This window comes from Mesorhizobium sp. B2-1-3 (assembly GCF_006442495.1).
Lineage (GTDB): Bacteria > Pseudomonadota > Alphaproteobacteria > Rhizobiales > Rhizobiaceae > Mesorhizobium.
The window spans coordinates 448296-503905 of sequence record NZ_VFWL01000001.1; the positions used below are offsets into that span (position 1 = coordinate 448296).

Here is a 55610-nt window from a genome sequence, read left to right on the forward strand (position 1 = left end):
CAGAACGTATTAAAACATTTCGTCACACTCATTGTGAAATGACGGCCTGACGTAGAACCGGTCACTCGGCTGCCTCTTCGATCTTCTCCATATCGTCGTCCGAGAGGCCGAAATGGTGGCCGATCTCGTGGATCAGCACATGGGTGACGATGTCGCCCAAAGTCTCCTCGTTCTCGGCCCAGTAGTCGAGGATGGCGCGGCGATAGAGCGTGATGCGGTTCGGGCCTTCGCCGGTCTGCGGGTTCCAGCGCTCGGCGATGCCGCGTCCCTCGAACAGGCCGAGCAGGTCGAAGGGCGTTTCCAGCGACAGGTCGTCCATGATCTCGTCGGTCGGGAATTCGGCGATCTGGATGACGATCTCGCCGGTCAGCTTGCGAAAATCCTCGGGCAGATGGGCGTATGCCTCCAGCGCCAGGAACTCGATCTCGTCCATCGACGGCGAAAGCTGGTCGTGCCAAACGCGGGTCTTGTAGATGCGGGCCATGCTTTGTCCTTTGATCCCGGCATATAGGCTTTTGGGCCACAATCGGCAAATGACGCGGCGGCCAACCCCAGGATTGCTTACGGCACCGGGAGCCGTTTCGCATGGCTTGAGGCGCGGCCGGCTGTCCGACCAATGTTGGCCCTCTTATCGGAGAGGAATAAATTCCCCCATGAGTCTGCTTGACTCTTTGGGTCGCCTCTGGAATCTATTAAGAACATAACAGGAACAATTGTGAGTGGACACTGACCGTCATGGCGATGAGCGCCGTGGCGCGGGAGACTGTTTTTGCCCTGCGCCGCCAGATCGCGAAGATCGAGGGAACGCTGCCCGAGCGCCTGCAGGCGCCGGCCGGCGCGGTTTCCGACGCCGGCATGGCCGCCGCGGACCGCACCGTGGTCCGGCGCGGCATCGCCGTAGCCAGGCCGGATGCTTTCCTGCGCACCGGCATCGGCCGGCTCGATGCCGCCCTCGGTGGCGATTGGGGCGGCGATTTGGGCGGCGGCCTGCCGAAAGCGGCCTTGAGCGAAATCCATGGCATCGAGACCCGCGATGCCGGAGCGGTCGCCGGCTTCGCCCTGTCGCTCGCCAGCCTGATCCTCAAGCCCAGCCTGATTCTCAAGCCCAGCCTGGTTCTCAAGCAAGGGCCGCGATTGCCGGTGCTGTGGATCGGCACCCAGGAGGTTTTTCGCGAAGCGGGTTTTCCCTATGCCCGGGGCCTTCACGCCGCCTTCGGCATCGAGCCGGAGCAATTGCTGTTTTCCGAGGCGCCAAGGCTCGCCGATGCGCTGTGGGTCGCCGAGGAGGCGGCCCGCATGAAGGCGCTCGCCGCCGTCATCCTTGAAGTCCGCGGCAATCCGCAGCGGCTGGACCTGACCGCGACGCGCCGGCTGCACGCCCGCGCGCAGAGCGCCGGCCGGCCGGTCTTCCTGCTGCGGCAGGCGGCCGAACCCGAACCCACGGCGGCGCCCGTCCGCCTCATCGTCTCGCCGGCGCCGGCAGGGCCGCGCGACACGGTCGCCGGGCCGCTTGCCGGCTCGATCGGCCGCCCCGCCTTCACCATCAGCATCGGCAAGAGCCGCACGGCCCTGCCAGGACAATTCATATTGGAGTGGAACCCCGATGAACGCATATTCGATGAAAGACGGATTGGGGAAGAACGAGCAAAGAATCCTGTCCCTGTGGTTTCCCTATCTCGCGGCCGAACGGATCCTGCGGCAGCGCCTGGGGCGGTCCTGGCGTTCCCGGCCATCGGATCACCGGCCGCTGGTGATCAGCCATCGCGACAGCAACGCGCAGCGCATCTTAGCCCTCGACGAGCGGGCTGAGGCGCTGCATCTGAAGCCCGGCATGGGCATCGCCGATGCGCGCGCCATGCATCCGTCGATCGACATAATGGAGGCCGATGCCGAAGCCGACCGGCGCCTGCTCGAAGGCCTTGCGGACTGGTGCGACCGCTATACCCCGCTGGTGGCGCTCGACGGGACCGACGGCCTGTTCCTCGACGTCACCGGCTGCACCCATCTTTTCGGCGGCGAACGCGCCATGCTGGACGAGATCCTGTCGCGCTTCTTCCATCAGGGCTTCGACGTCCGTGCCGGCCTTGCCGCGACACCCGGCGCCGCCTGGGCGGCGGCGCGGTTCTGCGGCGACCGCATCGTTGCCGGCGGCGAGGAGGAAGCGCTCCTGGCGCCCTTGCCGCTGGCGGCGCTACGCATCGCGCCGGAAACCCGCGCCAGCCTGGAAAGTGTTGGCCTGCGCACGGCGGGCGCGGTGATGGCCGCGCCGCGCGCGCCGCTCGCCCGCCGCTTCGGTGCCTCCCTGCTCTTGCGCCTCGACCAGGCGCTCGGCCGTCTCGACGAGGCGGTGTCGCCGCGCCTGCCCGTCGCGCCGCTTTCGGTCGAACGCCATTTGGCCGAGCCCGTCACGCTGACAGAGGACATAGAACGGCTGGTGGGCATGCTGGCGACGACCCTGAAGATCGACCTCGAGCGGCGCGGCGAAGGCGCGAGAAGCCTGGCGCTGCTCTTGTTCCGCGTCGACGGCGCCGTCAGCCGCATCGCGCTCGGCACGTCGCGACCGATGCGCGAACCCCGGCTGATCCAGAAATTGTTCCATGAGCGGCTGGCCGCCCTCGAGCAGCATATCGATGCCGGCTATGGCTTCGACCTGGTGCGGCTTTCGGTGCTGGCGGCGGCGGCCTTCGACATGCCGCAGGCCGACCTGACAGGCGAAACGACCGACGACGGCGCCGATATCGCGCTGTTCGCCGACCGCATCCGCGCCCGGCTCGGCGAGGGCGCGGTTCTCAAGCCGGTCGCCGTGGAAAGCCATCTGCCCGAGCGTGCCGTCGCCACCATCCCCTTCACGGAAACCCCGCGCCGCATCACGCCGCCGAAGAAACCGGACAGGATGCAGGCGCCGATGACCATCTTCCCGCCGGAGCGGCCGATCCGGCTTTTCCGCTCGCCCGAGCCGATTGAGGTGCCGGCCACCGAAATGCCCGAGGGACCGCCGCTGAATTTCCGCTGGCGGCGCGCGCTCTACAGGGTCGCCCGCGCCGAAGGCCCTGAACGCATCGCGCCGGAATGGTGGCGTGAATTTTCGAGCGACGAAGCGGCGTCGACACGCGACTATTTCCGCATCGAGGATGCCGACGGCCGCCGCTACTGGCTCTACCGGCAAGGTCTCTATGGCGGCTCTGAAATCCCGCCGCGCTGGTTCCTGCACGGGGTCTTCGCATGAACGCGCTGACCGCCATTCCCTATGCGGAATTCGGCATCCAGTCGAATTTCTCGTTCCTGCGCGGCGCCTCCAAGCCGGAGGAGCTGGTGGTCGCGGCCAAGCTCATGGGGTTCTCCGCGATCGGGCTCGCCGACCGCAACACGGTGGCGGGCGTGGTGCGCGCCTGGCAGCAGGCCAAGGTCGAGACGCTTGCCTACCACCCCGGCAGCCGGCTGGTTTTTTGCGACGACACGCCTGATATTCTCGCCTATCCGCGGAACCGCAAGGGCTGGGGGCATCTGTGCCGCATGCTCACGCAAGCCAATCTGCGCGAGGAGAACGAAAAGGGCGCGACCCTTCTGCGGCGCGACGACCTTCTCGAATGGGGGGATCTGATGTCGCTGTCGGTCCTGCCCGACCTGGCGGCGGGGGCCGAGGGCACACTAGCCCTGCTTGGCGAGCTCAAGGACCGTTTCGGTAAAAACCTGCGGCTTGGCGTTTCGCCCGATTATGCGGGAAACGACCGCTTCAGGATCGAGCAGGCGGCGGCGATGGCGGAGCTGGCCGGCCTGCCCTTGATGGCGACCAACGACGTCCTCTACCACACGGCCGAGCGGCGCCCGCTGCAGGACGTGCTGACCGCGATTCGCCTCAACATTCCCGTTTCGGAGGTCGGGCTGGAACTCACGGCGAATGCCGAGCGCCATCTGAAGCCGCCGCTGGAGATGGCGCGCCTGTTCCGCAGGCACCCGGAGGCACTGGCCGAAACGCTGCGCTTCGCGCAGGAGCTGACCTTCTCGCTCAGCGACCTTCAGTACAATTACCCCGACGAGCCGACGCAATCAGGGCTCGGCCCGCAGGCGGAGCTGGAAAGGTTGGCGCGGGAGGGGGCGGCCAGGCGCTATCCCTCGGGCGTGCCGCAATCGGTGACGAGGCGCATCGAGGAAGAGCTCGCGCTCATCGAGCGCCTGAACTATGCCCGTTATTTCCTGACCGTCCACGACATCGTCAAATTCGCCCGCAGCCAGGATATTCTCTGCCAGGGGCGCGGTTCGGCCGCCAATTCGGTCGTCTGCTTCTGCCTCGGCATCACCGAGGTCGGGCCGGAGCGGATCGACACGCTGTTCGAACGCTTCATTTCCGAGGAGAGGAACGAACCGCCCGACATCGACGTCGATTTCGAGCATGAGAAGCGCGAGACGGTCATCCAATATATCTACGAGAAATACAGCTCCAAGCGCACCGCGCTGGCCGCCGCCGTCATCAGCTATCGCGGCCGCTCGGCGCTGCGCGAAGTGTCGAAGGCGATGGGCCTGTCCGAGGATGTCAGGGCATCGCTCTCCGGCTCGATCTGGGGCTGGTCGACCTCCGAGCTCGGCGAGAAGGAAGCCCGGGCCGGCGGCCTCGATCGCGCCGACCCCATATCGCGGCACGTGATGGAGCGTGCCAACGAGATCATGGGCTTTCCCCGTCACCTCTCCCAGCATGTCGGCGGCTTCGTCATCACCAGGGACCGGCTCGACGAGATCGTGCCCATCGTCAAGACGGCGATGGAGGAACGCAAGATGGTCGAATGGGACAAGGATGATCTCGACGCGGTCAAGATCCTCAAGGTCGACGTGCTGGCGCTCGGCATGCTGACTTGTCTCAAACGCGCCTTCACTCTGCTGACGGACCATTATCCGCAGGCGCGAGACCCTTACGGGCAGCCCTATGTCCTTGCCACCCTGCCGGAAGAGGCGAAGCCGGTCTATAAGATGATCGGTCGCGCCGACACGATCGGCGTCTTCCAGATCGAATCGCGCGCGCAGATGTCGATGCTGCCGCGTCTCAAGCCAAAAGAATTCTATGACCTTGTCATCGAGGTGGCGATCGTGCGGCCCGGCCCGATCCAGGGCGACATGGTCCACCCCTATCTGCGCCGCCGGCAAGGCAAGGAGCAGCCCGAGTATCAGAAACCGGAGCTGGAGGCGATCCTCCACAAGACGCTGGGCGTTCCTCTGTTCCAGGAACAGGCGATGAACATCGCCATCGTGGCCGGTGGCTTCAAGCCTGGCGAGGCCGACGAGTTGCGCCGCGCCATGGCCACCTTCAAGCGCACCGGCACGATCGGCAATTACCGCCGGCGCATGATCGACGGCATGGTCGGCAAGGGCTACACCCGGGATTTCGCCGAACGCTGTTTCAAGCAGATCGAGGGTTTTGGCGAATACGGCTTTCCCGAAAGCCATGCCGCCTCCTTCGCGCTGCTGGTCTATGCCTCCTGCTGGTTCAAGACCTTCTATCCCGACGTGTTCTGCGCCGCGATCCTGAATTCACAGCCGATGGGATTTTACCAGCCGGCCCAGCTTGTTCGTGATGCGCGCGACCATGGCGTCGACATCCGCGAGGTCGACGTCAATTTCTCGGTCTGGGACTGCACGCTGGAACAGGCGGCTTTCGACCCGGCCCGCATCCTGCCGCGCCATGCCGACATGCGCGGCGTCATCGCGACGCAGCACGCGGTGCGGCTCGGCTTCAGGCAGATCAAGGGATTTTCCAAGGAGCGCATGGACGCCTTCGTCGAGCGACGCGGTTCAGGCTACATATCCGTCCGGGATGTCTGGCTGCGCTCCGGCCTCGATGTCGCCGAGATCGAAAGACTGGCGCAGGCCGATGCCTTCCGCTCGCTCGGCCTCGACCGCCGCGCCGCACTTTGGGCGGTGCGCGCCCTCGACGGCAAGAGTGCCGCCGAAAAGCTGCCGCTTTTCGACCAGCCGGCGCTGCGGCTACGCGAGCTGGAGCCGGAGACGAAGCTGCCGAAAATGCCGCTCGGCGAGCATGTCATCCACGATTACCGCTCGCTCGGCCTGTCCTTGAAGGCGCACCCGGTCGCCTTCCTGCGCGAACGGCTCGACCGGGCCGGCGTGACGCCCAATGCCAGGCTGTGCTCGGTGCGGGACGGACGGCGCGTCTCGGTCGCCGGGCTCGTTCTGGTGCGGCAGCGCCCCGGCAAGGGCAATGCGGTCTTCCTGACGCTGGAGGATGACGAGGCCGTTGCCAACGTCATTTTCTGGCAGCGGACCTTCGACCGCTTCCGTCCCATCGTCATGGGCGCGCGCTTCGTCAAGGTCACCGGCAAATTGCAGTCGGAATCGGATGTCGTCCACATCGTCGCCGAGAAGATCGAGGATTTGACGCCCTGGCTGACGGTGTTGCTGGAGAAGGTCGACCAGGCCAGTTTGCCGGGGGCCGGTTCTCAGGGGCATGCCTCGAGGGAGGATCCGGATCGTCCCGGCCGGCCCGCGATGCGGAACCCACCGGCCGGGCAGGATTTGGCAACACTGTCGGAAGAAGCGGAAAGCGTCATGCCCAGGGGCCGCAATTTTCAGTAGACACATCAATGCCTTCGTCATCCACGGGCGGAGCAAGGAGCGAAGCGACGCAGACCCGAGGATCCATGCCGCGACGTTTCCGCACCGCAGCGGTGCGAACTTGACGCTGGCGGGCGAGCCCCCCTCTGGCCTGCCGGACCCGGCCCTTCGCTGTCGCTTCGGGCGCTCCTCGTTCGCAAAGCCAAGCAATTGGCTTTGCGTCCGCTTCATGGACCACTCCTCGCCCCCACAAGTGGGGAGATTGGCAGTTTCAACGCTCCGCCTGCAACAATGGAGATTGGCGAAGGCGGAGATGACATTCGATCTCCCCCCTTGAGGGGGAGATGCCCGGCAGGGCAGAGGGGGGCGCCGTAGAATGCCGACCTTGATAATTTTCACGTCGAGCCGGCCGGCCCGCCCAGCCGCGGCGGCAGCACGTCTTCCGCCGAGATGCTCCGTGCCTCCGAAGGCAGCATGATCGGGATGCCGTCGCGCACGGGATAGGCGAGCTTGGCGACCCGCGAGATCAGTTCGCCGCGCTCGGGATCCCAGGCCAGCGGCCCCTTGGTCAGCGGGCAAGCCAGCAGCTCCAGCATCCTGGGGTCGACATTCGCTCTCTTTCCGTCACGCCCATCCGCCGCCATCGTGTCCTCTCTCAACATTCTACTGCAGGCTCGAGCCAAAATCCTCGTTCTCGCGCGCCAGCGCCATTTCGGTGATGGCGATCAGCGTTTCGGCGCGGGTCTTGAGATCGGCCGCTTCGAGCAGCGCCTGCTTCTCGGCCGGTCCATAGGGCGCCATCATCGACAGCGCGTTGACCAGCATGGCGTTTTCGGCCCGGCTGACGCTTTCCCAGTCGGCCTCCAGGTCGTTGGCCTGCAGATAGGAGCGGAACGCCCGCAGCAGCGCCGGCCGGTCGACCTCGGCGGCTGCCTGGTCGTCGTCGAGATCGGCGAGAAAGGGGGCGATCTTGCCCTGGCGGAACGGCGTCTTGACCGTCAGTTCATGGGTGACACGGAACCGGCACACGCCCTGCAGCGAAATCAGGTAGCGGCCGTCGCCGGTCTCGGAAAGCGCTATGATGCGGCCGGCGCAGCCGACATTGCAGAGTTCCGGCTCGCCATCGTCGCGCAAGGCGCCGTCGAGGCTGGGCTGGATGACGCCGATCAGCCGGGAGCCGGCGATCGCCTCGTCGACCATCTGCAGGTAGCGCGGCTCGAAGATGTTGAGCGGCATGCGGCCGCCTGGCAGCAGAAGCGCGCCCTCGAGCGGAAAGACCGGGATGGTCGACGGCAGATCCCTGGCGAGCCGGTAGTGAGCGTTTCCCGCTTGCACCTCGTTCCTCCGATCGCTTCGCCTGGGAAGCGCCTCCATGCCGCGATCCGCCTGTCGCTGCCCGGGGTTGTTGGCTTCCCGAGGGAAAGGCGGGCCGGATTCGTCCTATCTGGCGCGGCCGGCGCCGGGTGCAAGCCCCGCGCGACCATTCGGCCGCGCCGGCTCAGGAAAACAGCAGCGACGACAATTTGCGCCGCGCGGCAAGCGTCGCCTCGTCCGTCATGCCCCAGGCCTCGAAGAAGCGCAGCAATTGCGCCTTGGCGCCGTCCTCGTTCCAGCCGCGGTCAGCCTTGATGATGGCCAGGAGATTGTCGGCGGCCGCATCGCGCTCGCCCCTGGCGTTCTGGACCATGGCCAGATCGAAGCGGGCCTGGTGGTCGCCGGGATTCTCAGCCAGCCGGCGCTCGAACTCCGCCGGGTTGCCGAGTTCGGACGCTTGCGCGGCCAAGGTCATCCTGGCGCGCAGCGCGGCCAGCGGCGGCGCATCGGCCTTGGCCTCCGGCGCCCGCGCCAGCATCGCCTCGGCGCCTTCGGTATCACCGGCCTCGAACAGCAATTCGCCCAGCCCCGCTATCGCCTCGATCGTCTCCGGCGCCTGCTCGAGCACGGCGTCATAGATGTCGGCCGCCGTCTGCACGTCGCCGGCAGCGCGCGCCTCGGCCGCCGCCGCCAGCGCCTCGGTTACATCAGCCGCACCATTGCCCTTGCCGCCGACCTTGTCGATGAACTGGGTGATCTGGCTCTCGGGGATGGCGCCCATGAAGCCGTCGACCGGCTGGCCGTCCTTGAAGGCGATGACCGCGGGAATGGACTGGATGCCGAGCTGGCCGGCGATCGAGGGATGGTCGTCGATGTTCATCTTGACCAGCTTGACCTTGCCGCCGGCGGCGCGGACCGCCTTTTCCAGTTGCGGCGTCAGCTGCTTGCACGGCCCGCACCACGGCGCCCAGAAATCCACCAGCACCGGCTGGCGGCGCGATTCCTGGATGACATCGGCGGCAAAGGCCGCGGTGGTCGTATCCTTGATGACGTCGCCGGCGGGCGCGGCGCCGGCCGCAGGTTTCTGCGGTTCCGCGCCGCCGCCATACTGCACCGTCGTGGCATACTGGCCGCCGCTGTTGCCAAAGGAGCCGCCAAACGGATTGTTGTCACTCATGTCGTCGCCCTTTCGGTGGCGCCAGCGGATCGGCGCACTGTCCTTGGTTGGAAACCGGTTTCGCCATCCATGTGGCGATCATGCCGAGACTTTCAAGATAGCAGCATCGTGCCCGGTTGCCTCGACGAATCTGACGAGGTCGCCCGATGCGATCGACGTCGTCGCCTCATTGGTCAGCGGATGCGCGTTGATCACCGCATGCCGCATCAGCGCCTCGTCGAGCACGACCCTGACCCTGTGCTGCGTGTCGTTGATCAGGCCAAACACCGTGACTGCGCCCGGGGCGACGCCCAGAAGCTCCATCAGCATCTCCGGCTTGCCGAAGGAAACGCGGCCGGCGGCGCCGATCACATGATGGATCTGCTTCAGGTCGACGACAGCATCCTCGCCGACCGTGACCAGGAAGAAGGCGTCCTTCTTGTCCTTCAGGAACAGGTTCTTGGTGTGGCCGCCGGCGATTCCGCCGCGCAGCGCCTGCGAATCGGCGACCGTATAGAGCGGCGGATGGCGTTTCGTCGAAACGGCGATGCCGAGTTCGGCAAGAAAGGCAAAGAGCTCGGCTTCGGTCCTGGGCATGGGGTTCTCGTCTTCGGCTGGTTTCCAGCCATGCCGTTTACGGCCAATGACATGGTCGAGACAAGACCGCCGCGCGACGCGGCGCCGAATCCTTCCGCCTCCCGCCGGCGGCCCGCCGGCCTCGTCCGGCGCATTGAAAAAAGCCTGCGATTTCCCTGTTGCAATCGCCGCGCTCTTCAGCCATATAGGCCCGGCTTGCGGCCCAAAGCCGCGCGAGCGGGTGTAGCTCAGGGGTAGAGCACAACCTTGCCAAGGTTGGGGTCGAGCGTTCGAATCGCTTCACCCGCTCCAGTTTCCTCCAGGGAATCAAGCAATTAAAAGAAAAGCGCCGCCTAGTGCGGCGCTTCTTTTTTGCGCGTAGGTCATTGATATCTCCCATGACTTGGCGAGCCAGGGCACGATCTTTGTCGGCTCGCCATAGCTCTGGTCTGTTAGCGAATCGACAAGCTGACAAACGTCAACCGATCCATACCCGTGGTTGCTTTGCTGCGGATCGATGCAATCCGCCTGACTCGGACTGTCGCACCATCTCCGCTACGCACTGCCCAGAGCGATCGCGATACCCTGTCCGACACCGATGCACATCGTGGCCAGGGCCAGTCGTGCTTTTCGGGACCGCAACTCGAGCGCGGCAGTGCCGGTGATGCGAATGCCCGACATCCCAAGCGGGTGCCCGAGCGCGATCGCTCCGCCGTTCGGGTTCACATGCTCCGCGTCCTCGGGGATCCCGAGTTCGCGGAGCACGGCGATGCTTTGGGAGGCAAATGCTTCATTCAGCTCGATGATATCGAAGTCCGAAGGCGCGATGCCGAGCCGCGCGCAAAGCTTGCGTGTCGCCGGAGCCGGACCGATTCCCATGATCCGTGGGGCAACCCCGGCCGTCGCGACGCCCAGAATCCGGGCGATCGGTGTGAGCCCGAATGCCTTGACGGAGGCTTCGGACGCGATGATCAGCGCTGCCGCGCCGTCGTTCACGCCAGAGGCGTTGCCCGCGGTGACGGTGCCGCCTTCCTTTTTGAACGGCGCTGCAAGCTTGGCGAGCGACTCGGTTGTCGTTCCGGCGCGTGGATGTTCGTCGCGATCAACCACGATCGCATCGCCTTTGCGCTGGGGCACAGTCACCGGCGTGATCTCCAGCGCGAGCCGGCCATTTTCCTGAGCGGCGGCGGTCCTGGCCTGGCTGCGTGCGGCGAAGCCATCCTGATCGGCGCGGCTGACCTTGAAGGCTTCCGCAACGTTTTCACCCGTCTCCGGCATCGAATCGACGCCGTACTGCTTCTTCATCAATGGATTGACGAAGCGCCAACCGATCGTGGTGTCGTAAATCTCGGCGTTGCGCGAGAACGCCTCGCCCGCCTTCGGAAGCACGAACGGCGCGCGGCTCATGGATTCGACGCCACCGGCGATGATCAGGTCGGCTTCGCCGGCCTTGATGGCCCGTGCAGCGATGCCCACGGCGTCCATTCCGGAACCGCACAGGCGGTTGACGGTGCTGCCGGGGACTTCGATCGGCAGTCCCGCCAACAGCGATGACATGCGCGCGACATTGCGATTGTCCTCGCCTGCCTGGTTGGCGCAGCCAAAGATGACCTCATCCACCGCGGACCAGTCCAGGCCTGGATTGCGGTGCCGCAGCGCTCTCAGCGGCACCGCGCCGAGATCGTCGGTCCGGACCGAGGACAGCGAACCGCCAAACCTGCCGATCGGGGTGCGGATGTAGTCACAGATGAAGGCCTCGGTCATTCAGAGCTCCGGTGCAGTCAAGGATTTGATTTCGCCATCGACCTTAAGCTCTGCGCCGGTCAGCGCCTTCAATTCATCGAAGCTCATCGCAAGCAGCTTCTCGCGCAGCACGAAACGACAATCGATGATGTCTATGACCGCAAGGCTCGTGTAGACCCTCGTCACGCAATGCACGCCGGTCAGGGGAAGGCTGCAGGCTTTCACCAGTTTCGGACGACCGTCCTTGGTGATGTGATCGGTGATGACGGCCACGCGTTTTGCTCCGTGCACCAGATCCATGGCACCACCGACCGCTGGTATGCCCTTGGGTCCTGTGCTCCAGTTCGCGAGGTCACCGGTCTCGGCCACCTCGTAGGCGCCGAGAATGGCAACGTCGAGGTGTTCGCCGCGCACCATCGCGAAGCTGTCGGCATGGTGGAAGAACGAAGCGCCCGGATTGAGCGTGACCGCCTTCTTCCCCGCATTGATCAGATCCCAGTCCTCGTCGCCTGCCGCCGGGGCTTCGCCAAAATTGAGGATGCCGTTTTCGGTGTGGAAGATCGCCCGACGCCCAGGCGGCTGAAAGCTCGCCACCATCTCGGGAAAGCCTATGCCGAGGTTCACATAAGCGCCGTCCTCAATGTCCTGCGCGGCGCGCCATGCAATCTGCGCGTTGGTCAGCTTGACTGTCATGCGTATGCGACCCCTTGGCGGATAAGCGTCTCTTCCTGCATCGGGTTCGAGACCTCGATCACCTGGTCCACGAAGATCCCGGGCGTCACGACCAGCTCAGGATCAATCGCACCGGGCTGGACGATCCGGCGCGCCTGAACGACGGTCGTGCGTGCGGCCATCGCCATCAGCGGCGAGAAGTTGCGTGCCGCCTTCCTGTAGGTGAGGTTGCCATGAGGGTCGGCAAGTTCCGCCTTGATGAGGGCTACATCCGCCTTCAGCCAACGTTCCTGCACATAGTGGCGCCCCTCGAACTCGGCCACAGGCTTGCCGGCCGCGAGGTCGGTCCCGTAGCTCGTCGGCGTGTAGAAAGCCGGGATGCCCGCGCCACCGGCGCGGATTCGTTCGGCCAGGGTCCCCTGTGGAACCAGTTCGAGCGCGATTTTCCCGGCGAGGTACCGCTCGGTGAATGCCCGCGGATCGGACGAGCGCGGGAACGAGCAGATCATCTTGGCAACCATGCCATTGTCGATCATGGCGGCGATGCCGATGCGACCGTTCCCTGCATTGTTGTTGACGATCGTAAGGTTTTTCGGGGCGCCGGTAGCGCGAAAACGGTCAATCAGTGCGTGGATCAGCTCTATCGGAGCACCTGCGCCGCCGAAGCCGCCGATCATGACGGTCATGCCGTCTTCGACGATTGCCACTGCTTCCGCGAGGCTCGCGATTGTCTTGTCCACGTAACCAGCCTTTCCCGGCACCAAGATCGATTTCGCCGCCACACGTATCGGCAGATGAGATCTTTCGGCAAGCCGGCTTGTGCGATATCATTCGTTTGTTGACATATCGCACAAGGTGAATGGATGCCCATTTCCGAACGGGACACGATGGGTGGCTTGGCCAAGGGGTTGTCCGTCATAGAGACGTTCACGGTGGAACGGCCACGGCAGTCGATCACGGACGTCGCGAATGCGTCTGGTCTCGACAGGGCGACAGCTAGACGCTGTCTCCTTACGCTTTCCCATCTCGGCTACGCCGACTACGACGGAAAGTTCTTCACGCTCACTCCGCGCGTGTTGAGGCTCGGGACAGCCTGTCTGGCAACCATGCCGCTGCCGCATCTGGTGCAGCCTTTGCTGGATGACCTTTCGGAGCGGCTCGGCGAAAGCTCGTCCGTCTCGATTCTGGACGGCACCGACGTCGTTTACGTCGCGCGCGCGGCGCAGCGAAAGGTGATGTCGATCGCGCTGATGCCCGGCTCGCGGCTTCCGGCATACTGCACTTCCATGGGGCGCGTGCTCCTGGCAGCCATGCCTCCGGAACGCGCTGCACATCTTCTATCTTCCCATGCCCTGCCGGCGCGGACTGCTCACACCTTGACCGACCCCGACACCATCCTTGCGGAGTTGGGGCGGGTGCGGACGCAAGGGTTCGCGTTGATCGATCAGGAGGTCGAGCTCGGATTGCGCTCGATCGCCGTGCCGTTGATGACCGTGCGCGGGACGGTGATCGCAGCCGTGAACGTTGGCGTTGCGGCGACACAGGTGGGTGTCGGCAATCTCGTTGCGCTCTACCTGGAGCCGTTGCGTGCACTCCAAGCTGAACTGCGGGCAGTGCTGCGTTAGGGCGCTGCCATGGAGGGAATTAGCGTCCAAGTCGCTCGAAGTAGGAGAGCATGTTCCCACCCATGATCTTGTCGACGGAAGATCAAGGTCGCGGATCGGAGGGGTGGCCGGACATTCGCCGCCGTCGAGACGGAGATCGCGAAACTACATTCTCGGTTCAAAGCGCGACGTTTCTTCGCGCAAGTGACCGGCCGCTCACGCACCGCCCTGTCGCTGATCCGCTGCGGCATTCTTTGCGGCCATAGCCGATCCGTTGTAGGCGTGCATCTGCGCCAGCTTCGCCATGCGCTGGGCGGCCTCCGCGAGCGCCGCGCAATGCTGTTTGAAGTTTTGCTCTATGATCTGACCGTAGGGTCCCGTAAGTCCCACCGCGTATATCACCTCACCGCTCGTCGGCCTTATCGGAAATGCGATCGAGCCAAGGCCCGGAACATGCTCGGCCAGGTCCATGGCGTAACCCTGCTCCCGAACCTCGGCCAATTCCCTGGTCAACTCCGCGATCTTCGTTTTCGTCCGATCGGTATAGCTGCGCAGTTCCGTCGCCAGGATCCTCTTCACGGTCTCCTGCGGATGAAACGCAAGGATCGCCTTGGCCGAAGCGGTCGCATTTACGGGCATGGCCATGCCCGGCATGACATAGGTCCGGACCGGAGTGTCGGGCGCGACGCAGGTGACCGAGCGCACTTCGGTACCGTCGAACTTCGACAGGAACGCCGACTGGCCGGTGCGGTCGGCCAAATCCTGAAGCGGTCGCTGCGCGAGGGTCGTCAGCCAGCCGCTATCCGGAGACATCTGTAGCAGCTGCAGCAGGCGATCGCCGAGACGGTATGTCCGATTGCGAACGCTCTCGGCGGTGATCATCCCGCTTTCGATCAAGGCATGCAGCAGCCTGTTGATCGTGGTTTTGGGCAAGCCAAGCGTCGTTTCGAGTTCGATCGCCGTCAGGCCATGCTCGAACGGCGCGACCGTCTCCATGATCGAGATGTAGCGCTCGAGGGGGCTGTCCTTGGCGCTCGGCTTCTTCGACTTCGTATTCAAGGGCACCTACGCCGATCTGACAATTGCAACTGCAAGAAGGTTATCGTTCAAAACAGACATGAGGGGCAAGGTCGGTCCCTTGTTATTCCGCCGCGCCTTGAGCCCGGAGCTCCGTGGAATAGCCGAACGGCCGCACGCCCCGATCCGTCGGGCTCGGTTAGCAATCCGAACCGGGAAATGTCCTCGCAAATTCCGAAATTCGGTATTATCCCCATTTTATGGTCCCCTCGATTGACTCGCAAGCCAAATCCTGATTATCGGACTAAATACCGATTTTCGGAGGAACTTGAAATGGCTGAACTCCCGCGTGTGACCTACTCGAACATCGGAGTGGATTTTTCCCCAGTTCACGCTCACCTCGACGCAATGATCCCGGATTTCGAGAAGAACACACTGGGTCGCGAGTGGTCGACGCCGTTTGCGACTGGCGCTCGGAAAGAGATCCTGAGCCCTATCGACAAGAAGATCTCTCTCGGCAAGTTCCCGGCTTCAACCCCGTCAGACGTCAAGTCGGCGATCCAGGCTGCCCGAGCCGGCGCGAAGGCCTGGAACCGTTCCACGCTGGACGATCGCCTTGCATTCGGCGCCCGCTGGCGAGAGGCGCTGGCGGAGCGGAAGTATGACCTTGGTTTGGCGGCGCTATACGAGATCGGAAAGTCCCGCCTCGAGGCAGTCGGCGAAGCCGAGGAATGCCTCGACATGGTCGAGTACTACGCATCGGAGATGAAGGCGAACAACGGGTTCGTCCGGCCGATGAACATGTTGGTCGAAAACGAGACCGCTACGAGCGTCATGAAGCCCTATGGCGTCTTCGCGGTCATCGCTCCTTTCAACTTTCCGCTCGCCTTGTCGATCGGCATGGTCTCGGGTGCGCTGTTGACAGGCAATGCGGTGGTCTACAAGCCGTCGCCGGGTTGCGCGCTGACCGGACTGCTGATTGCCGAAACGCTTCGCAAGGCGGGATTGCCCGAAGGTGTTTTCAACATCGTGCTTGGCGATGGAGAGGTGGGGCGCCTTCTTGCCACCGACAACGGCATCGACGGCGTTGCATTCACGGGCTCCCATAAGACCGGCATGAGCATCTTCCGTCACATGGCAACGCTGCCCCACATGAAGCCCGTCATCGCCGAAATGGGTGGCAAGAACCCTGCCTACGTGACCAGCAAGGCCGATCTCGACCGTGCGGCGCAGGGAGTGGCGCGCTCCGCTTTTGGCCTGCAAGGCCAGAAGTGCTCCGCATGCTCGGTCGTGTATGTCGACGAGAAGGTCAAGGCGGAATTCATCGAGAAGCTGGTAGCATTCGCCGCAAAGCTGGTGGTCGGAGATCCTCGCAAGGCCGAGACCTTTATGGGCCCTGTCTATGGCGACGCCACAGTCGCCCTTTTCCAGGCCGCACTGTCGGAAGTCGAGGGCAAAGGCAAGGTGCATTTTGGGGGCGCCGCCCTGGGCCAGGGCTTTGCGGACAACTACGTCCTGCCGACGGTCGTCGAACTTGATGGTCCGGGCCGGCTGACCCGCGACGAACTCTTCATGCCTTTCGTGGTCGTCCGCGGTTTCGATAGTCTCGATGCCGCGATCGAAGAGGGCAACGACATCGCCTACGGACTATCCGCCGGCATCTTTACCAACGACCAGGAAGAGTTGCGTCACTTCCTCGACACCGCCGAAGCAGGGGTTCTCTACGCCAACCGTGCGAGCGGCGCGACGACGGGTGCATGGCCAGGCGCGCAGCCATTCTGCGGCTGGAAGGGCACCGGGGTCAGCGGCAAGGGCGGTCTCGGCGCGTGGTTCCTGCCACAGTACCTGCGCGAGCAGAGCCACACGATCATGACCAGGTGATCGAAAGAGGTCGCGCTCTTCGCCGCGGCCATCCAAGGCTGTCTCCTTCATCGGTTTACAAGATTATGCGCCACTATCCAGATTCAATGTCGAAATCCCGCGAGATGTTCGAACGGGCCCGCAAGGTCATGCCGGGAGGGAACACCCGGACAACGGTCTTCATCGACCCGTTTCCGATCTATGCCCAGCGCGGCGAGGGCTGCCGCGTCTGGGACGTCGATGGAAACGTCTACTACGACTGCATCAACAATTTCACGGCCATGATCCATGGCTACGGCCATCCCGCCGTCACGGCGGCGGTGGTGGACCAGATGCCCCGGGGATCGGCTTTCGGAGCGCCCACCGAGAGCGAACTTGATCTTGCTGAACTGCTGGTGGAGCGCCTCCCGTCGGTCGAGCAGGTTCGCTTCGCCAACTCCGGCACGGAAGGCGTCATGATGGCGATCAAGGCGGCTCGGGCGTTCACCGAGCGGCCGAAGATCGTCAAGATCGAAGGTGCCTACCATGGCTCCTACGACTTCGCGGAAGTCAGCCTGGACAGCTCGCCCGCCAACTGGGGCGACATGCCTGCCTCGACGGCATACGCGAAAGGCACGCCGAAGGGAGTTCTCGACGACGTCATCGCGGTGCCGTTCAACGATACGGAGGCGCTGCGTGCCGTCTTCGACGCGCATGGAGACTCGATAGCGGGTGTTCTGATCGACCCGATGCCGAACCGCGCCGGACTTATTCCCGCGCGGAAGGATTATCTCGACGCGATGGTCGAGATCGCTCATGCCGCCGGCTCGCTGGTGATCTTCGACGAGGTGATCTCGCTCCGCCTTGGCTATTCGGGGGCGCAGGGCCTGTGGAGCATCACGCCCGATCTGACGGCTCTCGGCAAGATCATCGGCGGAGGGTTCCCGGTCGGCGCCGTCGGCGGCCGCGCCGACGTGATGGCGGTGTTCGATCCAACGCGAGGCAAGCCTGCATTGCCGCATGGCGGCACCTTCACCGCGAACCCGGTGACGATGCGAGCCGGTCTGGCGGCGATGCGCGCGTTGACCCCGGCCAGCTTCGCGCATCTGGACGCTATCGGCAGCCTGCTTCGCGACGGCATCACGGCCTCGCTTGCTCGCCACGGCCTCAACGGGCAGTGCGTCGGTCTCGGCTCGCTCTTCAAAGTCCATTTCACGGCGTTGCCGATCACGGACTATCGGTCGGTCTATCCGGGTGCGTCCGAACGCACGAAGCTCGACCTGTTCCACAAGGGTCTGCTCGACCGCGGCGTGCTTTCGGCGAGTTACGGACTCTTCGCGCTTTCCACCTCCATGACCGAGAAAGACGCACGCGAGATCCTTTCCGCAATCGACGGCGCCCTCGCAGCAATCGCAAAGCAATGACGTAGCGCGTCCGGCGCCGGATCCATCCGGCACGGGACGACGCAGCAACAGATGGAAGTCACATGACAGCTTCTCCTCACGTCGTCGTCATCGGTGCGGGCACCCTCGGCATGTGCTCTGCGCACGCGCTCGCGGAACAGGGCGCTCGCGTCACCGTCATCGACGCACAATCCATTGCGTCAGGATCCAGCGGCCGCTCGGTCGGGGTCGTTGGTACACAGCTGACGGATCCGTTCGAGATCCAGCTGCGCATGCAATCCGTGCAGCGCATCCGCCGGTGGCAGGAGCGCCTCGGTCTCGGCTTCAGCCCTATCGGCTATCTGCGTCTGGCGCGCACCTCCGAGCAGATGGAACTGTTCGCCCGCTCGGTGGATATCCAGCTCGATGCCGGCTTCAGATCCAGGGTCTACCAGGCGAACGAGCTCCAGCAGCTCGTGCCGCACTTGAGTTCAGATGGGCTCGAAGGTGGCATCTTCGGGCCGGACGACGGCTTCCTCGATCCCCACGAAATGTGCACGTTGCTGGCGCAAGAGGTGAAGAAGCTCGGCTCCGAGGTTTTCCAGTTCCGCAAGCTGCTTGGTGTCGCGCGGACATCCGGTGGCTATCGGTTGGACACCAGCAAGGGTCCGATCGGCTGCGACTTCGTCGTGAACGCGGCAGGCGCCTGGGCGCCACGCGTTGCCGAGATGCTTGGACAGACGCTTCACATCCACCCCGAGCGCCACGAGGCGCTGACAATCCACCTGGACGCGCCGCTCCCCTACACAATGCCGATGGTCATGGATCTGGTGAACGGGCAGGGCACCGGACTCAACTTTCGGCACGAGAAAGCGAGCGAGCTCATCGCCGAGATACACAAGGTAAGTTCGCCCTCGCCCGAGGATCCGGACAATTACAACGAGCAGTGCGAGGAAGGGTCCAAGGTCATGCTGGCCGAGATGCTGATCGAGCGCGTGCCTGATCTGCCGGGCGCCCGGCTCGGCCGGGGCTGGGCAGGCCTCTACCCTGTCACCGCCGACCACCGTCCCCATGTCGGACCAGTCGATCAGTCCGAGCCCGGTCTGATCACCGCGGCCGGTGCGGGCGGCTACGGGATCCAGCTCGCGCCGGTGATAGGCCTGATCGTCGCGGACTGGGTGCTCAAGGGCTCTCCCGCATCGATCCCAGGCACCGAGAGTCTCGCTCCAACTCCGGAAAGAAACGTCCCCGCCATACATACTGCGGCGGCTTGACCAGTAGGACACCGGCGTTAGCGCAAGGACAAAGAAGCCATGCCCGAGGCAGAAAACATCGTCCGCATCAAGAACATCAACGTGATCTATGGCGGCCATCACGCCGTGAAAAACGTCTCGCTCGACATTACGCGCGGCGAGGTCGTGGCGATCGTCGGACCCAGCGGCGCGGGGAAGAGCACGCTGCTGCGTGCGATCAACATGCTCGAACAGCCGTCATCCGGTACCCTCGAAGTGGGCGCCATCCGGTTTTCGGTCGACCGCAATCTGTCCGCCGGAGAGCTGTTGAGGCTCCGACGTTCCACCGGGATGGTTTTCCAGTCCTTCAACCTGTTTCCGCACATGACCGTGCAGCGCAACATTTCGCTGCCGCAGATGCGGGTTCTGGGGCGCACCAGGGAGCAGGCGGACGCGCGCACCGCCCAATTGCTCGAACGCGTACACCTTACGGACAAGGCGCACTCCTACCCGGCGCGCCTGTCGGGTGGCCAGCAGCAGCGTATCGCGATCGCACGCGCCCTGGCTCTTGACCCCAAGGTGATGCTCTTCGACGAACCCACGAGCGCCCTGGATCCCGAACTCGGGCTTGAGGTGTTGGCCGTGATGCGCGAGCTCGCCCAGGAAGGCATGACAATGATCATCGTCACGCACGAGATCGCCTTTGCCGCAGACGTCGCCGACCGCGTGATCGTCATGGCCAATGGAGAGATCATCGAGCAGGGTCCGCCTGATGCCGTGATCCGCAACCCGTCGTCGCCGCGCACGCGGCAGTTCTTCCGTGCCGTGGTCGATCGCAGATGATCGACCTGCTGGTTTCACTGCTCAGAGGCGTTCCGGCCACGCTGCTGGTGACCTTCGGCGCTTTCGCAGTCGGGGCCATCGCAGCCGTGCCGCTGGTGCTGATGCGACGGTCCCGGTGGCTCCTTCTAAGCGTGCCGGCGCGCATATACATCGACGTTGTCCGGGGAATCCCGCCGATCGTCTGGCTGTTCATTATCTTCTTCGGATTGGGCAGCGGAGTGATCGTTCTCAGTTCCTATCAGGCTGCCATCCTGGGTATGGGGCTGGTATCAACGGCCTATCTCGCTGAAATCTACAGGGGTGGCTTCCTGGCCCTCTCGAAGGGCCAGCGGGAGGCGTCCACGGCGCTCGGTATGACGCGCCTGGATACGCTGCGCTACATCCTGGCGCCGCAGGTCCTGCGCGTCTCGGTTCCGCCCATGGCGACCTTTCTTGTCAGCCTGCTCAAAGACACGACCGTGGCCTCCACGATCGGTGTCCGCGACGTGATGATGTACGCATCGCAGCAGGCCCAAGGCGGAGGCGGCAGCTTCATGCCGTTCATTTTCGCTGCGCTTCTCTACATCGCGCTGTCGATACCCGTTGTCGTGTTGGCACGCGCCATGGACGAGCGGCTGCGCTCAAGAGGGCAAGCGAAATGAGCGAGATGCTGGCCAACTGGCTGGACTGGTCCCCCCAGCTTTTCCAAGGAGTTCTTGTCAGTCTCCAGTTGGCGGGCCTGGCGCTGCTGTTCGGATTGCCTATCGGTCTCGTTCTTGCGCTTGCCTCCTCCTCTGGAAACAGGCTCGTCCGCTATTTCGCGGTGGTACTGGTCGAGATCGGGCGCGGCGCGCCTGCACTCGTCGTCCTGCAGATGGTCTACTATGGATTGCCTGCTTCGGGGATGACCGTAAGTGCCTTCACCTCTGGCGTGATTGCGTTGGCGCTAACGACAGGCGCCTACACCAGCGAGATCCTTCGGGCCGGTCTGAACGCGGTTCCGCATTGTGAGATCGAGGCGGGCCTGGCGCTCGGCATGACCCGCCGGGACATCCTGCGCTTCGTGGTGGTCCCCCAGGGAATCCTGTTCGCAATACCCGCGCTGATGGGCTTTGCCATTCTCATCTTCCAGGCGACGGCCCTTACATACACGATCGCCATCCCCGAACTTCTGGCGCGCGCCTATCGCGTGGGTGCGGCCACCTACCTCTACCTCGATGTCCTGATCCTGGCGGGCCTGTTCTACCTCGCCATCACCGTCCCGTTCGGGTGGCTGGTCTCGTACACCGAACGTAGGCTGGGCAGCCATCTCGGCTGACCTGCAATCAAAAACCATCAATGTCAGAGGAGAGCAAAGTGAAAAATTGGAGTAAGATCATCTCGGCCGCAGCCATTGCCACGGCCATGGGTGCCAGCGTCGCGTCCGCACAGGATTGCAAGCCGGAGCATGCTTTCGAAACCGTGTCGGCGGGCAAACTCACCGTCGCGCTCACCAACACCGCTCCGTATTCGCTCGAAAAAGACGGCGGCATCGCGGGTATCGACGGCGATCTCGTGAAGCGTTTTGCCAAGGAGAATTGCCTCGAGATCACGTATGAGATCTTCACATATCCAGGCGCGGTTTCCGCAGTTCAGTCGCGGCGCGCGGACATTGCGCTTGGCGGCTTCTATCGTACCGCCGCCCGCGCGAAGGTCGTCGCTCTGTCCACGCCGGTCTATCTCGACCAACTGTCCGTCACCTCGACCGACGGCATTGATACCGTCGACGGTCTGCTGGGCAAGAAGGTCGGCACCGTGGAAGGATATCTGTGGGTCCAGGACATGGAGAAGCTCTACGAAGGCTCCAAGACCTATCCATCGTCGCTGAACCTCGCCCAGGATCTTCATGCCGGTCGTATTGAGGCGGCGCTCGACGGCTTCGGCTCCGCTGTCATTCAGAACGAAGGGCAGAACTACGAGGTGCATGTCCTGAAGCCGGATCCGCGCATCGATGCGACCATGAACCCGTCGCAGACCGCCTTCCTGCTGGACAAGAGCAATGAGGGCTTCGTTAAGGCGGTCGACGCTTCGCTCGATGTCTACCGCAAGAACGGCGCTATCGCCGAAGCGCTCAAGGCTTACGGGCTGGATCCGTCAGCCGCAGATGTCGGTGAAGCCCGCGTCATCGAGTAAGCCGCTGGTATGAAGGGCCGCCCTGCCTGCCCCCGCTTCTAGGAAGAAAACCGGATGCGGGGGGCGGCCTGTACGTTTGCTGCGCGGCTGCGATCCGCGAGCAGAATTTCGTAGTGCACCCCGAGTCTGAGACACGAAAAGGGTAACAGTCCTTCACTAAGGAGAGCTGATGAGGAAAGGAGACCCGTGGTGCAGTACAGCGCACCACAGATCCCTCCGGTCACATAAGGTTACAGCGAGGAACGGTACCGGTTCAGGCTCGTTAGCCCTGCATCCAATCCAATCATGGAGAAAAACGATGCAGGATATTTCCGGCAAGCGCGTCGCCATCCTTGCGACGAATGGTTTTGAACAGTCCGAGCTTGAGGTGCCGCTGAACAAGCTGCGCCAGGCCGGCGCCGAGGTCGAAATCGTGTCGCTCGAAAGCGGCAAGATCAAGGGCTGGGACCACAAGGATTGGGGGCGCGAAGTTCCGGTCGACAAGAGCTTGGACGAGGCCCGCGCCGATGCCTACGATGCGATCGTTCTGCCCGGCGGCGTCATCAATCCCGACCTGTTGCGGGTCGAGCGCAAGGCGCTGGATTTCATCAGTTCGTTCTGGACGGCCAACAAGGTCGTCGGCGCGATCTGCCATGCGCCCTGGCTTCTGGTCGAGACCGGGATCATCAAAGCCCGCCGCGTCACATCCTACAAGTCGATCAAGACCGACGTGATCAATGCCGGCGGCCTGTGGCAAGACAGCGAGGTCGTCACCGACCAGGGGCTGGTCACCAGTCGCAATCCCGGCGATCTCGACGCCTTCTGCGACAAGCTCACGGAAGAGATCAGGGAAGGGCGGCACGACAGGCGGGCCGCGGCTTAGCGCCGAACCTTGTTCACCAGCCGCGCCGCGAAGGATCTCGGCATGGGTTGTTCAGGCGCTCTTCGCCCCCTCCGCCTTGCGCAGCGACGCCTGATGCACCAGCGACGTCCAGCTGTTGGTCGAGGCAAGGTGGCAGTAGAGCAGGCTGAGCGCGCCTGACTTTCTCAGGTCGAGGAAGGCCTCGTCGCTCAATCTGTTGAAGGCGGCCTCGTCTATCACCTGGAAATCGGTGAGGTTCAGCACCTCGCCTCCTTCCAGCGTCACCTTGCTCTGGCGCGGCGCGAACAGGGCATGCGCGTCGATCTTGTCGACCATCTCGCGGGTCGCCCTGAAGTCGATCTGGACTGGTTGCAGAAGGCGAGCGCCTGCTTCGTCGCCTCGGTCGCCTCGTTACCGCTGAAGAACGGCAGCACCTTGTCGTCGCGGAACGGCGCCAGCAGCTGGTCGATGACGCGCTCGCTCGCCCGGTCGACGCACAGCGTCAGCCGGCCGGGCTGCTTGGGATCGTCGGCGAGAATGAAGGGATAGCGGCGGACATAGGCGGGGATGTAGTGCGGCCCGGCCCAGTTGCCGTCGGCGTCGACGAACAGGTTCTCGTCCTGGCGCAGGCCGGTGATGATGACGGGCGCCTTGGCGGTGCCGATGAAAACGATCGGGTAGGAGCGCATCGCCGCCGGCATTTCCGAGGCCACCACCGGGATGGCATGCGCCGAGCGGGCGAAGGAGAAATCGCTGCGCGCCGTCAGGCCGAGTGAACCGTGCCGCGCCGGATTGAGCGCCTCGGGCCTGGAATAGAACAGCGGCAAGGCCTCGCCCGCCGTTTCCGTCTTCGCACCGCTGTCAGCCATGTGTCCGTTTTCCTCCTCGCGCCGGCCAACCAGGCCGGCCCGTCCAGCATTGAATTCCCAAAGCGGGGTCTGTTCTTGTCGCGCCGGCCCTTGCTTCGAAGCAATCCTGCGCAGGGACAAAGTACTACAGCGTCGCCGGCGCGCATAAAAGGACACGCGCTGCTGTATTTTGGCGTTTGCGCCCTAATCGCCTTGCGGGACGCCCGCAACCATGCCGGCCTATGGACAGCCTGCCGCGAAGCGGCGACAGTGGCATCACATGGCAAAATTCCGGGAAGCCGTGGGAGTCTTCCGTCCGGGATTGCAAGGATACGAGGAGCCGATGTCGCTTCAGCCATCCGGAGAGAACCATGACCGGCTTTGTCGACCGCCAGCGCGCGATGCAACTGATGCAACGCGCCGGCCTGCAGGCGCTGGTGCTCTCAGCGCCCGAGGCCTTCCACTATGCGACCGGTGTGTCGATCGGACCGGCGGGGCTGTTCCGGCGTGCCGGCGCCGGCTTCGTTGTCATCCCGGCCCGGCAGGACCTGCCGATCGGCGTCGTCGTCGCGGATTTCAGTGCGGGACAGTTGCGGATCGCCGCGCCCGAAGCAGTTGTGCGTTCGCACCCGATCTGGATCGAATTCGCGCCGGTCGAGACGGGAACCCGCGGCCCGTTGGCGGAGCGTATCGAGGCTGGCCTTGTCTCGCTTGGCCGCGCGCCGGATTTCGCGCGCCCCGCCACCTTCGATCTCGCCGGCTCGGTGCGCCAGCTGCAAGCCTTGCTTGCCGAATTCGGACTGGAGCGCGCAACGCTGGGCATCGATCTCGGCTTTGTTCCAGCCGCCGATTTTTCCGCCATGCAGGCGCTGCTGCCGCAGTGCCGGATGATCGACGGCTCGCCGGTGCTGGATCGGCTGCGGGCGATCAAGTCGCAACGCGAGATCGAGCTCCTGCGGCAAGGCATTATCCTGTCTGAAGCAGGGCTGGAGCGGCTGCAGGTCGATGCGATGGCCGGCATGCGCCAGGCCGATCTCGTCGCGCTCTACCGGCAAGGCGTGGCCGCGGCGGCGGCGGGCCTCTCCCATCCGGTCGCGACGGCGGAATATGTGACGCTCGGCGCCCGGGCCAAGGGTGCCGATGCCAAGGCAATGCCCGGCGATCCGCTGAAATGCGACATGGTCTGCACGATCGGCGGGTATGCGTCCGACATGTCGCGCAACTTCACTTTCGGTCCCGCTTCCGCCGACCAGGCCGAATTGCACGCGATCGCCGAGCGCGCTTTCGAGGACGGGTTGGCGGCACTCGTGCCGGGAAATTCGATCGGCCATGTGCACCGCGTCGCCACCGACAGCCTGGCGCGGCAAGGCCTGCGCTCCTACCGCCGGGGGCATTTCGGCCACGGTGTCGGGCAGTCTGTGTTCTCGGAGCAATGGCCGTTCATTGCGGCCGACAGCGATGTCCTGGTCGAAGCCGGCATGGTGCTGGCCTTCGAGATCCCGCTCTACATCGACGGCCTCGCCAGCTTCAACCTGGAGGACCAGTTCCTGATCACGCCGGATGGGCCAGCCGCGATGAACCGGCTGCCAAGGCGATTGGAGAGGATAGGATAGCGAGGGCGGGATCGTGACGGTGTCACTGTCAGCGCCCTACGGCGCCCCCCTCTGCCCTGCCGGGCATCTCCCCCTCAAGGGGGGAGATCGATTATCGCTCCCGCTTTCGCCAATTTTCAACGTTGCAAGAACAAGATGAGCCGGCGCCGAAACTTCCAATCTCCCCCCTTGAGGGGGAGATGTCCGGCAGGACAGAGGGGGGCGCCACAGAACTCGGCGATGGGTGCCCTGTCGCGAGCGATTAACCGCTCACCGGCGGCCGCCTGTCCCTCCACGGCATTTCCCGCTCGAGCTGCGCCGACGCGGCCAGCACCGTCGCCTCGTCGCCGTAGCGGCCGACAAGCTGCACCCCGATCGGTACGCCGTCTTTCGACCAGCCGAGCGGCAGCGAGATGGCCGGCTGGCCTGAGATGTTGAAGGGGAAGGCGAACGCCGCATCCGTCCATTTGGCGTTGTAGCGGTCGATGTCGGTCTCCGACATGTCGTAATAGCCGAACGGGCGTGGCAGCTGCGTCAGCGTCGGGGTGATGAAGAGGTCGTAGGGCGAAAGGTCGCCGACGATGTCGCGGCCGACCTGCCTGAGCTGCTCGACATCGGAAATGTGCCTGGTGCCGCTGGTCGCACGGCCGCGTTCGATGATCGCCCAGGTCACCGGTTCGACATCATCAGGCGTCACCGGCCGGCCGATCACCGTTTCATGATAGTCGAAGGTCGCCGCCGTCTGTACGCAGGTCATGTTGGTGTAGGTGGCCCACATGGCATCGGCATTGAGCGGCATGTCGTGTTCCTCGACGTCATGTCCCAGCCGCTCCAGCGCCGCCACGGTGGCCAGCACGGCCGCCTTCACGTCCGCATCGATGGCCGTGCCGTTGGGCGGGGTGACGGTGAAGCCGATGCGCAGCTTCTTCGGCGCCAGTGACGACAGGCTGAGCCAGGAGGCGTCGGGGACCGGCGGCGTATAGGGGTCGCCCGGCAAGGCGCCGGCCAGCGCGTCGAGATAGGCCGCGGTGTCGCGCACGCTGCGCGAGCAGCACAGGAAGTAGGCGCCGCCATACCAATAGTCGCCGAACGGTGCCAGGCTGACGCGGCCGCGCGACGGCTTCAGCCCGACGATGCCGCAGCAGGAGGCCGGAATGCGGATCGAACCGGCGCCGTCGCTGGCCTCGGCGATCGGCACCATGCGCGAAGCAACGGCCGCCGCCGCGCCGCCGCTCGAGCCACCTGGCGTGATGCCTTCCTTCCACGGGTTCCTGGTCACGCCGTAGAGTTTTGGCTCGGTCGTGATCGACCAGCCATTCTCCGGCGCGTTCGACTTGCCGACCAGCACCAGCCCCGCCGCCTTCATGCGGCGCACGACTTCGGTGTCGAAATCGGCGACGACATCTTTCAGGTAGAGGCAAGAGTTGGTGTTCGGGGCGCCGGTCCAGGACGAGGCCAGTTCCTTGAGCAGGAACGGCACGCCGGCGAAAGGTGCTGATCTGTCGACCGTCTGCGCCTGGGCACGCGCCATGTCGTAGAGGCGATGGATGACCGCGTTCAGCGCCGGGTTGAGCTGCTCGACCAGCGTGATCGCCGCCTCGACCAGTTCCGCAGGTGAAACCTCGCCCCGATGCACCAAGTCGGCAAGGTCCAGCGCATCGGAGTTCGCATAGGTTTTCAGCAGGCTGTCGGTGACCATGTCTCTCCTCCCAATCTTTGCCTCGCGCCGCGCCCGAGCTATCGCTTCGGGCCGACGTTTGCGCCGCCTCTCATCCGCCTGCCGGCACCTTCTCCCCGTGAGTGACGGGAGAATCTTCTCGGGGGCGCTGCGTGAGGGGCGGCGCAGATCTGAAGCTGTTGCCCCCGGCAGCGCGCTCTCACGCCAGCTCGACGGTGCGCCCCAATTCGATGCTCTGTTCGGCGGCGAGCACGATGCGCAGGCTGTTGACGGCGGCGTCCATCTGCTCGGTCAAATCGAGATCCTCGCGGATGGCGCGCAGGAAGAAGGCCTGCTCGCGGTCGCAGAGCTCCTGGTGGCCGGGCTCGTCTTCCATGCTGACGATCTCGTCGGGTTTCGCAAAGTTCTTGTCGGCGTCGACCGCCGCATAATGGATCTTCAGCGCGTCGGTCTTGGTGTGGCGGTCGATGTCGGCCGAGTTCGACACCTCCGCCGCTTCCGCTGCGCTGCTCGTCTGCTGGCCGGCGACGATCGACACCGCGCCCTTCGGCCCCACCACGTCCTTCACGAAATAGGCCGTCTCGCTCATCATCGGGCCCCAGCCTGCCTCGTACCAGCCGACCGAACCGTCATCGAAGGTGACGTGGAGATGGCCGTAATTCTGCTTGTCGGCTTCCGCCCAGAGCTTCGCGCCGATGCCGTGCACGCGCACGGGCCTGGCGCCGGTGAGCTGGCACATGACGTCGACATAGTGCACGCCGCAATCCACGATCGGGATCAGCGAGTCGATCAGGTTCTTGTGCCAGTGCCAGGCGCTGCCGCTGCTCTGCTGGTTGAGGTTGAGGCGCATCACCAGCGGCTTGCCCAGCGTCTTGCCGACCTCGATGAATTTTATCCAGGACGGGTGGACGCGCAGGATATAGCCAAGCACCAGCTTGCGGTTCTTCGCCCGCGCTGCCGCGACGACCTTCTCGGCATCCTCGATGTTGGTGGCGAGCGGCTTTTCCATGAACACGTGGCAGTTGGCCGCTATCGCCTTCAGCGCGTATTCGGCATGGGTGTTGGGCCAGCTGTTGATCGACACGGCGTCCGGCCTGGTCTCCGCAAGCGCCTGATCGAAATCCTCGTAAAGCGGATAGCCGGACAATTCGGCTGGAATCTTCTTGTTGCTCTTGATCGAGCGGCTCATGATGCCGACGATCTCGAAGCCGTCCGAGCGGTGATAGGCGCTGGCATGCGAGGCGCCCATATTGCCGAGACCCACCACCAGCACTTTTATTTTGTCGGCCAATTCAGCCTCCCAATTTTTTGATAGGACCTGGCGAGCTGCTGCCGCGCCTGGGCATCCAGAACAATCACTTCAGGTTGGCGCCGCCCCTCATCCGCCTGCCCTTTCCTCTCCCCTGTCCGGAGGGAGAGGAAAGGAGCCAAGACAGGGCAATGAACGACATGACCTCTTTTGCAGCCCTTACTTCACCGCCGAATCGAACAGATGCGCCTTGATCTTCTCGACATCGAGCGCGGCAAAGCCCTCCGTCAGCTTGACGCCGTCGGCATCGGCCTTGACCTTGGCCTTGTCGAAGTCGTTGGCGGCCGGAATCAGCTCGTTGGTGCAGACATCCTCGGCCTTCACCGGATTGGTGATCTGGCCGATCTTGTGGATCTCGTCGAAGAAGCCTTGCCAGCTCGCCATGTCGTGCGAGCCCCAGCCGCCGCGCTTGTCCATGTCGCCGCGGAAGACGTTGATCTGCTGCAGGATCGAGGTGGTGCCGAGCTCGGGGCCGAGGTTCTTGGCCAATGTCGGGAACTGCTCGAACACCGCTTCGACCGCCGCGCGTGGGTTCTGGTAGCCGAACTCCAGCCCCATCGCCCAGCCGCGCAGATATTTTTCCAGGAACGCCTTCTTGTCGGGATCTTCGAGATCGGCGGCGCGCACGACGAAGGTGTTGGCCGGCAGCTTGGAATTCTTCACGCCGAGCCAGTATTCGAAGTCGAGCCCCTTGGCGATCCATTCGGCGCGCAGCCCCTCCCACGACAAGGCAGCGTCGCCCTGGCCGCCGGCGAGCGCGGTGCCCCACGTCGGCCAGCCGGCCTCGACATACTTGACCTTCTTGATGTCGACGCCTTGCGCGGCGAGCAGCGGATCGGTGATCGACTGCCAGGCGGCGGAGCCGAGCAGGATGGTCTTGCCTTCCAGCTTCTTCAAGTCGTTCGTACCCTCGCCCTTGCGGAAGGCGATGGAGAACGTGTCGCGCGCGCCCATGTGGAACACCGACTTCAGCTTCATGCCGTTCTGGATGGCGAAGGAGAACACGCCGGGCGAGGGAAAGCCCATATCGGCCTGGCCGACATCGACGAACTTCACCGTCGCCGTGCCGTCTGACGGGCCTGGCTGCATGTCGGTACTGAGCCCATCGAAATAGCCTGCCTTCTTGGCTGCCCAATAAGGATAGTCGTCGAGCACTTCGAGCGTGCCGCGCGGCGAGATCCAGGTGAATTTCTCATAGGCCGCCGCCCTGGCCTTCAAGCCCGATGCACCGAGCGCGGTGGCGGTCACGACGCCGGCTGCCGTCACCTGCAGGAAGGTGCGGCGGCTGATGCCCGTTCTTGTCGCCGTCTGGAATGAGTTCTGGTCGGTCATGGCATTCCCCTTTTGTTGATTGACCTTCTTGTTGATCGATGGCCTTTCGCCCGCTCCTCGCCCACTCCGGGGCGTTCATGATCTCGTGCTCAAGCCTCCCAGCTCGCCCATTTCTTGCCGATCAGGAAGAACAGCACGTAGATCAGGATGCCGAGCGTCGACAGGATCAGCACCACGGCGAAGAATTGCGGCATCTGGATCATCGACGAATAGGTGGTGAGCCGGTTGCCGAGGCCGAAGCCGCCGCCGACCATCTCCGCGCCGACTGCGGTCAGCAGGCCGAAGATGGCGCCGATCATCAGCCCGACCAGGATCATAGGCAGCGCCATCGGCGCGCGGATCTTCCAGAATATCTGCAAGGTGCTGGCGCCGTAGGAGCGCGCCAGCGCGATCTTGGCGCTGTCGACGCGGCGAAAGCCGGTGGCTGCGTTTATCATCACCATCGGCCCGGCGGCCAGCGCCACCGCGATGATGCGCGGCGTGTAGCCGAAACCAAAGCGAAGGATCAAAAGCGGCACCAGCGCCAGCATCGGCGTGGTGACGAGAAGCAGGATGTAGGGCGCGACGATCTTTTCGGCGAAGGGAAACTGGGTGATGACGGCGGCCAGCACCAGGCCGACGACGGCTCCGATGGCGAAGCCGGAAACCAGCTCGACCAGCGTATAGCCGAGATGCGGCGCAATAAGCGGGAACTCGTCGAACAGCGCATAGGCGATCGAGCTTGGCGGCGGCATGATATAGAGCGGCACATGGAACAGGCGCAGCGCCAATTCGATGCCGCCGATGATGATCACGGCGACAGCTATGATCGCCGCCACCTCCTTGCCCGACTTGATGCCGGGGCCGCTGGCGAAGGCCGAGAGATTGGTCAGGCTGACGTCCTGCCCATCGCCGGACTTGGCCCCCGATTTCGATTTCGAGAATTCCGGGATGGCGTCGCTCACGGCCTGATCCTCACGATCTCGGCGCCGACGCGTTCCTGCTCCGGTGCCTTGGGCCTGGCGCGCTCGCCGACGATGTCCATCTTGATCCGGTTGGTGAGGTCGAAAACCTCTTTCGTCGCCATGATCTCCAGCGAGCGCGGTCGCGCGAACGGCACGCGATACTCCCTGGCGACGCGGCCGGGCCGCGCGCTCAGCACCACCACGCGGTCGGAGAGAAAGATTGCTTCCTCAATGCTGTGGGTGATGAAGACGATGGTGGTCTTGGTGTCGAGCCAGATCTCCTCGACGAGACGGTTCATCTCCTCGCGGGTAAAACTGTCGAGCGCGCCGAACGGCTCGTCCATCAAAAGCACGGAGGGTTTTGGCGCCAGCGCCCGCACGATCGCGGCGCGCTGCTGCATGCCGCCCGAAAGCTCGCGCGGGAACTTGCCGCCGAAACCGTCGAGCCCGACGCGGTGGAGCAGATGCGCGATCCATGCGCGGTCTGGTTTCTCGCCCTTGATCTCGAAGGGAAAGCGGATGTTGGCATCGAGATTGCGCCAAGGCAGCAGGTTCGCTTCCTGGAACACGATGCCGATGTCGGGATGCGGCCCGGTGATCTTGACGCCGTCGAGCCGGATCTCGCCGCCGGTCAGGCTGTGCAAGCCCGACATCGACCACAAAAGCGTGGTCTTGCCGCAGCCGGACGGGCCGACGATCGAAACGATTTCATTGGCGTGGACGTCGAGGCTGCAGCGGTCCAGCGCCAGGAGGTCGCCGGATGCGGTGTGATAGATCTTGGTCGCTGCCTGCACACCAAGCTTCGGCGCTGTTGTTTCGCCCGCGTTCATCCGCCCCTCGGAGAGTGCGTCCAATCGACTGCCAAAGTCAGTGTGTAACTATCCTACTTTGGTGTCAAGCGAAGAGCGCGATCGTTCCGTCGTTGAGAGCCGCCTATTCCCCTATATGTCTGCTTTCATTGTCTTTTCTTTATCTTGAAATGCGTGTTGCTTTCCTACATACTCGGGAAAAGTGGCACAACAAGGCGGCGTTGCAGATGGGCAAAGCCGGGTGGCATGCCGCAACGGCACGCAGCAGTTGCAGCGGGGCCGTGCACATGGAACGACAGCGTGCAAGCATGGTAAGAGGTCGACAAGGGACCAGGGAAGGCCACTTCATGACCGAAGCTGACAGCCGGGAAAACCTGATGACGGATGGCGAGGCGGACGGGGGTGAGCCTGTGCGGCGCATTCCCGACATCATCTCGCTGGTCAAGGATACCTATGCCGAGCTGCGTCCGGCCGAGCGCCGCGTCGCCGATGTCGTGCTCGACGACGTCAAATACGCGGTCGATGCCTCCAACGCCGCCCTTGCCCAGCGTGCCGGCGTCAGCGAACCGACGGTGACCCGCTTCTGCCGCGCCATCGGCTGCGAGGGCGTGCGTGATTTCAAGCTGAAGCTGGCGCAGAGCCTCGTCGTCGGCGCGCTCTATCTGGACACTTCGCCAGCCAGGGAGAACGACACCGGCATGCCGTTCTGGAACGCGGTGTTCGGCGAAGCGCGGCGGGCGCTGCAGGAGGCCGAGCGGCAGCTCGATCCGGTCCAGCTGCAGAAGGCCGCCGAGCTGATCGCCAAGGCGCGCCAGGTTACGGTGTTCGGACTGGGCGGCAGTTCCTCGGCGCTGGCGCAGGAAACGCAGTACCGGCTGTTTCGCTACGGCATATCGATCAGCGCGCAATGCGACCCTTATCTCATGCGCATGACCGCCTCGACCTTGAAGCCCGGCGACCTGGTGATCGCCATTTCGGCGACGGGGCGCACGCGCGAGGTGATCGAGGCGGTCGAACTCGCCAAGCACTACCGCGCCAATGCCATCTGCGTGACGGCGCCCGACACCGAGCTCGCGCGCGTCGGCGACGTCAGGCTGACCGTAGCGGTGCCGGAATATCCCGATACGCTGAAGCCGACGGCATCGCGCTTCGCCTTTTTGGCCATGATCGACCTCATGGCGGTGGCTGCCGCCTACAAGCTCGACGGCTCGGCCCGCGAGACGGTCCGCCGCATCAAATACAATGCCCAGATCCACCGCACCGGCAAGGAGATGGAGCCGCTCGGGGATTAGGAGGCTTTTCCCTTCTCCCCTTGTGGGAGAAGGTGGATCGGCGCGCAGCGCCGAGACGGTTGAGGGGTGGGTGACGGAGTGCCGGCCGTGCCGAGCTGGAGCACCCCTCATCCGACCTCGCTCCGCGAGGCCACCTTCTCCCACAAGGGGAGAAGGGAACACCGGACAGCGCCAACGCGAAAAAGAGGGAAACAAATGCTCGAAATAGCACCATCGCAACAGGCAGCCGCATGGCTCGGCGCTTTCGACAAGGCGCTCGAAGCCGGTGACATAGCGGCCGCGGCCAACCTGTTCGTCGACGATTGCTACTGGCGTGACCTCCTGACCTTCACCTGGAACGTCACCACGATGGAAGGGCGCGAGGCGATCGCCGACATGCTGAAGGCGACGCTGGCAGCGACGCGGCCGGCAAGATGGCAGCTCACCGGCGAAGCCACCTCGGACGAGGGGATAATCGAGGCCTGGTTCACCTTCGAGACCGCCGTGGCCTCGGGCCAGGGCATCATGCGCCTGCGCGACGGCCGCTGCCGGACATTGTTCACGGCAATGACCGACCTGAAAGGATTCGAGGAGCGCAAGGGCGCGACGCGGCCGCTGGGCGTGCGCCACAAGGCCGACCCGGAGCGCGAGATCTGGTCGGAGGCGCGGGCGCGCGAGACCCGCGAGCTTGGCGCTTCGGAGCAGCCCTATTGCCTGGTCATCGGCGGCGGCCAGGGCGGCATCATGCTGGGCGCGCGGCTCAGGCAGCTCGGCGTGCCCTCGATCGTCATCGAGAAGAATGCCCGGCCGGGCGATTCCTGGCGCAAGCGCTACCGCACCCTCGTGCTGCACGATCCGGTCTGGTACGACCATCTGCCTTACATTCCGTTTCCCGACAATTGGCCGGTCTTCACGCCCAAGGACAAGATGGGCGACTGGCTGGAAATGTACACGCGCGTCATGGAGCTCAACTATTGGGTCGCCACCAGATGCGTCGGCGCCAGCTATGACGAGGCCGAGAAGGTCTGGACCGTGGTCGTGGACCGCGTCGGCCAGCACATCACGCTGAAGCCCAAGCACATCGTCTTCGCCACCGGCGCCTACGGTCCGGCGCGGCCGATCGACCTGCCGGGCGCCGGTGACTTTAAGGGCGAGCTGCTGCATTCCAGCCAGTATTCCAGCGGCGAGAAGTTCCGCGGCAAAAAGACTGCGGTCATCGGCGCGGCGAGCTCCGGGCACGATGTCTGCGTCGATCTCTGGGAAAGCGGCGCCGAGGTCACCATGATCCAGCGTTCGCCGACGACCGTGGTCAAGTCGGACACGCTGATGGAAGTCGGTTTCGAGATCTTTTCGGAGAACGCGCTGGCGCGCGGCATCACCACCGAAAAGGCCGACATGATCGTCGCTTCGACGCCCTTTGCGCTGGTGCCCAAGGGCCAGCGGGCGCTCTATGACGTCATCCGCACGCGCGACGCGGCTTTTTACGAACGCCTCGCCGCCGCCGGCTTCGCCCTCGACTTCGGCGACGACGAGACCGGCCTGCTGATGAAGGCCTACCGCACCGGCTCCGGCTACTACATCGATGTCGGCGCTTCGGACCTGATCATCGACGGCAAGATCGGCATCCGCAGCGGCGTGGCGATCAAGTCGCTGACCGTGAAAGGCATTCTCTTCGAGGACGGCAGCGAGCTTGAAGCCGACGCCATCATCGCCTGCACCGGCTATCAGTCGATGAACGAAACCGTGGCGCAAATCGTCTCGCGCGAGGTCGCCGACAGGGTCGGCCCGTGCTGGGGCCTCGGCTCCGGCGTCAAGGGCGACCCCGGGCCATGGCAGGGCGAACTGCGCAACATGTGGAAACCGACGGCACAGGAAGCGCTGTGGTTCCACGGCGGCAATCTGGCGCTCTCGCGCTTCTATTCGAAATATGTGGCGCTGCAGATCAAGGCGCGGATGGAGGGGATTGATACGCCGGTTTATGGGGCGGTCAGCAACGCGCGACGGTGAAGCGGAAGCGTTGCTTCAAGGGAAGGTCGACCCCCACTCCGTCGAGCTTCGCTCGACACCTCTCCCCCGATCGACGGGGGAGAGGAAGGGCGCGAGCTTATGCCGGGAGGCTCCCTTCCTCTCCCTCCGGAGGGGGGAGAGGTGGCGCTGCGGAGCAGCGACGGAGTGGGGGAAGCCATTCGCCAAACTCGCAGCCGCGGCAAGACAGGCGGCGCAGTGCTACCGAGATCAATCAATCATGCCGGTGCCCAAAATGCCTGGCCGCGACCTCGACATGCGTATGCCCCACATGCGCCTCGAAACGCTCGGTGTCGCCGACATCGTTCATCGTCTCGTTCGGCCACCAGGCGCCGCCGATGGCGATGCCTTCGCAGACCAGCCGCTGGTCGGCGACCAGCGAGGCGCCGACTGCGTCGATGAAGGTGAAGCGGCCGGAATGCTGCCGCAGCAGCGCGACGTCGCCGGCGGTTCCGACCTTGAGCGTGCCCAGATCAGGCCGCGCGATCGCCTGCGCCGCCGCTTGGGTGGCGGCGCGCAACACCTCGACCAGCGGCATGCCGAGCGCCAGCAGCTTCGACATGCACACCAGTATGTCGAAGGCCGGACCGTCGACGCAGTAGAGATGCACGTCGCTCGAGATGACGTCGGGCGCCAGCCCTTCGGCCAGCATGGCGCGAGCGACCTCGAAGTCGAACGAGCCCATGCCGTGGCCGAGATCGAAGATGACGCCGCGCTCGCGCGCCAGCCGCATGTCGGGCCGCACGGCGCCGGAGGCGAAGACCGGCGCGTTGGGAAACGGCCGGAAGCAATGGGTGAGAATATCGCCCCTGCGCAGGCGCGGCAGCACTTCCGAGCGCCCGGGCGGCGGCTCGTCTATGTGCGCCATCAGCGGCAGACCGGATTTGTCGGCCGCCTCCAGCGCCAGATCGACCGGCGCGATGCCGCTGGTGCCGCCGGCATGCTTGCCGGAGCGGACCTTGACGCCGACGACGACGTCCGCGTGCTCGCGCACCGCCGCCACCACTTCGCGCGGTTCGCAGAGCCTGAGATCGCTGCACTCGCCGACCGAGACGGTCTGCGAGAAGCCGAAAATGCCGGCGAAGGAGATGTTGACATAGGCCAGGATGCGCACCTTCGAGCGCTCCATGACATGACGGCGAAAGCCGAGGAAATTGCCGGCGCCGGCACTGCCGGCATCAATGAAGGTGGTGGTGCCGCTCTTGGCCGCCAGCCGGTCGGCATCGACGCCGAGCGAGGTGCCGCCCCAATAGACGTGGCTGTGCAGGTCGACGAGGCCGGGCGCCACGATGCAGCCCTTGGCATCGATGACGCTGGCCGCGCGGTCGGCGGGAATGTCGGCGTCGATGGCGGCGACGCGGCCATTGGCGATGGCAAGATCGCGCGGCGCGTCGAGCCCGGCCGCCGGATCGATCAGCCGCCCGCCCTTGAACAGAAGATCAAATTGCATCGGGCGCGCCTCCGCTTCGTTCCATCCCCGCCGACGGCCGTCAGAGCGGCCGGTAAGCGACGGCTTCCACTTCGACCTTGATGTCGATCATCAGCCGCGATTCGACCGTGGTGCGGGCCGGCGGGTTCTTCGGGAAATGCCTCGCATAGACGGCGTTGAAGGCGCCGAAGTCGCGCGCGTCCTCCAGCCAGACGGTGGTCTTGACCACATCGTCCATGGTGCAGCCGGCCAGCGCCAGCGCCGCCTTGACATTGGAAAGCACCTGCTCCGTCTGTTCCGATATGCCGCCCCTGACCACGATGCCGTCGCCGCCGACCGGCACCTGGCCCGAGATATAGACGAAGTCGCCGGCCCGCACCGCGGGTGACAGCGGGACATGCGACGTTCCAAAACATTGCTTGGGCAAGAGCGGACCTCCTCTGATGCTATGACGGGACACGATGGGAGCGCCCGCTTCGGCCGAGATTTACCCCGATCGAGGCGATCCCGATAGAGGCCTTGTTGGAAGCAACATTCCTGGAAATCCATGTTGCTTTATTACAGAAGCGCTTGCATCGTGCGCGCTCGCCGGCCGGGCTTGAAACGGACGGGCGCATTTCCAGAGCGGAGAACCGAGAATGACCTTCGACAAGAACCCGTTTCCATCAGGTGATGCCGACCGCCACGCCCTCTGGGAGATGCTGGTGCGGCGCGACATCGATGCCTTCATCGGTCAGGACTGGTCCATGGTCGAGGACGATTTCATCGCCGAAAGCTTCTTCGGCATGCACGCGCATTTTCTTGCCAACGCCGACGCTTGGCGGCTGCAGTTCCCGCGGCTGGAGATCTATCGCGACGAGTGGCTGCGCCAGGCCAAGGAAACGGCGGCGACCAAATTCGCCGAGCCGCTGCGCGAGGCGCTGTTCCGCGTCACCAATCTGCGCGACATTGATGTCGACGGCGACCGCGCCGTGCTGCACAAGAAATTCGACGGCACCGTCGCCAAGGCGGATGGCGGCGTCGATCGGCTGAAATGGCAGACGCTGTATTTCTGCAGGACGGTCGGCGGCAGCTGGAAGATCGCGGGCTTCGTCGGCTACATGCCCTATCCGCTGGGAGGCTGATAGCGCCTGTTGTCGAGGGCGGGTCGGTTTTTGCAACCGATCCGACGATCAGTAGAGCGTCACGAAGGGCGGGAACAGCAGCCCGCTCTCCCGGAGATATTCGATCAGCTCGATGGCCGGGAAAATGGCCAGGAAATAGAGCCCGTCATAGAAGGTGCGCTTCAGCGCGCGCGTCGAGAATTGCAACTCGTCATTGTCGCGGTAGAGCAGCGGGTTCGGCCAGAAGCGCGGCGTGGCCTTGGTGTAGGCGAGATAGGCCGGGCCGAATTTGCCCAGGAGGTATTCGGCTTCCTTGCGCGCCGTGACGCGGAAGATGAGGAAGCTGGCAGCGCCCAGCGCCACGGCCGCGAGAACCGAGCCGTAGAGCAGTCCGATACCGACAGCGCCCACCGTCGAGAAGAAATAGAGCGGGTTCTGACTTATCGAGAACGGTCCGATCGAGACCAGTTCCTCGTTTTTCTTGCCGCCGACATAGAGGATGCTCCAGAGCCGGCCGGCGACGCAGGCGAGCACCAGACAGAAGCCGAGGAATTCGAGCGTCTCGTGGCCTTGCGAGCCCTCGTTGAGCCCAGGCTTGGTGAGGAACAGAAGCAGGACCGCGAACACCGCCGCCACTCGCACGAAAATCAGCCGTTTGCGCTGGACGAAGGCCTCTGAGACCGGCTTGAGGGAAGCGTAGGTCATTCGTGTTTTCCTGGGGCGCTGGCGAGGCCCGCGTGCACTCGGGCACGCCATTGATGGCGGATACAAGGCAATCGCTTTCTATCAAAGCAGCGCACGACGTTCGTAAAGCCTTTTTGCGCCAACCAGGTCCAACCTTACGAATTTGTATGCCGGCGGACAGGCTGGAGTGAAGTCGCTTCCATATCATTGCGATGCCGGTCCGCCATGGGCCGACATCAACTATGGCCGCCGGACCACCGGCATCGGACAGGGACTGGTTTCATGAGAAGATTTGCACTTGCCATTGCGGTGGGCAGCCTCGCTGTCTCGGCTTCGATCTCGCCCGTTTTCGCCGCCACCGCACCTTGCGAGGACACACTGAAGGCTCTTCGCGCGGCGGAGGCTACGGTTAAGCTCGGCGCCTCCGACAAGGCGAAGGTCTCGGAACTGGAGACCCAGGGCATCCAACGCTGCAATGCCGACGATGATAAGCGCGCCGACGACTTCTTCGCCCAGGCCATGAAGGTCATAGGCAAGTAAGTCCGCGAATCACAAACCGCAGGACATCCGCCATGCTCACTTCCAACGCGCAAAAGCCCGCCGGATCGACCCACAACAGGGTCCCGGACGTCACCGCCGATTTCTGGCTGATCAAGCTGATGGCGGTGACCATGGGCGAGACGGCGGCTGACTATCTCGCCGTCAACCTTGGCCTTGGGCTGACCGCCACGTCGTTGATCATGACCGGCGTCCTAGTCGTTGCCCTTGCCCTCCAGTTCGCCCAGAAACGCTACGTGCCCTGGGCTTACTGGCTGGCGGTGGTGCTGATCAGCGTCGTCGGCACGCTGATATCAGACAATCTGGTCGACAATTTCGGCGTGCGTCTCGAAACGACCACGATCGCCTTCACCGTCATGCTCGCCGCCACATTCGCTGTTTGGTATGCAAGCGAGCGGACGCTGTCGATCCACACCATCTTCACCACCCGGCGCGAGATCTTCTACTGGCTGGCGATCCTGTTCACCTTCTCGCTCGGCACCGCCGCCGGCGATCTCGTCGCCGAGAGCTTCGACATGGGCTACCTGACGACCGGCCTGCTGTTCGGCGGCGTAATCGCGGTCATCGCGGGTGCCTATTACCTGCTTCATCTGGACGGCATTCTCGCCTTCTGGCTCGCCTATATCCTGACGCGGCCACTTGGCGCCTCCTTCGGCGATCTGCTGTCGCAGCCAGTCGAATATGGCGGCCTCGGTTTCGGCACCACCTTCACCAGCCTGATCTTCCTCGGCTGCATCATTGCCCTGGTTCTCTACATGACGCTGAAGAAGACCGCAGACGATGCCGACGAGATCTTGCTGGAATCGGACTGACGCCGGACAAGCGCAGCCGAGCTTACCGGCCACGTGCCATCCTAGGAACGGACCCACGCCGGTGCTAGCCTGTTCCCAACATCGGCAATCAACCGGAACAGCGATGCGACTTCTTCTTGTCGAGGATGACCACAGGACGGCTGACTACATCGTCAGGGGCCTGACCGAGGCCGGCCATGTCTGCGACCTATTGCGCAACGGGCACGACGCGCTCTTCGCCGCGACCAGCGGCGGCTATGACGTGATCGTGGCCGACCGGATGATCCCAGGCCTCGACGGCCTGTCGATGGTTAAGGCGGTCCGTGCGGCGGGCGTGCGCACGCCGGCGATCTTTCTCACGTCCGTCGGCGGCATCGACGACCGTGTCGAGGGCCTCGAGGCTGGCGGCGACGACTATCTGGTCAAGCCTTTCGCCTTTTCCGAATTGCTTGCCCGCATCAATGCGCTCGGCCGCAGGCCGGCCGCACTGGAGCAGAAGACCGTTCTGCGGGTAGCCGACCTCGAAATGGACCTGATCATGCGCCGCGTTGCCAGGCAGGGCCAGCCGATCGACCTGCAACCGCGTGAGTTCAGCCTGTTGGAAGTGCTGATGCGCGGCGAGGGCCGGGTGATCACCCGCACCATGCTCCTGGAGCGCGTCTGGGATTTCCATTTCGATCCCAGGACCAGCGTCGTCGAGACCCATATCAGCCGCTTGCGGGCCAAGATCGACAGGCCTTTCGAAACCCAGCTCATCCATACGGTCCGCAATACCGGCTACAGCCTGCACGCACCGCTTTCACCATGACCGCGACATGGTCCCGGCTGCCGCGCAGCACGCCGTTCCGGCTCGCCTTGACGTTCGCCTTCCTGTTCATGCTGGCTTTCGTGCTGTCCGGCGCCATCGTCTACCGGATGATGAGCGCCGATCTTGCGGGACGGCTCGACGAAACCATCAGGGAAACCTACTCGGTCGTCGCCGCAACGTATACCGAGAGCGACCTCGAGGACCTGATCGCCACGGTCGAGAGTCATTCGCAGCTCAGCTCCAAGAAGGAACAGCTCTTTTCGCTGACCGACGCGGCCGGCAACCGTCTGGCCGGCAACTTCACCGCGGCTGGAGTTCCCGACGGGTTCTCGATGCTCGACGCAAAAATGCCCGGTGTGCCGGCCGGTGCCCAATACCGTGCCTATTCCGGCTCGATTGGCGGCAACAATCTGACGATCGCCTTCAGCCTGTCCGAGACGGAGGAACTGGAAACTATCATACTGATGAGCTTCGGCTGGGCGACGCTGATCATCGCCGGGCTGGCGGTGGCCGGCGGCGCCTTGCTCGCCTCGCGCGTTCAGCGCCGGCTCGACGGCATTGCCGCCACTATGGTGGATGTCTCGCATGGCCGGCTGGATACCCGCATTCCACTGACCGGCAATGGCGACGACATCGACGTCGTGTCCAATCAGGTCAATGCGGCTCTTGATCGTCTGTCGGCGCTGGTCGAAGGCATGAAGCAGGTCAGCGCCGACATTGCGCACGATCTGAAGACGCCGCTCAATCGGCTGCAGATGATTCTGGAGGGCGCGGCCGACAAGGCGGCGCAGGATCAGGATGTCTCCGGCGACCTGGCCGACGCGCGCGCGGAGGGTCACCAGATCAACGAGACCTTTGACGCGCTGCTTAGAATTGCACAGATCGAGGCTGGCGCGCGTAAGGCGCGCTTTACCGATGTCGATCTCGGCGAGATTCTGCAAACCATCGCCGAGATCTACACCGAGGTGGCAGAGGACGACTGCAAGTCGCTGTCGTCGCAGCGGCTGGACGGGACGACGGACCGGATCCATGGCGATCGCGAGCTGCTGATGCAGATGTTCGCCAACCTGGTCGAGAATGCGCTGCGCCATTGCCCGCCCGGCACCGCGATCAAATTGTCGGCCGAACGCCGGGACGAGCATATCCTGGCCAGAGTCGCCGACAACGGTCCTGGCATCCCGGCGTACGAGCGTGAAAAAGTGTTCCAGCGGCTCTACCGGCTGGACCACAGCCGCTCGACGCCAGGCAGCGGCCTCGGCCTCAGCCTCGTTAGGGCCATCGCCGACCTGCACGGCGCATCGATCACGCTTGAGGACTGCCGGCCGGGTCTCGCCGTGATGGTGAGTTTCCCGCTGGCGTCGGGTTAGCCGGCGATAGACCTGGATCCTCTGTCCGTCATCCCGGTCTTACGGATCCGTAAGGCGCCGGCCAGCTGCCCGACAACTCGCCTCGCTAGGATCGACCGATCTTCTCTCGATCCGGGGGAAGCGGGGCGGCAACTGTAATCGTTCCGACCCCTCGATGCCGAACCACTTCGGCACCACAACAAGCGTTAGGAGAAAAGACCATGAGGAAATTCGTCATCGCCGCCGCGACAGTGCTGGCGGCCGCATCCTCGACGGCAGCCCTTGCAAGGACGGTTACCAGCACCATCGTCAATGTCGATGCAAAGGGCGACGCCATCACGCTGGCCGACGGCAAGACGCTGAACCTGCCGGAGGGCATAGAGGTCGAGACGCTGAAGCCCGGCAAGAAGGTGATCGTCACCTATTCGACGAAATCCGGCAAATCGCTGGTCTCGAACATCCAGCCTGCCAAGTAAAGGCGGCACGACCGGGCCGCCTGCGGCCCGGTTTTTCACCGGTGATCACCGATCGATCCGCGTCGACAGGATGATCGATGACGACGTCCGTTCGACGCCTTCGAGGGCGCCGATCTGGTCGAGCAGCGTGTCCAGGTCCTTGATCGACGGCGCGTCGGCGATGACGATCATGTCGAAATTGCCGCTCACCGAATGCAGCGTCCTGACCGGCGCCAGGGCTCGCAGGCTGCGCACCACCTTGTCGGCGAGCTTGGGCGTTACGGTGAGCAGCACATGCGCCCGCACCAGTCCCTGTTCATAATCGGGCGCAAGCTTGACGCCGTAGCCGGCTATGATGCCGCGCTGCTCCAGCCGTTCGATGCGGCTCTGCACCGTGGTGCGCGACACGCCGAGCCGGCGCGCCAGAGCGGCGGTCGAGGCGCGGGCGTTCTCGCGCAACAGGGCAAGCAGGGCCTGGTCGGCATCACTCAGCATTTCAACGAACCTGGTCGGCATATCGGCAAAAAGGGTACTTCATTTCGTACAATTCCACGCTTCCTTTCGTCCGGCAAGCCGCGATTGTAGCGGGACAAATCAACTGTCGGGCGAGGGAACCGGGTCATGAAGAAAATTGTTGTCGTCGGCGCCGGCAAGATCGGCTCGACCATTGCCGAGATGCTGTTTTCAACCGGGGACTATCACGTCACTCTCGTTGACCGCTCGGCCGCGCAGCTTGCCGCGGCCGAACTGCCTGACGGGGTCGAGACGCTGGAACTCGACATCGCGGCCGCGGGCACGCTGGAAGCTGCGCTCGCCGGAAAATTCGCGGTGCTCAGCGCCGCTCCCTTCCATCTGACCACGCGCATCGCCGAAGCCGCCGCAAGCGCCGACGTGCATTATCTCGACCTCACCGAGGACGTCGTCTCGACCCGGCGCGTGAAGGAACTGGCGCGTTCGGCCAACAACGCCTTCATCCCGCAATGCGGGCTGGCGCCGGGCTTCATCTCGATCGTCGCCAACGACCTCGCCAGCCGTTTCGATACGCTGGAGAGCGTGCGCATGCGGGTCGGCGCGCTGCCGCAATATCCTTCGAACGCGCTGAACTACAATCTGACCTGGAGCACCGACGGCGTCATCAACGAATATTGCGAGCCCTGCGAGGCGATCGTCGAGGGCGAGCTGGTCGAGGTGCCGCCGCTGGAGGAGCGTGAGGAATTCTCGCTCGACGGGGTGACCTACGAGGCCTTCAACACCTCCGGCGGGCTCGGCACGCTGGCCGAGACGCTGAAGGGCAAGGTGCGCACGCTCAACTATCGCACCATCCGCTATCCCGGCCACGCCGCCATCATGAAGGCGCTGCTCAACGACCTCGGCCTGCGCCACCGCCGCGAGGTGCTGAAGGACATTTTCGAAAGCGCGCTGCCAGCGACGCTGCAGGACGTGGTCATCGTCTTCGTCACCGTCTCGGGGCGCAAGAACGGCCGCCTGCTGCAGGAGACCTACGCCAACAAGATCTATTCGAAGCGGGTCGGCCAGACGGTGCGCAGCGCCATCCAGATCACCACGGCATCGGGAATCTGCGCCGTGCTCGACATGCTGGCCGACGGCACCTTGCCGGCGACCGGCTTCGTCAAGCAGGAGGACATCGCGCTCGACGCCTTCCTCGCCAACCGCTTCGGCCGTGCCTACGCCCAGCACGAGATGGTCAGCCGGCTGGCGAGCTGACGCGCCCCAGCGGACGGCCAAGGCCCTCGGGACAACGGCCAGCTCCGTCTGGCCTATGGCCGTGCGAGGCCTTTGCCCGCAAAGTGGTTGCGAACACCCCTTGCGAGGATGCCATGCGAAAGCTGATCTCCACCGGTTCGCCCTTCGAGAAGACCGCCGGCTATTCGCGCGCCGTGGTGCAGGGCGACTGGTGTTTCGTGTCCGGAACGACCGGCTATGACTATGCCTCGATGACGATGCCGGAAACCGTCGAGGCGCAGACGCGCAACTGCCTGGCAACCATCGCCAGTGCCTTGCTGGACGGCGGCTTCGGCATGAAGGATGTGGTGCGCGCGCATTACTACATAACCGACCGGGCCTTCGTCGACGTGGTGTTCCCCATTCTCGGCGAAGCGTTCGGCGAGATCAGGCCGGCGGCAACGATGATCGTGTGCCAGCTCAACAGACCGGAGATGAAGATCGAAATCGAGGTGACGGCGCTTCGGCGCACAGACTGAGGAGGCCAATGCCATGGCAGTGCGGCGTATCGTAGCCAATATCGAAACAAAGGACGCGGCATCGGCGAGGCGCTTCTACCATGACGTGCTCGGCCTCGATGTGCTCATGGATCAAGGCTGGATCGTCACCTACGGGTCCGAGGAAAGGATGCAGGTACAGGTCAGCTTCATGGCGCAAGGCGGGTCGGGCACGCCGGTGCCGGACCTGTCGATCGAGGTCGACGACGTTGATGCCGCACTCGACGCCATGAAGGCAGCCGGCTTCGCCATCGAATACGGGCCGGCCGACGAGCCCTGGGGCGTGCGGCGCTTCTATGTGCGCGACCCTTTCGGTCGGCTGGTCAACATTCTCTCGCATCGGTGAATATCTGCAAAGCGCCGAGGCGACTGCAGACCTGGACATGTTGGCGGACAGCGCCCCCCTCTGGCCTGCCGGCCATCTCCCCCTCAAGGGGGGAGATTACGCACTTAGCCGCCTTCGCCAATTGTTCCTCCTTGCGTCGCAACCACTTGGCGGTTAGCAAGGCCGCGGTCGCACAGCGCCGCGCGCCTCATTGGCGCGCGAAGGATGCTGTGCAAAATCGAAACGCATTCTTTCTGGGACGGCTCTCCATGGCTTCGAAACATCTCTTCCTGCTTCCCGGCGACGGCATCGGCCCCGAGGCCATGGCCGAGGTCAAGAAGCTGATAGCGGCCATGAACGAGAAGCTCGGCAGCGGCTTCGCCACCGACGAGGGGCTGGTCGGCGGCTGCGCCTACGATGCACATGGTGCCGCGATTTCCGATGCCGACATGGAAAAGGCTGTTGCCGCCGACGCCGTGCTGTTCGGCGCCGTCGGCGGTCCGAAATGGGATGCCGTGCCTTACGAGGTTCGCCCCGAGGCCGGCCTGCTGCGCCTGCGCAAGGACATGGAGCTGTTTGCCAATCTCAGGCCCGCGATCTGCTATCCGGCGCTGGCGGCGTCCTCCTCGCTGAAGCAAGAGGTGGTCGAAGGCCTCGACATATTGATCGTGCGCGAACTGACCGGCGGCGTCTATTTCGGCGAGCCCAAGCAGATCATCGATCTCGGCAACGGCCAGAAGCGCGGCATCGACACCCAGGTCTACGACACGTTCGAGATCGAGCGCATTTCGGGCGTCGCCTTCGAATTGGCGCGCACGCGCAAGAACCATGTCACCTCGATGGAAAAGCGCAACGTCATGAAGTCCGGCGTGTTGTGGAACGAGGTCGTCACCCAGACCCACAAGGCCCGATATTCCGACGTCAAGCTCGACCACGTGCTGGCCGATGCCGGCGGCATGCAACTGGTGCGCTGGCCCAAGCAGTTCGACGTCATCGTCACCGATAACTTGTTCGGCGACATGCTGTCCGATATCGCCGCCATGCTGACCGGCTCGATCGGCATGCTGCCTTCCGCCTCGCTCGGCGCGCCTGATGCCAAGACCAAGAAGCGCAAGGCGCTTTACGAGCCGGTGCACGGTTCGGCGCCCGATATCGCCGGCAAGGGCATCGCCAACCCGATCGCCATGATCGCTTCCTTCGCCATGTGCCTGCGCTATTCCTTCGCCATGGTCGATGAAGCCGACAAGCTCGAAGCGGCAATCGCTGCCGTGCTCGACGACGGGCTGCGCACCAAAGACATCCTCTCGGCCGGCATGACCGAGGTCGGCACCGTCGAGATGGGCGACGCGATCATCGCCAAGTTCCTGGGCTGACCCCCATGACGGTCGACGTCCGCTGGGCGACGACCGGCGACGCGACGGCGCTCGCCACGATGCTGTGCGAAATGGCGGTTCACTACCGGCAACCGCCGCTCGACCACGAGCGCGCCTTGTCGGCGGCACGCAAATGGCTGGATGAGGAAAGCCCGGCCTATCCGCATTTCGCGCTGGCTTTCGTCGGGGCCGAGATCAGCGGCCTGGCATCTGTGGCGATCGCGCATCCCGGCATCGACCTCGAGCGGCTGCTGTTCCTCAAGGATCTGTTCGTGCGCGACAAGGCTCGCAACGCCGGCGTCGGCCGGGCGCTGGTCGGCTTTCTCGCCGACCATTGCCGGCGCCACGGCATCGGCCGCATCGACCTGACCACCGAGGACTGGAACGAAGGCGCGCTGCGCTTCTACGACCGGCTTGGCGCCGAACGCCACGGCCAGAAGATCTTTCTCAGGCTTTCGGGCGAGGCGCTGGGGGCGGTCAGACCCTGACGCCCGCCGGCACCGGTCCCCAAGGATTTTCGCCCAGCTGAGGCGGCATAAGCCCGAAGACTAGCACGGCGATGCCGCCAATGAGCGGGATGAAGCAAAGCAGGGCAAACCAGCCGCTCAGGCCGGCGTCATGCGCACGCCGTACGAGGAGCGCAATGCAAGGCAAGATCAATCCCGAAAAGAACACCAGTAGGGGTATGAACCCTATGAACCCCATCGGCGTCCTGTCCGCGTTGGTTTCGAAGCCGTTGATCGCCAGTTCAACAAGTATCCCGAAGCCGAAAAGCGCGAGCACCCCGAGGGTGTAGAATAGCCAGAAGGCCCAGAATTCCTTGCGGCGGGAGCGTCCGGTGAAATTGCCATAATCCGCGATCACCGCGCGCCAGAAATAAGCCCACAGCCCTGTGGAGTAGGCGGGACGGCTTCGGGCAGAACGGCTGGTCTGCCGTGGCTGACTGGTGGTTGACGACGATGTGGCCGAGGCCGTGGCGACAATGTTGTGCGCCGTGCCGTCGCCCGGCTGGAACTCGACAAGGGTACCCTTGCCGAGGGGCAGTTCCAGGCTGAAATCGATACGGGAAAAGATGTAGCGTTTGCCGTCGGTTCCGTTGATGTAACCGTAGTCCTGGCCTTCGTCATAGTGGAACACCGTCCCGCGCATGCTCTGCCCCATTTCACATTGCGTCGCGAGACGCTACTTAAAGTTGCACGTAATTGCAATACGCACGCAGGGCTACGTTCTGGCGCCCGCCGGCACCGGTCCCCACTGGTTCTCCCGGGCCTGGGTCGGGATGAGCGCGAAGACCAGGATGATCAGGCTGCCGATGGTGGGGATCAGGATCACCAGGAAAAGCCAGCCGGTCAGGCCGATATCGTGCAGACGACGCACGGTCATGCCGAGGCCAGGCAGAAAGGTCGCAAGTAGGAAAAGGCCGAACAGGCCAATCGTCACCGCCGGCATTTCAGCGTCGTCGAGATTGCCCATCGCGGCATCGGCGAAAATGCCGATGCCGGTCACTGCCAGCAGCGCGACGAACCAGAACAGGCAATAGGCCCAGTATTCCTTGCGGCGGGCGCGGCCGGTGAAGTTGAAATAATTCTCGGTGATGCCGCGCCAGAAATAACCCCACAGGCCGGGCTCGGCCGGCCCGGTGCTGGCGGCGCGGCCAAAATGCCGCGGCTGTGCGATTTGAGCAGCGGAAGAGACGGACGCACCGGTTCGCGCATGGGCGCCGGCGGCCACGCCGGTTGGAGGCGCGGATTGGGCGCCGGCCGGGAAGATGTCGCGCGCCTGGCCGCCGCCGGGCTGGAATTCAACGGCCGTGCCTCGGGCAATTGCGATTTCGCGGCGCAGATCCTCACGCGCGAAAGTATAGCGCTCACCATCCGCCCCGGTGATGAAGCCGAAGCCCTGGGTCTCGTCATAGTGAAGAACTTCGCCGCGCATGCCCCGATCCCCCGAACGCCCGACCAGACTGTTCAAAGTTCCGGCGGATCGCAAGGGGCAGCATGAAAATGCGACGGCTGGCGCGGCAGCCATCGTGACGACATGGCCGGGAGATCTCAGCTCGGCCGCTTCTTCGCCTTCTTGGGTTTCGGCGGTCCGGCGTTGTCGAATTTCGGCTTGCCCGGCTTTTTCGCCCAGGGCTTCGCGTCAGATGCGGCGGGGCGCTGGTCGCCAGCCGGCGCGCGCTTCTCGAATTTGCGCTTCGGCGCGTTCGGGTCGAACGGCGCCTTGCCGCGATGCGGTTTCTTGTCCGGACCTGGCGGCTGGTAGCCGGCGCGCGACAGGTCCGGCATGCCGTCCAGCCGTTTCACCACGATGTTACCCTGCAATTTGCGGTCGGGACCAACGGCGGCGAGGAAACGGTCGGCCCAGTCGGCGGCGATCTGCACGAAGGTCTCTTCCGGCTGCATCTTGATGGCGCCGATCTCGCGCTTGGTGATGCTGCCGGTGCGGCACAGCATCGGAATCAGCCAGCGTGGCTCGGCATTCTGCCGGCGCCCGACCGACAGCGAAAACCAGACGCTGGCGCCGAAATCGTCGCGGCGGCTGGGCGCCTCGTCGCGGCGCGCGAAGTTTTCGCCCGCCGGTCTTTCACGCGACGGCGTGAACGGCGCGACGTCCATCAGATCCTCTGGCGCCGAGCGGCTCGAGCGGCACAGCCGCACGAAGGCGGCCGTCACCTGCTCGGCGCCGTGCTTGGCGAGAAGCGCGTCGATGAAGCCGCGTTCGTCGTCCTTCACCGGTTCATCGAAGGTGGGATCGGCAAGGATGCGCTCGTCATCGCGGCGGATCACGTCGTCGGCGGATGGCGGACTTGCCCATGTCGCGGTCAGCTTTGCGCTCGCCAGCAGGCGTTCGGTTCGCCTGCGGGCGCTGTTGGGCACGATCAGCGCGCTGACGCCCTTGCGACCCGCGCGTCCGGTGCGGCCGCTTCGGTGCAGCAGCGTTTCCGGGTTGGTCGGCAGGTCGGCATGGATGACCAGCTCCAGATTGGGCAGGTCGATGCCGCGCGCCGCGACGTCGGTGGCGATGCAGACCTTGGCGCGGCCATCGCGCATCGCCTGCAGCGCGTGGCTGCGTTCGTTCTGGCTGAGCTCGCCCGAGAGCGCGACGACTGAAAAATTGCGGTTGTTGAAGCGTGCGGTGAGATGGTTGACGGCGGCACGGGTGTTGCAGAACACCAGCGCGTTTTTCGCCTCGTAGAAACGCAGCACATTGATGATGGCGTTCTCGCGATCGGCCTGGGCGACGCTGAGCGCCCGGTATTCGATGTCGAGATGCTGCTTCTCCTCGCCGGCGGCCGAGATGCGCACGGCGTCACGTTGATAGCCCTGGGCGAGGGTTGCGATGGAGCGCGGCACGGTGGCCGAAAACATCAGCGTGCGGCGCTCGGCGGGGGCGGCGTCGAGGATGAATTCCAGGTCCTCGCGAAAACCGAGATCGAGCATCTCGTCGGCTTCGTCCAGCACCACCGCCTTCAGCGCCGACATGTCGAGCGAGTTCCGCGTGATGTGGTCGCGCAGCCGACCGGGGGTGCCGACGACGATATGGGCGCCGCGCTCCAGCGCGCGCCGTTCGGTGCGCATGTCCATGCCGCCGACGCAGGAGGCGACCGTGGCGCCGGTCAGCTCGTAGAGCCATTCCAGTTCGCGCGTCACCTGCAGCGCCAGCTCGCGCGTCGGCGCCACCGCCAGCGCCAGCGGGGCCGCGGCATGGGCAAAGCGGTCGGCGCCGCCGAGGAGCGTCGGCGCCATGGCAAGGCCGAAGGCCACCGTCTTGCCGGAGCCGGTCTGCGCCGACACCAGCGCGTCGGCCTGGCCAAGTTCCAGGACCGCCTTCTGCACCGGCGTCAGTTCGGCATAGCCGCGTTTTTCCAGCGCCTTTGCCAGCGCAGGAACAAGTGCTTCGAAGTTGGACATCTCACTCTTTCGGAATTCAGGGCTTGCGCTCATCATGGAGCACATACAGGGCTGGCGCAGCGCCAGCCAGACGATCTCGCCCGTTCGTACTTGCTGGCGCCGCTCTTGTACAGGGCAGGCGGCACCGCCTTCCCTTCTCCCGCAAGGAGGGAAGGAAGAAACACCACTGATTGACTCCTGCCGCAAACCGCGTAAAAGCCCGCTTCGAACGGGATCGTTTTTCGATGCACGGCCTTTTGATGGCTCTTCTTGCATTCGATGCCCCCAGCCGCAATGAGCATCATTGCGCCGGGCGTTTCGGCGCGTCCCCCCGTTCCAGCAAAGTAACGGCCAAAACCACCACCAAAACGGTGTGATTCCCTTGGCCTGACCACCCTCTCCCCGGTTCGGCCCGGGGGACGGAACCCGCACCTGGCCGGCGGGTTTTCTCCAACAACCAAGCGGAGAGGGATAGGAGATCTTTATGAGTTTCAAGGTTGCGGTAGTTGGCGCCACGGGCAATGTGGGCCGCGAAATGCTCAACATACTGGAAGAGCGCGGTTTTCCGGTCAGCGAAGTGGTGGCGCTTGCCTCGCGCCGCAGCCAGGGCACGGAAGTGTCGTTCGGCGACCGCACGCTGAAGGTCCGCGCACTCGACACCTACGACTTTTCCGACACCGACATCTGCATCATGTCGGCCGGCGGCAATGTCTCGAAGGAATGGTCACCCAAGATCGGCAAGCAGGGCTGCGTCGTCATCGACAATTCCTCGGCCTTCCGCTACGACGCCGACGTGCCGCTGATCGTCCCGGAAGTGAACCCGGATGCGATCTCGCTGTTCACCCGCAAGAACATCATCGCCAACCCGAACTGCTCGACGGCGCAGCTCGTCGTGGCGCTGAAGCCGCTGCATGACGCGGCCACCATCAAGCGCATCGTCGTGGCCACCTACCAGTCGGTGTCGGGCGCCGGCAAGGAAGGCATGGACGAGCTGTTCACGCAGACCCGCGCCGTGTTCGTCGCCGACCAGGTCGACGTCAAGAAGTTCACCAAGCGCATCGCCTTCAACGTGATCCCGCATATCGACGTTTTCCTCGATGACGGCTTCACCAAGGAAGAGTGGAAGATGGTCGCCGAGACCAAGAAGATGCTCGATCCCAAGATCAAGCTGACGGCGACCTGCGTGCGCGTGCCGGTGTTCATCGGCCATTCGGAAGCGGTCAACATCGAGTTCGAGAACCCGATCACCGCCGACGAGGCGCGCGACATCCTGCGCGAGGCGCCGGGCTGCCAGGTCTTGGACAAGCGCGAGGACGGCGGCTACATCACGCCGCTGGAATCGGCCGGCGAGGACGCCACCTTCATCTCGCGCATCCGCGAGGATTCGACCATCGACAACGGCCTGTCGATGTGGATCGTTTCCGACAATCTGCGCAAGGGCGCCGCCCTCAACGCAGTGCAGATCGCCGAACTGCTGGTCGAGCGCGGCCTGATCCAGCCGAAGAAGAAGGCAGCCTGACGGCTGTTTGGCTTTCGCTCGCGGGCCGCACCGCCGCTGCCGCGGCTGGCCCTCCGCGAGGGCGCCGGACGACCGGCGGCCCGCAGTCGCGGGCTCGGCCTTCGGCCGTTAGCTCACCTTCCCCCCGTCCTTATATGGGGAGAAGGTGCCGGCAGGCGGATGAGGGGGGCGCCGGCCTATGTCCGATTTTCCGCCGCCAGTTCCCGCAGCAACCTCATCGCTTCCTCGGCCCGGTCGACCGGCACGAACAGATGGTCATGATAGAAGGCGGAGACGGGATTGACGCCCATGCCGGCGGCGGCGAGGCGTGCGGTGATGGCGGCGAGGAAGCCGACGGCTTCCAGCGACGAATGGATGTTCAGCGTTATCATGCGGCAGCGGAAAACGGCTTCCAGCCCGGCTGCCTGCGCCTCGTCTTCGGGCAGGATCAATGTCGTGCCTTCGCATTCGCGAAACAGCATGACCGCTTCGAGTCCTTCCGGAACCGATACACCCGCCGGCAGCGTGGCGAAGACATGGATGCCGGCAATCAATTGCGGCATCATCGACGCCAGCAATGTCTTCAGATCTGTCTCTCCGGCCATCTCGCCTGCTCTTGTCTGACGGGCCACGCCCGCCGGCTCTTCATATACGCGACCGAAGCGCGCCGATAGCCACGCCGGCGCGCTGCACGGACAACCCGGCGAGAGACTGCGCCGCGGCGTGGGAACATCAACGATTTCACATGCTTGCCGGAGATCGGCATGGCCTTGGCAGGCGCGGCGAAGCGCCGGCCTTCAATGTCTAGGGATCAAATCGGCCGCCTGGGAGTTAGGAACATGGCGGCGAGGACGGCGATCCCCGTGAGAGAGGAACGACAATGAAGAAAATCATGACCATTCTGGTGCTGACGGCAGCGCTTGGCGCCTGTTCGCAGACGGAAAAAGGCGCGGCCGTCGGCGGCCTGGGCGGAGCAGCGGTCGGCGCGGCGGTGGCGGGCGATCCCGTCCAGGGCGCCGTGGTCGGCGGCGCGGTCGGTGCCGTAGCCGGCGCGCTGATCGGGCGGGCCAGCGAACCGGGCCGCTGCCGTTATCGCGACAGCCGCGGCCATGTCTATGTCGATCGTTGCCCGAGCGGCTATTGAGCGGCAGCATCCGCACAATGAATTCGAAATAGAAAACGGCGGGCTAAGGGCCCGCCGTTTCGAAAAAGACGATCGGTGATCGATTACTCGGCCGTGGCGGGCTCCGCCTCGGCCGGCGCGGCCGCAGCCGCCGCGACGGCGGCAGCGGCGTCGTCCTGCGCCTTCTTCAGAAGCGCGGCGCGCTCCTGTGCCTTCTTGCCGGGCTCGGCCTTTTTCGGATTGGAACGGGCGTCGCGCTTGGCGAGGCCGGCCTCATCGAGGAAGCGCAGCACGCGGTCGGTCGGCTGGGCGCCGTGCGACAGCCAGTGCTTGACGCGCTCGGCGTCAACCTTGACGCGCTCGCCGTCCTTCGGCAGCAGCGGGTTCCACGAGCCGAGCGACTCGATGAAACGGCCGTCGCGCGGCGAGCGCGCGTCGGCGACGACGACGTGGTAGTAGGGACGCTTCTTCGAGCCCGCGCGGGCCAATCTGATCTTCAGTGCCATTTCTTATCTCCTAAAAGCTCTGATTTCGTTGGTAGGGTTGCGGCTAAATCTTTGTCTTCAGCCGGTTTTCGTCACGCCGTTGGCAGCGGCGATCTGTTCGTGGTGGCGGATCACTTCGCGGACGACGAAATTGAGGAATTTCTCCGCGAAATCCGGGTCGAGATGCGCATCGTCCGCGAGCTGGCGAAGACGGGCGATCTGCTGCTGCTCGCGCGCCGGGTCAGCCGGCGGCAAGCCATGCTCGGCCTTGAGCAGGCCGACCGCCTTGGTGCAGCGGAAGCGCTCGGCCAGCATGTGGATGAGGGCGGCATCGATGTTGTCGATCGAAGCACGGTAGCCGGCCAGGATGGTGCGGGCGTCCGCCATGTCCTTTTCCTCGTTCATCGCGTCCTCACTTCTTCTTGCCGAGGCCAGGCAGGCCACCGCCGCCGAGACCGGGAAGCCTGGGAAGCTTCATGCCGCCGGGCAAGCCGGGCAGGCCACCGCCGCCGGGAAGGCCGCTGGGCAGGCCCTTCATGCCGGCGGCCTGCGCCTGCTTCTGCAAGGCTTCGAGCTGCTTGGGATCCATCTTGGAGAGGTCAGGCATGCCGCCCATGCCACCGGGCATCATGCCGCCGAGACCCATCTTGGAGGCGAGCCCGCCCATCATGCCGCGCATCAGGCCGCCGCCTTTGCCCTTGCCGCCCATCGCCTTCATCATGTCGGCCATGCCGCGATGCATCTTCAAGAGCTTGTTGATCTCGGCCGCGTCGGTGCCGGAGCCGGCGGCGATGCGCTTCTTGCGCGAGTGCTTGAGAATGTCGGGGTTGGCGCGCTCGGCCTTGGTCATCGAGGAGATGATGGCGAGCTGGCGGCCGAACATCTTGTCGTCGAGACCGGCGGCGGCCATCTGGTCCTTCATCTTGCCCATGCCGGGCATCATGCCCATGATGCCGCCCATGCCGCCCATTTTCGACATCTGCTGAAGCTGCTGGGCGAGGTCGTTCAGGTCGAACTTGCCCGACTGCATCTTTTTGGCCATCGCCGCCGCCTGCTCGGCGTCGATGTTCTCGGCGGCTTTTTCGACAAGCGAAACGATGTCGCCCATGCCGAGAATGCGGTCGGCGATACGCTTGGGGTGAAATTCCTCCAGCCCGTCCATCTTCTCGCCGGTGCCGATCAGCTTGATCGGCTTGCCGGTGACGGCGCGCATCGAGAGCGCGGCGCCGCCACGGCCGTCGCCGTCCATGCGGGTCAGCACCAGCCCGGTGATGCCGACGCGCTCGTCGAAGCTCTTGGCAAGGTTGACGGCGTCCTGGCCGGTCAAGGAGTCGGCGACCAGCAGGATCTCGTGCGGGCCCGACACCTTCTTGATGTCGGCCATCTCGACCATCAGCGGCTCGTCGATATGGGTGCGGCCGGCAGTGTCGAGGATGACCACGTCGTGACCGCCGAGCCTGGCCGCCTGCACGGCGCGCTTGGCGATATCGACCGGGTTCTGGCCGACGACGACAGGCAGCGTCGCCACCTTGACCTGCTCGCCGAGCTGGCGCAACTGCTCCTGCGCGGCGGGGCGCCGCGTGTCGAGCGAGGCCATCAGGACCTTCTTGTTCTGACGCTCGGTGAGCCGCTTGGCGATCTTGGCCGAGGTCGTCGTCTTGCCGGAACCCTGCAGGCCGACCATCATGACGACGACGGGCGCCGGTGCGTTGAGGTCGACGGCGACGCCTTCGGCGCCGAGCATGTCGACCAGCTCGTCATGCACGATCTTGACGACCATCTGGCCGGGCTTGATCGACTTCAGCACCGCCGCGCCGACCGCCTTCTCGCGCACCTTGTCGGTGAAGGAGCGCACCACTTCCAGCGCCACGTCGGCCTCGAGCAGCGCACGGCGCACCTCGCGGAGCGCCGCCGAGACATCCGCCTCCGACAGCGCGCCGCGGCCGGTCAGGCCGTTCAGGATGGAGCCAAGGCGCTCCTGAAGTGATTCAAACATTCTGTTTCCTTTTCCCTGGCAACCTGATGGTGCCCGAGAGGTAATGCGTTCGCGCCAAGTGTCCAAGTCTCGTGGCAAGCAAAAGCCAAAACCAAAAAGCACCCGGGGGCGCACAGCGCTGCCGGGTGTTGGCCTCCAGGATCTGTTTACAGCACTTGGCCTCAAAGAGGCTTCGGCATCCTGGTCGGCTTGCTCGGAGGGATACTCGTCGCGGAATTCGGGGCTGTAGACAGGAAAACGGCCGCGGAGTCAAGACAAGGACCGTTCCGCCGGTCTCCCCGCGCAGCAATCAGGTCGCCTTCGTTCCGTCTGCAGGTTCGGCCGAGACGCTCAGCGGCGAGCGCGGGTGTAAGAGCAGCAGTATCGTCAGCAGGCTGCAGGCGATGCCGATCGTGGCGATGAGGACCGCGTCCGACGTCGCCCAGCCCGGCCCTTCGAGTGGTCTGGCGGTAAACAGGGCGAAGGAATTGTAGCTCTCCTGATGCGAGATCAGCAGGAAGCCGGTCAGATTGTTGCCGAGATGGGCGCCAAGGGCCGCGCCGAGATTGCCGGTGGCATAGACGACAAGTGTCAAAAGCAGTGCAAAAGCGGCGATCGAGACCAGCACGCAGGCATTGATGGCGGCCGAGGAGCTCGCGCTCCAGTGCAGCGAGGTGAACAGCAGGCCCGGCAGCAGCGCCCAGACGAACGGGCTCCTGAACCGGTAGGCAAGACCGCGCAGCAGGTAGCCTCGGAACAGCGCCTCTTCCGATGATGTCTGCAGAAAA

The 55610-nt window shown here is 64.4% G+C and carries 57 protein-coding genes and 1 tRNA gene (2 of these 58 cut by a window edge); 30 read left to right on the forward strand and 28 right to left on the reverse strand.

The window, feature by feature from the left end:
* Positions 1–42, forward strand: partial view of a TetR/AcrR family transcriptional regulator gene (locus FJ973_RS02325; RefSeq protein WP_140514082.1) — the end only. Its footprint begins 588 nt before the window's first position; the window shows 42 of its 630 coding nt (coding positions 589–630); its start codon lies beyond the left edge, outside the window; it ends in the stop codon at positions 40–42.
* Positions 43–61: 19 nt separating this feature from the next.
* Here FJ973_RS02325 and FJ973_RS02330 read toward each other — a convergent pair whose 3' ends face one another.
* Entirely contained in the window at positions 62–484 is a 423-nt protein-coding gene (locus tag FJ973_RS02330) for a metallopeptidase family protein (RefSeq protein WP_140554748.1), read from the reverse strand.
* 251 nt (positions 485–735) lie between these two features.
* On the opposite strand from FJ973_RS02330, the gene FJ973_RS31190 reads away from it, so the two are divergent.
* From FJ973_RS31190 to FJ973_RS02345, 3 genes are read left to right on the forward strand one after another with little or no spacing between them, the layout of a single operon-like run.
* A complete protein-coding gene (locus FJ973_RS31190) occupies positions 736–1809 on the forward strand; it encodes a hypothetical protein (RefSeq protein WP_140554749.1) in 1074 nt (357 codons plus the stop codon).
* Positions 1751–3226, forward strand: coding sequence for a DUF6504 family protein (locus tag FJ973_RS02340; RefSeq protein WP_140554750.1), 1476 nt, complete (start codon positions 1751–1753; stop codon positions 3224–3226). Before FJ973_RS31190 ends, FJ973_RS02340 begins: the two co-directional genes overlap by 59 nt.
* Positions 3223–6579: an error-prone DNA polymerase gene (locus FJ973_RS02345; RefSeq protein WP_140554751.1), complete on the forward strand. Its 3357-nt coding sequence runs from the start codon at positions 3223–3225 to the stop codon at positions 6577–6579. The genes FJ973_RS02340 and FJ973_RS02345 overlap by 4 nt, the downstream gene beginning before the upstream one ends.
* A gap of 374 nt (positions 6580–6953) precedes the next feature.
* On the opposite strand, the gene FJ973_RS02355 is transcribed toward FJ973_RS02345, so the two are convergent.
* From FJ973_RS02355 to FJ973_RS02370, 4 genes are all read right to left on the reverse strand, one after another.
* The gene (locus tag FJ973_RS02355) at positions 6954–7202 is read right to left on the reverse strand and encodes a Trm112 family protein (RefSeq protein WP_140514079.1); all 249 of its coding nucleotides are present in this window, start codon (positions 7200–7202) and stop codon (positions 6954–6956) included.
* 19 nt (positions 7203–7221) lie between these two features.
* Complete coding sequence (locus tag FJ973_RS02360; protein WP_140514078.1) at positions 7222–7893, reverse strand: LON peptidase substrate-binding domain-containing protein; 672 nt, start codon at positions 7891–7893, stop codon at positions 7222–7224.
* A gap of 163 nt (positions 7894–8056) precedes the next feature.
* Positions 8057–9049 (reverse strand): thioredoxin, encoded by a 993-nt coding sequence (trxA, locus tag FJ973_RS02365; protein WP_140554752.1) that lies wholly within the window; start codon positions 9047–9049, stop codon positions 8057–8059.
* A gap of 78 nt (positions 9050–9127) precedes the next feature.
* Entirely contained in the window at positions 9128–9625 is a 498-nt protein-coding gene (locus FJ973_RS02370; RefSeq protein ID WP_140554753.1) for a prolyl-tRNA synthetase associated domain-containing protein, read from the reverse strand.
* A 216-nt stretch (positions 9626–9841) separates the two neighbouring features.
* Here FJ973_RS02370 and FJ973_RS02375 point away from each other — a divergent pair.
* Positions 9842–9916: transfer RNA gene (locus tag FJ973_RS02375), tRNA-Gly, on the forward strand.
* 243 nt (positions 9917–10159) lie between these two features.
* Here FJ973_RS02375 and pcaF read toward each other — a convergent pair.
* From pcaF to FJ973_RS02390, 3 genes are read right to left on the reverse strand one after another with little or no spacing between them, the layout of a single operon-like run.
* Positions 10160–11368, reverse strand: a complete 1209-nt coding sequence (gene pcaF, locus FJ973_RS02380; protein WP_140554754.1) for a 3-oxoadipyl-CoA thiolase — start codon at positions 11366–11368, stop codon at positions 10160–10162.
* Complete coding sequence (locus tag FJ973_RS02385; protein ID WP_140554755.1) at positions 11369–12040, reverse strand: 3-oxoacid CoA-transferase subunit B; 672 nt, start codon at positions 12038–12040, stop codon at positions 11369–11371.
* Positions 12037–12759, reverse strand: a complete 723-nt coding sequence (locus tag FJ973_RS02390) for a 3-oxoacid CoA-transferase subunit A (protein ID WP_140554756.1) — start codon at positions 12757–12759, stop codon at positions 12037–12039. Before FJ973_RS02390 ends, FJ973_RS02385 begins: the two co-directional genes overlap by 4 nt.
* A 123-nt stretch (positions 12760–12882) precedes the next feature.
* Between FJ973_RS02390 and FJ973_RS02395 the strand changes: the two genes are divergently transcribed.
* Complete coding sequence (locus FJ973_RS02395) at positions 12883–13644, forward strand: IclR family transcriptional regulator C-terminal domain-containing protein (protein WP_140492012.1); 762 nt, start codon at positions 12883–12885, stop codon at positions 13642–13644.
* Positions 13645–13839: 195 nt separating this feature from the next.
* On the opposite strand, the gene FJ973_RS02400 is transcribed toward FJ973_RS02395, so the two are convergent.
* On the reverse strand, positions 13840–14682 hold the full coding sequence (locus FJ973_RS02400; protein WP_140554757.1) for an IclR family transcriptional regulator: 843 nt from the start codon (positions 14680–14682) through the stop codon (positions 13840–13842).
* 291 nt (positions 14683–14973) lie between these two features.
* Here FJ973_RS02400 and FJ973_RS02405 point away from each other — a divergent pair, with 291 nt between their 5' ends.
* The 8 genes from FJ973_RS02405 to FJ973_RS02440 all read left to right on the forward strand — a co-directional run bounded on the left by FJ973_RS02405 (position 14974) and on the right by FJ973_RS02440 (position 22949).
* Positions 14974–16521: an aldehyde dehydrogenase family protein gene (locus tag FJ973_RS02405; protein ID WP_140554758.1), complete on the forward strand. Its 1548-nt coding sequence runs from the start codon at positions 14974–14976 to the stop codon at positions 16519–16521.
* Between the two features lie 86 nt (positions 16522–16607).
* Positions 16608–17903: an aspartate aminotransferase family protein gene (locus tag FJ973_RS02410; protein ID WP_246675814.1), complete on the forward strand. Its 1296-nt coding sequence runs from the start codon at positions 16608–16610 to the stop codon at positions 17901–17903.
* A 62-nt stretch (positions 17904–17965) separates the two neighbouring features.
* Entirely contained in the window at positions 17966–19135 is a 1170-nt protein-coding gene (locus tag FJ973_RS02415) for an FAD-binding oxidoreductase (protein WP_140554760.1), read from the forward strand.
* Between the two features lie 39 nt (positions 19136–19174).
* Positions 19175–19936, forward strand: coding sequence for an amino acid ABC transporter ATP-binding protein (locus FJ973_RS02420; protein WP_263483292.1), 762 nt, complete (start codon positions 19175–19177; stop codon positions 19934–19936).
* Complete coding sequence (locus tag FJ973_RS02425; protein ID WP_140554761.1) at positions 19933–20577, forward strand: amino acid ABC transporter permease; 645 nt, start codon at positions 19933–19935, stop codon at positions 20575–20577. The genes FJ973_RS02420 and FJ973_RS02425 overlap by 4 nt, the downstream gene beginning before the upstream one ends.
* Positions 20574–21233: an amino acid ABC transporter permease gene (locus FJ973_RS02430; protein ID WP_140492032.1), complete on the forward strand. Its 660-nt coding sequence runs from the start codon at positions 20574–20576 to the stop codon at positions 21231–21233. Before FJ973_RS02425 ends, FJ973_RS02430 begins: the two co-directional genes overlap by 4 nt.
* Before the next feature lie 38 nt (positions 21234–21271).
* Positions 21272–22087, forward strand: a complete 816-nt coding sequence (locus tag FJ973_RS02435) for a transporter substrate-binding domain-containing protein (protein ID WP_181170855.1) — start codon at positions 21272–21274, stop codon at positions 22085–22087.
* A 298-nt stretch (positions 22088–22385) separates the two neighbouring features.
* Entirely contained in the window at positions 22386–22949 is a 564-nt protein-coding gene (locus tag FJ973_RS02440) for a type 1 glutamine amidotransferase domain-containing protein (RefSeq protein WP_140554762.1), read from the forward strand.
* Positions 22950–23000: 51 nt separating this feature from the next.
* Here FJ973_RS02440 and FJ973_RS31195 read toward each other — a convergent pair whose 3' ends face one another.
* Positions 23001–23264, reverse strand: a complete 264-nt coding sequence (locus FJ973_RS31195; RefSeq protein WP_246675815.1) for a SapC family protein — start codon at positions 23262–23264, stop codon at positions 23001–23003.
* Positions 23210–23797 (reverse strand): SapC family protein, encoded by a 588-nt coding sequence (locus tag FJ973_RS02445; protein ID WP_246675816.1) that lies wholly within the window; start codon positions 23795–23797, stop codon positions 23210–23212. The genes FJ973_RS31195 and FJ973_RS02445 overlap by 55 nt, the downstream gene beginning before the upstream one ends.
* A gap of 350 nt (positions 23798–24147) precedes the next feature.
* Here FJ973_RS02445 and FJ973_RS02450 point away from each other — a divergent pair, with 350 nt between their 5' ends.
* A complete protein-coding gene (locus FJ973_RS02450) occupies positions 24148–25389 on the forward strand; it encodes a Xaa-Pro peptidase family protein (protein ID WP_140554763.1) in 1242 nt (413 codons plus the stop codon).
* 241 nt (positions 25390–25630) lie between these two features.
* On the opposite strand, the gene FJ973_RS02460 is transcribed toward FJ973_RS02450, so the two are convergent.
* The 5 genes from FJ973_RS02460 to FJ973_RS02480 form a co-directional block, all read right to left on the reverse strand.
* Complete coding sequence (locus FJ973_RS02460; protein ID WP_140554764.1) at positions 25631–27067, reverse strand: amidase; 1437 nt, start codon at positions 27065–27067, stop codon at positions 25631–25633.
* A gap of 178 nt (positions 27068–27245) precedes the next feature.
* The gene (locus FJ973_RS02465; RefSeq protein WP_140554765.1) at positions 27246–28337 is read right to left on the reverse strand and encodes a Gfo/Idh/MocA family oxidoreductase; all 1092 of its coding nucleotides are present in this window, start codon (positions 28335–28337) and stop codon (positions 27246–27248) included.
* A gap of 177 nt (positions 28338–28514) precedes the next feature.
* A complete protein-coding gene (locus FJ973_RS02470; protein WP_140554766.1) occupies positions 28515–29687 on the reverse strand; it encodes an ABC transporter substrate-binding protein in 1173 nt (390 codons plus the stop codon).
* An 89-nt stretch (positions 29688–29776) separates the two neighbouring features.
* Positions 29777–30631, reverse strand: coding sequence for an ABC transporter permease (locus FJ973_RS02475; RefSeq protein WP_140492076.1), 855 nt, complete (start codon positions 30629–30631; stop codon positions 29777–29779).
* On the reverse strand, positions 30628–31461 hold the full coding sequence (locus FJ973_RS02480) for an ABC transporter ATP-binding protein (protein WP_140554767.1): 834 nt from the start codon (positions 31459–31461) through the stop codon (positions 30628–30630). The genes FJ973_RS02475 and FJ973_RS02480 overlap by 4 nt, the downstream gene beginning before the upstream one ends.
* Positions 31462–31787: 326 nt before the next feature.
* On the opposite strand from FJ973_RS02480, the gene FJ973_RS02485 reads away from it, so the two are divergent.
* Entirely contained in the window at positions 31788–32732 is a 945-nt protein-coding gene (locus FJ973_RS02485) for a MurR/RpiR family transcriptional regulator (RefSeq protein ID WP_140492084.1), read from the forward strand.
* Positions 32733–32927: 195 nt separating this feature from the next.
* Positions 32928–34718, forward strand: a complete 1791-nt coding sequence (locus FJ973_RS02495) for an NAD(P)/FAD-dependent oxidoreductase (protein WP_140554768.1) — start codon at positions 32928–32930, stop codon at positions 34716–34718.
* Between the two features lie 232 nt (positions 34719–34950).
* Here the strand turns inward: FJ973_RS02495 and FJ973_RS02505 are convergent, their stop codons facing one another.
* Both FJ973_RS02505 and FJ973_RS02510 read right to left on the reverse strand, forming a co-directional pair.
* A complete protein-coding gene (locus tag FJ973_RS02505; RefSeq protein ID WP_140554769.1) occupies positions 34951–36186 on the reverse strand; it encodes an amidohydrolase/deacetylase family metallohydrolase in 1236 nt (411 codons plus the stop codon).
* Between the two features lie 40 nt (positions 36187–36226).
* Entirely contained in the window at positions 36227–36592 is a 366-nt protein-coding gene (locus tag FJ973_RS02510) for a RidA family protein (RefSeq protein ID WP_140554770.1), read from the reverse strand.
* Between the two features lie 211 nt (positions 36593–36803).
* On the opposite strand from FJ973_RS02510, the gene FJ973_RS02515 reads away from it, so the two are divergent.
* Positions 36804–37289, forward strand: a complete 486-nt coding sequence (locus FJ973_RS02515) for a hypothetical protein (RefSeq protein WP_140554771.1) — start codon at positions 36804–36806, stop codon at positions 37287–37289.
* A gap of 48 nt (positions 37290–37337) precedes the next feature.
* On the opposite strand, the gene FJ973_RS02520 is transcribed toward FJ973_RS02515, so the two are convergent.
* Positions 37338–37973, reverse strand: coding sequence for an isoprenylcysteine carboxylmethyltransferase family protein (locus FJ973_RS02520; protein WP_140554772.1), 636 nt, complete (start codon positions 37971–37973; stop codon positions 37338–37340).
* A 261-nt stretch (positions 37974–38234) separates the two neighbouring features.
* Here FJ973_RS02520 and FJ973_RS02525 point away from each other — a divergent pair, with 261 nt between their 5' ends.
* The 5 genes from FJ973_RS02525 (at position 38235) to FJ973_RS02545 (ending at position 41931) form a co-directional block, all read left to right on the forward strand.
* Entirely contained in the window at positions 38235–38492 is a 258-nt protein-coding gene (locus tag FJ973_RS02525; RefSeq protein WP_140554773.1) for a hypothetical protein, read from the forward strand.
* Between the two features lie 32 nt (positions 38493–38524).
* Complete coding sequence (locus FJ973_RS02530; protein WP_140492106.1) at positions 38525–39322, forward strand: hypothetical protein; 798 nt, start codon at positions 38525–38527, stop codon at positions 39320–39322.
* A 103-nt stretch (positions 39323–39425) separates the two neighbouring features.
* On the forward strand, positions 39426–40109 hold the full coding sequence (locus FJ973_RS02535; protein ID WP_140492109.1) for a winged helix-turn-helix domain-containing protein: 684 nt from the start codon (positions 39426–39428) through the stop codon (positions 40107–40109).
* Positions 40106–41476 carry a HAMP domain-containing sensor histidine kinase gene (locus tag FJ973_RS02540; protein ID WP_140492112.1) on the forward strand — a complete coding sequence of 457 codons (1371 nt, stop codon included), beginning with the start codon at positions 40106–40108 and terminating at the stop codon, positions 41474–41476. The genes FJ973_RS02535 and FJ973_RS02540 overlap by 4 nt, the downstream gene beginning before the upstream one ends.
* A 200-nt stretch (positions 41477–41676) precedes the next feature.
* On the forward strand, positions 41677–41931 hold the full coding sequence (locus FJ973_RS02545; protein WP_140492115.1) for a DUF1344 domain-containing protein: 255 nt from the start codon (positions 41677–41679) through the stop codon (positions 41929–41931).
* Positions 41932–41976: 45 nt separating this feature from the next.
* On the opposite strand, the gene FJ973_RS02550 is transcribed toward FJ973_RS02545, so the two are convergent.
* Positions 41977–42405, reverse strand: coding sequence for an Lrp/AsnC family transcriptional regulator (locus tag FJ973_RS02550; RefSeq protein WP_140492118.1), 429 nt, complete (start codon positions 42403–42405; stop codon positions 41977–41979).
* Between the two features lie 126 nt (positions 42406–42531).
* Between FJ973_RS02550 and FJ973_RS02555 the strand changes: the two genes are divergently transcribed.
* From FJ973_RS02555 to FJ973_RS02575, 5 genes are all read left to right on the forward strand, one after another.
* On the forward strand, positions 42532–43635 hold the full coding sequence (locus FJ973_RS02555) for a saccharopine dehydrogenase family protein (protein WP_140524555.1): 1104 nt from the start codon (positions 42532–42534) through the stop codon (positions 43633–43635).
* 113 nt (positions 43636–43748) lie between these two features.
* Positions 43749–44132 carry a RidA family protein gene (locus FJ973_RS02560; protein WP_140554774.1) on the forward strand — a complete coding sequence of 128 codons (384 nt, stop codon included), beginning with the start codon at positions 43749–43751 and terminating at the stop codon, positions 44130–44132.
* 13 nt (positions 44133–44145) lie between these two features.
* Positions 44146–44496, forward strand: a complete 351-nt coding sequence (locus FJ973_RS02565) for a VOC family protein (protein ID WP_140554775.1) — start codon at positions 44146–44148, stop codon at positions 44494–44496.
* A gap of 248 nt (positions 44497–44744) precedes the next feature.
* Positions 44745–45848: a 3-isopropylmalate dehydrogenase gene (gene leuB, locus FJ973_RS02570; protein ID WP_140554776.1), complete on the forward strand. Its 1104-nt coding sequence runs from the start codon at positions 44745–44747 to the stop codon at positions 45846–45848.
* 5 nt (positions 45849–45853) lie between these two features.
* The gene (locus tag FJ973_RS02575) at positions 45854–46336 is read left to right on the forward strand and encodes a GNAT family N-acetyltransferase (protein WP_140554777.1); all 483 of its coding nucleotides are present in this window, start codon (positions 45854–45856) and stop codon (positions 46334–46336) included.
* Here the strand turns inward: FJ973_RS02575 and FJ973_RS02580 are convergent.
* From FJ973_RS02580 to FJ973_RS02590, 3 genes are all read right to left on the reverse strand, one after another.
* Entirely contained in the window at positions 46326–46997 is a 672-nt protein-coding gene (locus FJ973_RS02580) for a DUF805 domain-containing protein (protein ID WP_140547588.1), read from the reverse strand. The two genes, FJ973_RS02575 and FJ973_RS02580, sit on opposite strands and share 11 nt — an antisense overlap.
* A gap of 72 nt (positions 46998–47069) precedes the next feature.
* Positions 47070–47783, reverse strand: a complete 714-nt coding sequence (locus FJ973_RS02585; protein ID WP_140492138.1) for a DUF805 domain-containing protein — start codon at positions 47781–47783, stop codon at positions 47070–47072.
* Between the two features lie 116 nt (positions 47784–47899).
* Complete coding sequence (locus FJ973_RS02590) at positions 47900–49762, reverse strand: DEAD/DEAH box helicase (RefSeq protein ID WP_140514040.1); 1863 nt, start codon at positions 49760–49762, stop codon at positions 47900–47902.
* 463 nt (positions 49763–50225) lie between these two features.
* On the opposite strand from FJ973_RS02590, the gene FJ973_RS02600 reads away from it, so the two are divergent.
* Complete coding sequence (locus FJ973_RS02600; RefSeq protein ID WP_140492147.1) at positions 50226–51260, forward strand: aspartate-semialdehyde dehydrogenase; 1035 nt, start codon at positions 50226–50228, stop codon at positions 51258–51260.
* 176 nt (positions 51261–51436) lie between these two features.
* Here FJ973_RS02600 and FJ973_RS02605 read toward each other — a convergent pair whose 3' ends face one another.
* On the reverse strand, positions 51437–51844 hold the full coding sequence (locus tag FJ973_RS02605) for an ACT domain-containing protein (protein ID WP_140524566.1): 408 nt from the start codon (positions 51842–51844) through the stop codon (positions 51437–51439).
* Positions 51845–52119: 275 nt separating this feature from the next.
* Here FJ973_RS02605 and FJ973_RS02610 point away from each other — a divergent pair, with 275 nt between their 5' ends.
* On the forward strand, positions 52120–52383 hold the full coding sequence (locus tag FJ973_RS02610) for a glycine zipper domain-containing protein (RefSeq protein ID WP_140492153.1): 264 nt from the start codon (positions 52120–52122) through the stop codon (positions 52381–52383).
* Between the two features lie 83 nt (positions 52384–52466).
* Here the strand turns inward: FJ973_RS02610 and rpsP are convergent, their stop codons facing one another.
* From rpsP to FJ973_RS02630, 4 genes are all read right to left on the reverse strand, one after another.
* Complete coding sequence (gene rpsP / locus FJ973_RS02615) at positions 52467–52868, reverse strand: 30S ribosomal protein S16 (RefSeq protein ID WP_140492156.1); 402 nt, start codon at positions 52866–52868, stop codon at positions 52467–52469.
* 57 nt (positions 52869–52925) lie between these two features.
* Positions 52926–53252 carry a chorismate mutase gene (locus tag FJ973_RS02620; RefSeq protein WP_140492160.1) on the reverse strand — a complete coding sequence of 109 codons (327 nt, stop codon included), beginning with the start codon at positions 53250–53252 and terminating at the stop codon, positions 52926–52928.
* A gap of 7 nt (positions 53253–53259) precedes the next feature.
* Positions 53260–54843, reverse strand: a complete 1584-nt coding sequence (gene ffh, locus FJ973_RS02625; RefSeq protein WP_140554779.1) for a signal recognition particle protein — start codon at positions 54841–54843, stop codon at positions 53260–53262.
* 289 nt (positions 54844–55132) lie between these two features.
* On the reverse strand, positions 55133–55610 hold the end of the coding sequence (locus tag FJ973_RS02630; protein WP_140554780.1) for a type II CAAX endopeptidase family protein. Its footprint extends 488 nt past the window's final position; 478 of the gene's 966 nt are visible here — the last part of the coding sequence; the start codon falls outside the window, past its right edge; its stop codon occupies positions 55133–55135.

Coding starts and splice junctions, on each gene's coding strand:
- FJ973_RS02330 (WP_140554748.1), bottom strand. CDS start 484: ATGGCCCGCATCTACAAGACCCGCGTTTGGCACGACCAGCTTTCGCCG.
- FJ973_RS31190 (WP_140554749.1), top strand. CDS start 736: ATGGCGATGAGCGCCGTGGCGCGGGAGACTGTTTTTGCCCTGCGCCGC.
- FJ973_RS02345 (WP_140554751.1), top strand. CDS start 3,223: ATGAACGCGCTGACCGCCATTCCCTATGCGGAATTCGGCATCCAGTCG.
- FJ973_RS02355 (WP_140514079.1), bottom strand. CDS start 7,202: ATGGCGGCGGATGGGCGTGACGGAAAGAGAGCGAATGTCGACCCCAGG.
- trxA (WP_140554752.1), bottom strand. CDS start 9,049: ATGAGTGACAACAATCCGTTTGGCGGCTCCTTTGGCAACAGCGGCGGC.
- FJ973_RS02370 (WP_140554753.1), bottom strand. CDS start 9,625: ATGCCCAGGACCGAAGCCGAGCTCTTTGCCTTTCTTGCCGAACTCGGC.
- pcaF (WP_140554754.1), bottom strand. CDS start 11,368: ATGACCGAGGCCTTCATCTGTGACTACATCCGCACCCCGATCGGCAGG.
- FJ973_RS02385 (WP_140554755.1), bottom strand. CDS start 12,040: ATGACAGTCAAGCTGACCAACGCGCAGATTGCATGGCGCGCCGCGCAG.
- FJ973_RS02395 (WP_140492012.1), top strand. CDS start 12,883: ATGCCCATTTCCGAACGGGACACGATGGGTGGCTTGGCCAAGGGGTTG.
- FJ973_RS02405 (WP_140554758.1), top strand. CDS start 14,974: ATGGCTGAACTCCCGCGTGTGACCTACTCGAACATCGGAGTGGATTTT.
- FJ973_RS02410 (WP_246675814.1), top strand. CDS start 16,608: ATGTCGAAATCCCGCGAGATGTTCGAACGGGCCCGCAAGGTCATGCCG.
- FJ973_RS02415 (WP_140554760.1), top strand. CDS start 17,966: ATGACAGCTTCTCCTCACGTCGTCGTCATCGGTGCGGGCACCCTCGGC.
- FJ973_RS02420 (WP_263483292.1), top strand. CDS start 19,175: ATGCCCGAGGCAGAAAACATCGTCCGCATCAAGAACATCAACGTGATC.
- FJ973_RS02425 (WP_140554761.1), top strand. CDS start 19,933: ATGATCGACCTGCTGGTTTCACTGCTCAGAGGCGTTCCGGCCACGCTG.
- FJ973_RS02430 (WP_140492032.1), top strand. CDS start 20,574: ATGAGCGAGATGCTGGCCAACTGGCTGGACTGGTCCCCCCAGCTTTTC.
- FJ973_RS02440 (WP_140554762.1), top strand. CDS start 22,386: ATGCAGGATATTTCCGGCAAGCGCGTCGCCATCCTTGCGACGAATGGT.
- FJ973_RS31195 (WP_246675815.1), bottom strand. CDS start 23,264: ATGGTCGACAAGATCGACGCGCATGCCCTGTTCGCGCCGCGCCAGAGC.
- FJ973_RS02445 (WP_246675816.1), bottom strand. CDS start 23,797: ATGGCTGACAGCGGTGCGAAGACGGAAACGGCGGGCGAGGCCTTGCCG.
- FJ973_RS02450 (WP_140554763.1), top strand. CDS start 24,148: ATGACCGGCTTTGTCGACCGCCAGCGCGCGATGCAACTGATGCAACGC.
- FJ973_RS02460 (WP_140554764.1), bottom strand. CDS start 27,067: ATGGTCACCGACAGCCTGCTGAAAACCTATGCGAACTCCGATGCGCTG.
- FJ973_RS02470 (WP_140554766.1), bottom strand. CDS start 29,687: ATGACCGACCAGAACTCATTCCAGACGGCGACAAGAACGGGCATCAGC.
- FJ973_RS02480 (WP_140554767.1), bottom strand. CDS start 31,461: ATGAACGCGGGCGAAACAACAGCGCCGAAGCTTGGTGTGCAGGCAGCG.
- FJ973_RS02485 (WP_140492084.1), top strand. CDS start 31,788: ATGACCGAAGCTGACAGCCGGGAAAACCTGATGACGGATGGCGAGGCG.
- FJ973_RS02495 (WP_140554768.1), top strand. CDS start 32,928: ATGCTCGAAATAGCACCATCGCAACAGGCAGCCGCATGGCTCGGCGCT.
- FJ973_RS02505 (WP_140554769.1), bottom strand. CDS start 36,186: ATGCAATTTGATCTTCTGTTCAAGGGCGGGCGGCTGATCGATCCGGCG.
- FJ973_RS02515 (WP_140554771.1), top strand. CDS start 36,804: ATGACCTTCGACAAGAACCCGTTTCCATCAGGTGATGCCGACCGCCAC.
- FJ973_RS02520 (WP_140554772.1), bottom strand. CDS start 37,973: ATGACCTACGCTTCCCTCAAGCCGGTCTCAGAGGCCTTCGTCCAGCGC.
- FJ973_RS02525 (WP_140554773.1), top strand. CDS start 38,235: ATGAGAAGATTTGCACTTGCCATTGCGGTGGGCAGCCTCGCTGTCTCG.
- FJ973_RS02530 (WP_140492106.1), top strand. CDS start 38,525: ATGCTCACTTCCAACGCGCAAAAGCCCGCCGGATCGACCCACAACAGG.
- FJ973_RS02535 (WP_140492109.1), top strand. CDS start 39,426: ATGCGACTTCTTCTTGTCGAGGATGACCACAGGACGGCTGACTACATC.
- FJ973_RS02540 (WP_140492112.1), top strand. CDS start 40,106: ATGACCGCGACATGGTCCCGGCTGCCGCGCAGCACGCCGTTCCGGCTC.
- FJ973_RS02545 (WP_140492115.1), top strand. CDS start 41,677: ATGAGGAAATTCGTCATCGCCGCCGCGACAGTGCTGGCGGCCGCATCC.
- FJ973_RS02550 (WP_140492118.1), bottom strand. CDS start 42,405: ATGCTGAGTGATGCCGACCAGGCCCTGCTTGCCCTGTTGCGCGAGAAC.
- FJ973_RS02555 (WP_140524555.1), top strand. CDS start 42,532: ATGAAGAAAATTGTTGTCGTCGGCGCCGGCAAGATCGGCTCGACCATT.
- FJ973_RS02560 (WP_140554774.1), top strand. CDS start 43,749: ATGCGAAAGCTGATCTCCACCGGTTCGCCCTTCGAGAAGACCGCCGGC.
- FJ973_RS02565 (WP_140554775.1), top strand. CDS start 44,146: ATGGCAGTGCGGCGTATCGTAGCCAATATCGAAACAAAGGACGCGGCA.
- leuB (WP_140554776.1), top strand. CDS start 44,745: ATGGCTTCGAAACATCTCTTCCTGCTTCCCGGCGACGGCATCGGCCCC.
- FJ973_RS02575 (WP_140554777.1), top strand. CDS start 45,854: ATGACGGTCGACGTCCGCTGGGCGACGACCGGCGACGCGACGGCGCTC.
- FJ973_RS02580 (WP_140547588.1), bottom strand. CDS start 46,997: ATGCGCGGGACGGTGTTCCACTATGACGAAGGCCAGGACTACGGTTAC.
- FJ973_RS02585 (WP_140492138.1), bottom strand. CDS start 47,783: ATGCGCGGCGAAGTTCTTCACTATGACGAGACCCAGGGCTTCGGCTTC.
- FJ973_RS02590 (WP_140514040.1), bottom strand. CDS start 49,762: ATGTCCAACTTCGAAGCACTTGTTCCTGCGCTGGCAAAGGCGCTGGAA.
- FJ973_RS02600 (WP_140492147.1), top strand. CDS start 50,226: ATGAGTTTCAAGGTTGCGGTAGTTGGCGCCACGGGCAATGTGGGCCGC.
- FJ973_RS02605 (WP_140524566.1), bottom strand. CDS start 51,844: ATGGCCGGAGAGACAGATCTGAAGACATTGCTGGCGTCGATGATGCCG.
- FJ973_RS02610 (WP_140492153.1), top strand. CDS start 52,120: ATGAAGAAAATCATGACCATTCTGGTGCTGACGGCAGCGCTTGGCGCC.
- rpsP (WP_140492156.1), bottom strand. CDS start 52,868: ATGGCACTGAAGATCAGATTGGCCCGCGCGGGCTCGAAGAAGCGTCCC.
- FJ973_RS02620 (WP_140492160.1), bottom strand. CDS start 53,252: ATGAACGAGGAAAAGGACATGGCGGACGCCCGCACCATCCTGGCCGGC.
- ffh (WP_140554779.1), bottom strand. CDS start 54,843: ATGTTTGAATCACTTCAGGAGCGCCTTGGCTCCATCCTGAACGGCCTG.